This is a genomic window from Stenotrophomonas sp. Ste96, assembly GCF_024519495.1.
GTDB lineage: Bacteria > Pseudomonadota > Gammaproteobacteria > Xanthomonadales > Xanthomonadaceae > Stenotrophomonas > Stenotrophomonas bentonitica_A.
Genome location: NZ_JALJRX010000001.1, coordinates 594,537 through 652,207 on the forward strand (window position 1 = coordinate 594,537; position 57,671 = coordinate 652,207).

The window sequence follows — 57,671 nt, forward strand, 5'->3', positions numbered from 1 at the left end:
GCGATGCGCTGCAGCCCTTGCTGTTCGCACTGCTGGTGGTGGTGCTGTTCGCACTGGCGCTGGGCCGCGACCCAGAGGCGATGGCGCGCGTAGCCGCCGCGGTGATGTGGCTGGCGGTGCTGCTGGCCGGCCAGCTGGCGCTGGACTCGCTGTTCCGCAGCGATGCCGAAGATGGCTCGCTGGAGCAATGGCTGCTGGCCCCGGTTCCGCTGGCCTGGCTGGTCCTGGTGCGGGTGCTGGTGCACTGGGTCACCACCGCCCTGCCGTTGATCGTGATGTCGCCGCTGCTGGCGGAAATGCTGCATCTGCCGCATGACCAGCTGCCGATGTTGCTGGCATCGTTGCTGCTGGGAACGCCGTTGTTGAGCCTGATCGGCGGGGTGGTCGCCGCGCTGACGGTCGGCATCCGGCGCTCTGGTATTCTCGTGGCGCTGCTGGCCCTGCCGCTGTATGTGCCGGTGCTGGTGTTCGGCGCGGGCAGCGTGGCCGCGGTCGCCCGCGGCCAGGACCCGATCGGCGCCCTGCTGATGCTGGGCGCCGGGCTGGTGGTGGCGCTGGTGCTGGCCCCGCTGGCGACAGCCGCGGCGATCCGCATCTCGCTGAGTTGAGCGGTATGGCGTACTGTCGGTGGCGTGTGCTGTGTTGTGAGCGTCACCTGCCTCCGCGTCATCCGTTGCCGAGCCACTCCACGTCCGTTTCATCGCCGCCTTTCGTTGGATAGCCACTGCCGCATGCACCCGATCGTCCGCTGGTTCCACCAACTCGGTTCCCCGCCCACCTTCGACCGCTTTGCCGCGCGCTGGTCGCGGGTGTTCTACCTGGCGGCGGTACCGGTGCTGCTGGTCGGTATCTGGCAGGCGCTGGCCGTCGTGCCGGCCGATTCCAAGCAGCTGGACAGTTTCCGCATTCTTTACATCCACGTCCCCAGCGCGTGGATGAGCCTGTTCGTGTTCGCGCTGATGGCGCTGTACGCGGCGATCGCGCTGATCTGGCGGATCAAGACCTGCGAGGTACTGGCGATGGCCTGCGCCCCGCTCGGCGCCGGCTTCACCCTGATCACCCTGCTGACCGGCAGCATCTGGGGCAAGCCGACCTGGGGCACCTGGTGGGACTGGGACCCGCGCATGACCACCGAGCTGATCCTGCTGTTCCTGTACCTGGGCGTGATCGGCCTCTACCACGCCATCGAGGACCGTCGCAGCGCCGCGCGCGCGGCGGGCCTGCTGTCCATCGTCGGGGTGAGCCTGCTGCCGGTGATCCGCTATTCCGTGGAATGGTGGGGCAGCCTGCACCAGGGCCAGACCATCCGCCTGTTCGGCGAGTCCACGCTGGATGCCAGCATGGCGCTGCCACTGTGGCTGATGGTGATCGGCACCAAGCTGTGGTTCGCCGGCTCGCTGCTGGCCAAGGCCCGCGCCGACAACCTGCTGCGCGAGGCCGGCAAGGCCTGGGTCACCGCCGGCACCCGTGCACCGCTGGAGGACACCCGCCCATGACCCACCTGCCCTATGTGATCGCCGCCTATGCGGTGTTCGTACTGGTACTGGGCAGCGATGCCATCGGTTCCTGGCTGCGCCTGCGCTGGGCGCGCCGCCTGGCCGCGCGCCGCCAGCAGCGCCAGCAGGCCCGCACGGCCGCCGGCAGCGCACCGCCGCTCGCGCCGGAGCTGACCCGATGAATCCGGTCCGGCGTCGCCGCCTGCTCTGGGTGATGCTGCTGGTGCTGGCCTCCGGTCTGGCGACCGCGCTGGTGGCGATGGCCCTGCAACGCAATATCGCCTACCTCTACACACCCTCCGAAGTACTGCGCGGTGATGCCGGCGACCATGCCCGGTTCCGCCTGGGCGGCATGGTGGTCAAAGGCTCGCTGCAGCGCGCGCCCGGCTCGCTGGATGCGCACTTCGTGGTGACCGATGGCGATGCCACCCTGCCGGTGGTCACCTCGCGGATCCTGCCGGACCTGTTCGCCGAGGGCACCGCCGTGGTCGCCACCGGGCGCCTGCAGGACGGCCGCTTCGTCGCCGAAGAAGTGCTGGCCAAGCACGACGAAACCTACATGCCCAAGGAAGTGGCCGACAAAATGGGCCAGGCGCACACCAAGCACGATGTGCCCGTGCCGGCACCGGAGACGTACTGAGTGCTGCCGGAACTGGGGCAGATCCTGCTGGTCACCGCGCTGTTGATGGCCGTGCTGCAGACCGTGCTGCCGTTGTGGGGCGCCCATCGTGGCCGCGCCACGTGGATGGCGGTGGCGCGACCGGCGGCGTACGCCCAGCTGGCGCTGCTGCTGGGCGCGTTCGGCGTGCTGACAGCAGCCTTCGTCACCCAGGATTTCTCGGTGCGCTATGTGGCCGAGAATTCCAACTCGCTGCTGCCGCTGGCCTACCGTTACTCGGCGGTCTGGGGCGCGCATGAAGGCTCGCTGCTGCTGTGGGCGCTGGTGCTGGCGCTGTGGTGCGGCGCAGTTGCGCTGTGGTCCAAGCGGCTGCCGGCCGAGGTCTGCGCGCGCGTGCTCGGGGTGCTCGGCATCATCAGCATCGGCTTCCTCGCGTTCCTGATCTTCACGTCCAATCCGTTCGCGCGGCTCATTCCGGCGCCGCTGGAAGGACGTGACCTCAACCCGCTGCTGCAGGATCCCGGGCTGATCATCCACCCGCCGATGCTGTACATCGGCTACGTGGGTTTCTCGGTGCCGTTCGCATTCGCGATCGCCGCACTGCTGGAAGGCCGCGTGGACGCGCGCTGGCTGCGCTGGACGCGGCCGTGGACCAACGTGGCCTGGGGCTTCCTGACCATCGGCATCGCACTTGGCAGCTGGTGGGCGTATTACGAACTGGGCTGGGGCGGCTGGTGGTTCTGGGATCCGGTCGAGAACGCCAGCTTCATGCCCTGGCTGGCCGGTGCGGCGCTGATCCACTCGCAGGCCGTCACTGAAAAGCGCGGCAGTTTCGCCAGCTGGACGCTGCTGCTGGCGATCGCTGCCTTCGCACTGTCGCTGCTCGGCACCTTCCTGGTGCGCTCGGGCGTGCTGACCAGCGTGCACTCGTTCGCCGCCGATCCCTCGCGCGGCACCTTCATCCTGATCTTCCTGGCGCTGGTGATCGGCGGCGCGCTGCTGCTGTACGCACTGCGTGCCGGTGCGCTGACCAGTGACGACCCGCGCCGCGGCTTCCTGCCGACCTCGCGCGAGACCCTGCTGCTGGCCAACAACCTGCTGCTCGCCGCGGCCTGCGGCATGGTCCTGCTCGGCACGCTGTACCCGTTGCTGGCCGATGCCCTGGGTCTGGGCAAGGTGTCGGTGGGGCCGCCCTACTTCGGCACGCTGTTCGTGGTGTTGATGGCGCCGCTGGTGGCGCTGCTGCCGTTCGGGCCGCTGGTCAACTGGCAGCGCGACCAGGCCTCGCGCCGGTTGGCGATGCTGGCCCCGTGGGCCGGGCTGGCCGTGCTGCTCGGCGTGGTCGCCTACTTCATGGCGCCGCAGGGCGCGTTGAAGACCGCCGCCGGCGTGACCGGTGCGGCCTGGGTGGCGTTGGGTACCGGGCGCTTCGTCTGGACCCGCCTGCGCGGCAACGGGAAGTTCACCGCCGAAATGGTCGGCATGCTGCTTGCCCACGGTGGCGTGGCCGTGTTCCTGGCCGGCGCGCTGCTGGTGGAGGCCTTGAACGTGCAGCGCGAAGTCGCGCTGGCCCCGGGCCAGTCGCTCGTGGTGGGCACGTACGAGGTGCGTTTTGAAGGCGTGGACCACCAGCAGGGACCAAACTACGTGGCCGATCGCGGCCACCTGCGCGTGTTCCAGCATGACCGCCAGCTGGCCCTGCTGCATCCGGAAAAACGCCTGTACGCCAGTGGCGGGCAGGTGATGACCGAGGCCGGCATCCACGCCCGTCTCAACGGCGATGTTTACGTGGCACTCGGCGAGTCGCTGGGCAACAATGCATGGGCCGTGCGCGTGCACATCAAACCGTTCGTCCGCTGGATCTGGCTGGGCGCGCTGCTGATGGCGCTGGGTGGTTTCGTCACCGCTGCCGATCGTCGTTTCCGTCGTCCCTAGGAGTTTCCCGTGTCCGATCCCCGCCCCGCCTCCCGTCCGCTGCCGCCCGTGGCCATCGTCATCGGGGTGCTGTTCTTCTTCGGGCTGCTGGGGCTGATGATCTACGGGGTGATGAAATCCGGCGCACCGGACCGCGACGTGCTGCCCTCGGCGCTGATCGGCAAGCCGGCCCCGGCCTTCGAACTGCCGGTGTTGCACGATCCACAGATCAAGGTCAGCAGCACCGAGCTGCGCGGCGCCCCGTATGTGCTCAATGTCTGGGGCAGCTGGTGCGCGGCCTGCCGTGACGAACATCCGATCCTGACCCGATTTGCCGAAACCAAGCGCGTGCGCGTGATCGGCTACAACTGGAAAGACGAGCCGGCCGATGCGCTGCGCTGGCTGGAACAGCTGGGCAATCCGTTCGTGCTGGTGCTGAGCGACATCGAAGGCCGCACTGCGATCGACTGGGGCGTCACCGCCGCGCCCGAGACCTTCCTGGTCGACGCCAGCGGCGTGGTGCGCTGGAAGTACAGCGGCGCGCTCAGCCAGCGCGTGATCGATACCCAGCTGATCCCGGAACTGGAAAAGGTGGAGCGTGCCCATGCCGATGCCCAGCCGCAGCTGCCCGCTTCGCCGTAACCGCCTTGTCCGGCTGGCCAGTGTCGTGCTGATCGCGCTGACGCTGGCCGTGGCGTTGCCGGTGATGGCGCAGGCCGTCTCCGACCCGACCCCGTTGCAGTACCGCGATGCCGCCGAGGAAGCCCGTTTCCATGCGCTGGCTGCCGAGCTGCGCTGCGTGCAGTGCCAGAACCAGTCGCTGGCCGATTCCAATGCGCAGATCGCGCACGACCTGCGCCGGGAAGTGCTGGTGCTGATGCAGCAGGGCAACAGCGATGCACAGATCAAGCAGTTCCTGGTCGACCGCTATGGCGAGTTCGTGCTGTACCGGCCGCCGATGGAGGCCCGCAATGCGCTGCTCTGGTTCGGCCCGCCGGCGGCATTGCTGATCGGTGCCGGCGTATTGATCTGGGTGGTGCGCCGTCGCAGCCGTGGGATCGAACCGATGGACAAGAGCGAGGAGCGCTGGTGAGTCTCTGGATGGCCCTGAGCGCTGCGGTCGTCGCCGCTGCCGTCGCTGCACTCGTGTTGCGGCCGCTGCGTGCAGGCGGCCAACGCGGCCCCTTCGTGATCGCGATGCTGGCCCTTGGGCTGGCCGGCGGCGCGCTGTACCTGCTGGTCGGCACGCCGGATGCCGTCGAGCGGACCGCGGCCAACGCCGAGCCCGCTACGCTGGAGGATGGCGTCCAGGCGTTGGAACAGGCGCTGGCGAAAGATCCGCAACGCGCCGATGGCTGGGCACTGCTCGGCCGCTCGCAGCTGGCGCTGGGCAAGCTGGACGAGGCCACGGCGGCGTTCGACCGGGCCGTGCGGCTCGCGCCGGACGACCCTGGCGTGCTGGTCGAAGCGGCCCAGGCACGGGCCCAGGCAGCGCCGGGCAAACAATTCGATGACCAGGCCCTGCAATGGCTGCGCCACGCCAACGCGCTCGCGCCGGAGAGCGAACGCGCTGGCTGGCTGATCGGCATCGCCCTGCGCCAGCGCGGGCAGGACGCCGAGGCCGCGAACGCCTGGGAAGCGCTGCTGCCACGGCTGGAGCCGGGCGCGGCGCGCGCGCTGCGCGAGCAGATCGCCATCGCGCGCGGCAATGCCGGTCTCCCGCCCCTGCCGGAGACGCCGGCCCCTGCGGCGGCCACTGCGGCGGCCGGGAACCACGCGCTCGCGGTACAGGTGCGGTTCGCGTCGGAAACCGCTCCGGATCCGGCGCTGGCCAACGCCACGGTGTTCGTGATCGCGCGCGCGCCGGACGGCCCGCCGATGCCGATCGCCGTGCAGAAACACCCGGCCAGCCGGTTGCCGTTGCTGGTCACGCTCGGCGATGGCGACAGCCCGATGCCGACCAGCACGCTGTCGCAGGTGCAGGAGGTGGAGGTCTTGGCGCGGCTGTCGCGTTCGGGCCAGGCCAACCGCCAGCCGGACGATGTGGAAACCGCCCCGGTACGGGTACGCCTGCCGCATGCCGGGCCGGTGCCACTGGTGTTTGATCGCCCTTGATCGGTGCGCGGCCGCGACGCAGCGTGCCGCCCACCACCACGGCGCCATCGCGGCGCCCGGCTAAAATGCGCGCATGACTGAATTCATTCCCCCCGGCACCCGCTACCACGCCCTGCCCTCGCCGTTCGCGTTCAAGCGCGGCGGTGAGCTGCGCGATGCCCACGTGGCTTACGAAACCTGGGGCACGCTCGACGCGGACGCCGGCAATGCGGTGTTGATCGTCACCGGGCTCTCCCCCGATGCGCATGCCGCAGCCAACGCCGACAACCCGGCCGCCGGCTGGTGGGAGGCGATGGTCGGCCCGGGCAAGCCGATCGATACGGATCGCTGGTTCGTGATCTGCGTGAACTCGCTGGGCAGCTGCAAGGGATCGACCGGCCCGGCCAGCATCGACCCGGCCACCGGTGAGCTGTATGGCCTGCGTTTTCCCGAGCTGTCGATCGAAGATGGCGCGCGTGCGGCGGTGGAGGTGGTGCGCGCATTGGGCGTGACCGAACTGGCCTGCGTGATCGGCAACTCGATGGGCGGGATGACCGCGCTGGCGCTGCTGTTGCTGCACCCGGGCATCGCACGCAGCCATATCAACATTTCCGGCAGTGCCCAGGCGCTGCCGTTCTCGATCGCGATCCGCTCGCTGCAGCGCGAAGCGATCCGGCTCGATCCGCAGTGGAATGGCGGTCGTTATACGGATCAGGCCTATCCGGAATCAGGCATGCGCATGGCGCGCAAGCTCGGCGTGATCACGTACCGGTCCGCCCTGGAATGGGACGGCCGCTTCGGCCGCGTGCGCCTGGATTCGGATCAGGCCGATGACGATCCGTTCGGCCTGGAGTTCCAGGTCGAAAGCTATCTGGAGGGACACGCACGCCGTTTCGTGCGCTTCTTCGATCCCAACTGCTATCTGTACCTGAGCCGCTCGATGGACTGGTTCGACCTGGCCGAATACGCCGACGGCGACGTGATGGCCGGGCTGGCGAAGATCCAGGTGGACAAGGCGCTGGCGATCGGCGCCAACACCGACATCCTGTTTCCGGTACAGCAGCAACAGCAGATCGCCGATGGCCTGCGCGCCGGCGGTGCCGACGCACAGTTCATCGGGCTGGATTCGCCGCAGGGCCACGATGCGTTCCTGGTGGACTTCGCACGGTTCGGGCCGGCGGTCAGCGGGTTCCTGTCCTCACTCTGAGTTGGACCATGCGCCTTCAAGGAAAGATCAGCGAGTGGAACGATGCGCGTGGCTTCGGCTTCGTGCAGCCCAATGGCGGTGGCGAGCGGTGCTTCGTGCATATCCGCGCATTCGCCGCACGTGATCGACGCCCGGTGTTGGGCGATGTGATCACCTATGACGTGGAGAATGATGCGCAGGGACGCCGCAATGCGGTGGCGGTACGGTTTGCGCTGGGCCGCGATGGTCGCCGCCCTGCTGCACGCGCTGCGGTGCGGGGTGCGGGGCCGGATCGATTGCCGCGTACCGCCATTGCGCTGGTGTTCCTCGCCGGCCTCATTGCTGTGGCGCTGTGGAAGCACTGGCCGATGTGGGTGCCGGGCATCTACCTTGTCCTGAGCGTGGTCACGTTTGCGTGGTACTGGCATGACAAATCCGCCGCCCAGAATGATCGCCAGCGCACACCGGAAAGCACGCTGCAGGGCCTGGCCCTCCTGGGCGGCTGGCCGGGGGCATTGATGGCGCAGGCCATGCTGCGGCACAAGAACCGCAAAGCGTCCTTCCAGCGGGTGTTCTGGGTAGCGGTGGTGATCAACGTCGCAGGCTTGGGATGGCTGATCCGCGACGGCAGGTTCCTCGGGTAGATCCACCTCAAGCGTGGATGACGTTCCACGCTGTGTGCAGATCGCCTTCGCCGCTACCCTTCCAACCGCCCATCCCGCAAACGATAACTGCGATGCACGATGCCGTCCGGCAGTTCGTCGTGGGTGATCATCAACAGACTGCGGTTGCCCAGCGCCGCGACCATGTCGTGCAACAACGCATGCGCGGTATCCACGTCCAGGCCTTCGGTCGGTTCGTCCAGCAGCAGGATCGGCGCGTCGCGCAGCAGCGCACGTGCCAGCGCCAGGCGCCGCGCCTGCCCGGCCGACATGGTCGCGCCGTTCTCGCCCACCCAGGCCGAGAGCCCGCCGATCTGTTCGGCCCACGTCTGCAGTCTTACCTCTGCCAACACCTGCCACAGGCGCGCGTCGCTGGCCGCTGCATCGCCCAGCCGCAGGTTGTCCGCCACCGTGCCGGCGAACACCGGCGCATTCTGCGGCAGCCAGGCGATCTGGCGGTGCCACTCGGCCTGCGCGAATCCGCGGATATCGGCATCGCCGTAACGCACGCTGCCCGCCTCGGGATCCCATAGCCGCAGCAACAACGAGGACAGCGTGGTCTTGCCACTACCGCTGTCACCGCGGATCGCGATCCGTTCGCCGGGCGCGAGCTGCAGCTGCACCTGGTCCAGCAGCACCCTCGCCTGGCCGGGCCAGCGGAACACCACCTGATCAAACCGCAGCGTGGCCGGCACCGCGGGCACGGCCACCGGCGCCCGCGCCTCGACCACGCCCGGCGCCTGATCCACGATGGCCTCCAGCCGCACCGCGGCGACGCGGCCGGACAACCACGATTGCCAGGCCAGACCGATGCCGGCCCACAGCTCCAGCAGTGCGACGGTGAGGAACACCAGTGCGGCCGCCAACGCGGCATCCACACTGCCGCGCTCGAAAGCCTGCAGGGCCAGCCACAGCATCGCCACCAGACCCCCTGCGCCGCACAGGCCATGCAGCGCGTTGCCGCTGATCAGGCGCCAGCGACGGCGCTTGTCACGTGACTTCAGCTGCTTGGACGCCACCAGAACGCGCTGGTTCCAATGCTCGCGCGCCTGCAGCGCGGCGAGGTCGGCCGCGCCTTCCAGGCCTTCGAACGATTGCGTGCGCAGCTGCGCGCGGTGCAGCGCGCGGTCACGCTCCTGGTCCGCGGCGCCCCGCACGGTCAACCACGGTACGCCGACGCCGATCAGCACTGCGAGCAGCGCCAGCAGGCCGGCCGCCGGCGGATAGATGATGCCGGCCGAGACCACCGCGACCAGCGAGATGCCACCGAGCGCCAGCAGCGGGCCGATCGCGCGCACCAGCAGGCCGTCGACCTCGCCGATATCGGACATCAGCCGCGCCAGCAGTTCACCGGTGCGCACCCCCGCCAGGCGGGCCGGCGCCAGCGGCAGCGCGCGACGGAAGAACCACACGCGCAGGTCGCGGGCGATGCGCAAGGTGACATCGTGGCCCACCAGCTTTTCGAAGTAGCGCGACACGATCCGCGCCATGGTCAGCCCGCGGATGCCCGCCGAGGGCGAGAAGAAGTTGAAGCCATTGCCGAGCCCGGCGGCCCCGGCCAAGGCGGCGGCGGTCAGGAACCCGCCGGACAGCCCGAGCAACGCGGTACCGGCCAGCATCGTGGTCCACAGCAGCAGCACGGTCAGCAGCAGCCGGCCGCGGTGCCGGGAGAACACCCCCTTCAGCGAATCGATCCGGATAGCCTTCATGGCGACACCTCCGAGGCCAGGCGTGCACCGCCGGCGGTCAATGTCAGGCGGGTGTCGGCCCACCGCATGGCGGTTTCGCTGTGGGTGGCGATCACCACGCTGCGCCCACGCGCGAAGGCAGCCAGGGTGCGCAGCAGATCGGCTTCGGTCTCCGGATCGAGGAAGGCGGTCGGCTCGTCAAGCAGCAGCAGGTGTGGATCGCGCAGCAACAGCCGCGCCAATCCGATCCGGCGCGCTTCGCCGCCGGACAAGCCGAAGCCGCGTTCACCGATCACCGTGTCCAGCCCCAGCGGCAATGCGGCGGCGAAGCGCATCACCTGCGCCGCCTCGGCCACCGCGTGCAGATGCGCGTCGGTCGCCCCCGGCGCGGCCAGGCGCAGGTTGTCGGCGATGGTGCCGTGGAACAGATACGGGCGCTGACCGGCATAGCCCACTTCCAGCCCGGGGCGCAGCACGATGCTGCCCTCGCGCGGTGGCAGCCACCCGGCCAGCGCTTCCAGCAGCGTGCTCTTGCCGCTGCCACTGGGCCCGACCAGCGCCACGCGTTGCCCCGGTTCGATCTGGAACGAAAGGTGCTGCACCACATCGTGGTGCGCACCGAGCGGGCGCAGGCTCACGTCGCGTACGACCACCGGGGGCGCGTGCTGTTCCAACAGCTCCGGCGCGCGCGCGGTGGCGGGCGGTGCGTCATCGACAACGGCTGCGGCAGGCAGCTCGCCAAGCAGGCGCGCCACTTCCGCCGCGGCGGCGAGCGCATTGGCGCGGTCGTGATAGTGCGCGGCCAATCGCCGCAGCGGCGCGTAGAACTCCGGTGCCAGCAGCAGGCAGAACATGCCCACGCCCAGGGTCGGCACCTGCGCATGCAGCGACATCAGGCCCAGGTAGCTCAGGCCAAGGTAAAGCGCGACCATCGCGACGCTCACCGAGGCGAAGAACTCCAGCACCGTCGAAGAGAGGAAGGCGATCCGCAGCACTTTCAAGGTGCGCTCGCGCACGCCTTCGGCCGCGGTGGCCACACCGTCCAGCTCGGCCTCGCCTCGCCCGTATAGGCGAAGCAGGCCAAGCCCTTTGATGCGATCGGCGAAGTGGCCGCTCATCCGCGCCAGTTCACCCAACTGCGCCCGGCCGGCAGCTTCCGCGCCCCATCCGACCAGCATCATGAAGAACGGCACCAGCGGCGCGGTGAACAGCAGGATCAGGGCGATCACCCAATCGGTCCAGGCCACGGCGATCGCGATCAGCAGCGGCACTACCACCACTTCGATGCGGACCGGCTGGTACCCCGAGTAATAATTCTCAATCGCATCGGCATGGGCCAGCATCAGCTCGCCGAGCTCACCGGTGCGCTGCTGGCGCAGCCACAGCGGACCGCGGCCGAGCAGCCGCTGGTAGACCCGTTCACGCAGGGCCAGGCGCGCGGCATCGGCGACGTCCCCGGCGGCGGCCTGGGTCACGCTGCCCAGCAGGGTGCGGATGCCCAGCACCGCCAGCAGCCCCAGCAGGACCGGGGTGGCCTCGGCCAACGGGCGGTGATCGACGAGCACGGCCTGGATCAGCCACGCAATGGCGGCCGCCTGCCCGATCAGCAGGGCGCCGGACACGCAGATGCAGATCGCTGCCAGGCGCTGCTTGCCGCGCGCGGCCGCGGCCAGCCCACCCAGCCACTGCAGGCGACGGCGGCGCAGGGCGGTTGTCTCAACAATGGACGCGTCGGGGGGTATGCTCAAAACAAGTCACTGGCGGCCACAGGGAGGTTCCGTCGATTGTAGTAGGTGCTGGCCCCGCCCCCGTGCGGCCAGCGGTCGCAGGGGTGGGATGCATACGATCCCTGCGCCGGTCTGTTTGTACATTGATCTGAATCAAGGCTGTTTGAAGTTGCTGGTCACAGAATTCACCCCGTAGACCCCCCTTCCCGCCACCTGAAACGGCAAAACCCAACGAGGTAGCCAGGCCATGATTGATCAGACAGTCGTAGAACTGTCGCGGCTGCAATTCGCTCTGACCGCGATGTACCACTTCCTTTTCGTTCCCCTCACGCTTGGCCTGTCCTTCATGGTGGCCATCATGGAGAGCGTCTACGTCATGACCCGCAAACAGGTCTGGCGGCAGATGACGCTGTTCTGGGGCACGCTGTTCGGCATCAACTTCGCCATCGGCGTCGCCACCGGCATCGTGATGGAATTCCAGTTCGGCATGAACTGGTCGTATTACAGCCACTACGTGGGTGACATCTTCGGCGCACCGCTGGCGATCGAAGGCCTGATGGCGTTCTTCCTGGAAGCGACCTTCATCGGTCTGTTCTTCTTCGGCTGGAAGCGTCTGACCCCGGTCAAGCACCTCACCGTGACCTGGCTGATGGCCCTGGGCACCAACCTTTCGGCGGTGTGGATCCTGATCGCCAACGGCTGGATGCAGAACCCGACCGGCGCGATCTTCAACCCGGAAACGATGCGCATGGAGGTGGTGGATTTCGCCGCCGTGCTGTTCAACCCGGTGGCGCAGGCGAAGTTCGTGCATACGGTCAGTGCCGGCTACGTGACCGGTGCGGTGTTCGTGATGTCGATCAGCGCCCTGTTCCTGCTGCGCAACAAGCACAAGGACATGGCACGCCGTTCCTTCGCGGTGGCGGCCGCCTTCGGCCTGCTGTCCTCGCTGTCGGTGGTGGTGCTGGGTGACGAAAGCGGTTATGCCGCCAGCGAACACCAGAAGATGAAGCTGGCCGCGATCGAAGCGATGTGGGAAACCGAGCGTGCGCCGGCTGACTTCACCGCCTTCGGCATTCCGAACCAGGCCACCCAGCAGAACGATTACGCGATCAAGATTCCGTACCTGATGGGCCTGATCGCGACCCGTTCGCTGAACCAGCCGATCCCGGGCATCCTGGAACTGGTGGAACGTGCCGAGCACCGCGTGCGGGGTGGCCAGCTGGCCTACGGTGCACTGGAACGCGTGCGCAAGGACAAGAACGACGTCGAAGCGCGCGAAATGTTCGACCGCCATTGGCAGGATCTGGGCCACGGCCTGCTGCTCAAGCGCTATCGCGAGGACATCCTCAACGCCACTCCGGAAGAAATCTCCAAGGCCGCGATGGACACCGTGCCACGGGTCGCACCGCTGTTCTGGACCTTCCGCATCATGGCCGGGCTGGGCTTCTACCTGATCGCCTTCTTCGCCCTGGCCTTCTACTACTCGTGCCGCCACAACTTCCAGGACAAGCGCTGGTTCCTCAAGCTTGCCCTGTGGTCGCTGCCGGCACCGTGGATCGCGATCGAATGCGGTTGGTTCGTGGCCGAGTACGGCCGCCAGCCGTGGGCGGTGGACGGCGTGCTGCCGACCTTCTACGCCGCTTCGGGCCTGGCTCTGCATGAAATCCTGACCACGCTGGCGGTGTTCACCGGGCTGTACACGGTGCTGCTGATCATCGAAGTGAAGCTGATGCTCAAGGCGATCCGCAAGGGCCCGGACGACATCCTGCCGTCGCTGCAGGCTGCAGCCACGTCCCTTTCCCCCAATGCCGCTGCGCCGACCCACGGTCGGGCGTAAGGCAGGAGAACCCAGATGGAATTCATTGGACTCGATTACACCACGCTCCGCGTGATCTGGTGGCTGCTGCTCGGCATCCTGCTGATCGCTTGGGCGGTAATGGACGGTTTCGACCTCGGCGTCGGCACGTTGCTGCCGTTCGTGGCCAGGACCGATGACGAACGCCGCTTGGTGATCAACACCGTCGGCCCGGTGTGGGAAGGCAACCAGGTGTGGCTGGTGCTCGGAGGCGGTGCGATCTTCGCCGCCTGGCCGCCGCTGTACGCGGTCAGCTTCTCCGGCTTCTACCTGGCCGTGTTCCTGATGCTGTTCGGGCTGATCCTGCGCCCGGTCGCCTTCAAGTACCGCAGCAAGATGCCCGGCAAGCGCTGGCGTGAGAACTGGGACCGTGCGCTGTTCGTCGGCGGCCTGCTGCCGGCACTGATCGCCGGCGTGGCGGTGGGCAACGTGCTGGTCGGCGTGCCGTTCCACTTCGATGACAGCATGCGCATCTTCTACACCGGTACCCTGATCGGCCTGCTCAACCCGTTCGCCCTGGTGGCCGGCCTGGTCAGCGTGGCGATGGTGGTCTCGCACGGTGCCGCGATGCTGGTGCTCAAGACCGACGGCCCGGTGGCCGAGCGCTCGGCCCGCTATGGCAGCGTCGCGGCGGTGTTGACCTTCGTGCTGTTCGCCCTGGCCGGCGTCTGGGTGGCCTTCGGCCTGCCGGGCTACCAGATCACCTCACAGGTGGTCACCGATGGCCCGACCAACCCGCTGCTCAAGACCGCTGCCGCCGGTGCAGTGGCCGGTGGCTGGCTGCGCAACTACCAGACCATGCCGCTGACCCTGCTGGCCCCGATCCTCGGGCTGGTGGGTGCGCTGGCCAGCGCGGTGCTGCTGCGGGCCCGCCGTGGTGGCCTGGCCTTCCTGGCCTCGGGTGCGTCCATCGCCGGCATCATCCTGACCGTCGGCTTTGCGATCTTCCCGTTCCTGCTGCCCTCCTCCAGCCAGCCGGGCTCCAGCCTGACCGTCTGGGACAGCTCCTCCAGCCACCTGACCCTGGGGATCATGCTGATCGCCACGGCCATCTTCCTGCCGATCATCATCGCCTACACCTCCTGGGTCTACCGCGTGATGAAGGGCAAGACCACGGCCGAAGAGATGGGCGACAACCCCAACGCTTACTGACGCGCCCCACGGCGCCATAGGAGACTCACCATGTGGTACTTCGCTTGGATTCTGGGTGCAGGGCTGGCTTCGGTCGTGGCCATTCTCAACGGCATGTGGTTCGAAGCCCGCGAGCAGAGCCGTACGGATCACGAAGAAGGCTAAAAAAAGGTTGCCGATCGGGTCTTCACACCGTATCCTTGTCGGCTCCTTCGGGGTGTAGCTCAGTCTGGTAGAGCGCTACGTTCGGGACGTAGAGGTCGCAGGTTCGAATCCTGTCTCCCCGACCACTCCGGTGGTCGTATTGAAGCCTGGGAACACGTTTCCAGGCTTCTTTATCAAGGGCCGTGGCAACACGGCACCGAAGGCGAAAAACGCGATCCCCCCTTGCCGCCGACCGGCGGGATCGATACAATAGGCGGCTCCTTACGGGGTGTAGCTCAGTCTGGTAGAGCGCTACGTTCGGGACGTAGAGGTCGCAGGTTCGAATCCTGTCTCCCCGACCATCTGATGGTCACAATCAAGCCTGGAAGACATCACCGTCCTCCGGGTTTTTTTGTGTCTGGCGATTGGCACGCCGGGTAGCGGCTGCGGATTTCCCCTTCGCAGCTGCCGGTGTAGCGGTAGCCTTGCCCGAGCATGCAGCGCTGCAGGTCATCGAACGTGCGGCCCAGGGCCTGCTGGATCGCCGCCGCGTTCGAACCCTCCGGCGTGGAGACGTGGTAACCGCCATTGGCGGCGCCGCCGCACCCCAGCCAATCGGCATTGCGGGTCGCGCCGTCATTCCCAACCTTCTCCCAGGTGTCCCGTGGCGGCACGAGGGCGCGGCCGACCGATGGATCGCCATTCATCCACATGCCGCCCATGCCGCAGGCGCTGAGGCTGAAGGCCAGGCACAGGGCAGCGACGCCGCGTGGGTGCCGCTCAATCACACACACCCCGCAGATACGCTTCCGCCCGCGATGCGGGTGACGCGGCCGAGGGTTCGGGCGGCACCGCGCGGAACGTGATGCCCGACTGCTCGGCCGCACTCTGCAGCCCCTGCATCTTCGGCGACTTGCCTACGACTGTCAGGGTCAGGTGCGAAAGGCGCTGCTGTTTGAAGGTATCAAGTGCCGACTGCACTGCCTTGCGCGTGACATCTTCGCTCTCACCGGCGACAACCAGGCGGGTCATCGGTGGTTCGGCGCCGCGGGCCATGAGGGCCTTCAGTTGATCCATCCAAGCGGCCTTGCCCACCACCGATCCCATCATCAGGTTGGCCACGCGGTTGCCCGCCGAGGGAACATCGATGTAGAACGCCGCACATTGCTCTGATGGCACTGACTGCGGCGATTGAGGTACCTCCGCCGGGTCGGCGAACGCTGCGCCCGCGATGCCGAGAAGGCCCAGATACAGCGCAACGCGGGCATACGTTCCAGGCAGTGGAAGAAAGGGTGACGGCATGTTCTCTGGCTCCCAAGCAGGGTGGTGATCATTGCATCGACATCACGGACGCCCGTGCGGCTCAGCGCGCCGGCAACGCATCGTCCGCGCGCTGGCACGCGGGGAACCTGCTGGGAATCTCTCCCTGGCAGGTACCGGTGTAGTGATACTCCTTACCCATCATGCAGCGTTGAATCTGGTCGAATTTCTCACCGGAGCGCGCCGCCGTTTCGGTACCTGTAGTGCCTGAGACCACGGCGTAGCTCCCCTTTTCCGTGCCGCCGCAGGACACCCAGTCGAGCTGACGCGCTTGAGGTGCTCTCGACGGGTGCTGCCAGTTCTCCATCAAGGAGGGCGGGTTGGCCAACCGCTGATACGCCGCTTTGTTGCAGTAGACCATCGGTGTCTGCGGGCCACAGATATGACCGTTGCCGATCATGCAACCGGAGAGAAGCGCCACGGCCAGCGCCGCAGCAGCGATTCTCATCGGCCTCATCGCGTTCAACGCGGCGAGGACTGGCAGGCCGGATAGCGGCTCGGGATGTCACCTTCGCAGGTGCCGGTGTAACGGTAGCCTTTGCCCAGCATGCAGCGTTGTGCCGCATAGAGCTTGTCACGGGAAAGATCCGCCGTTTCCTTGCCCGTAGCACCTTGCCGGTCTGGCGAGATGTTCCCACTGCGCTGGCCACCGCAGGCCTGCCAGTCCGTGTCACGCGCCGAGGCGCCGGCGCCCGGCTTGCTCCAGTCATGGCCCGGCGGAACCAGGTGCGAGGTCGCATTGGGATTGCCATTCATCCACATGCCGCCGATACCACAGGCGGTCAGACCCGTGGCCAGGCACACCCCGAACACGACGCGAAAAACATGCTTGCCTTTCATTACCACCTCCTGAGAATCGTCCATGAACAGCCTGCCATCCTCACCGCGACGCGCGTGCAAGGATGGAGATCGCTTCCCATACCTGCGGTGGAAGTGCCTTGGCCATCGCGAACGGCGCAGCTACGGGAATGGCCACCACACTCCATCCTTCATGCACCATCTTCAGCGGCGACGGGCGACCGCGGGTTGCATTGCCCTGCTCATCGTACAGGCCACCCCATTGGCCGCCGATCATGTCGTGCGGGCCGGCGAAGTACTCGATAAGCCTGTCCTGCCACGCGCCAGACGCGTACGGCGTGCCCTTCAAGGTGCCCTCGATGCCCTGGATGCCACCGGTCAGCCCGCCCATGCCCTTGCCTGCCGGGCTCTGCAGAAACTCCGACAGCGTCATCTTCGCCTTGGCCGAATCCCATTGCACACGCCCCTTGTCGTCCAAGGCGAGTGCTTTGCTCCCCGGCAGGGTCATGCAGCGCTCGTTGCTCTCCCCGCACAGCTGATCCAGGTCGACGCGCGTACCGCCCAGCTTGATCCCATCGCCGTCAACACCAACGCTGATCCCATTGATGTTGTTGAGCACCGTGGGATCCTTCGAGGTCGGGTCGACTTCGGGATTGGCAGGGTCCACCACGCCGGTAAAGATGCTGGAATTCTTGATCATCTCCTGCCGCATCCAGTCCGCCGCACTGGCCAGCGCCTCCTTGGACACCGCGCTGGTCGCCGAGCCGGTCACCGCGCCGATCAGGATGTTGAGCATCTTCTCCTGCGTGCGCAGTTCATCGGCTTCAGCCTGCAGCGCAGCCTTCTGCTCCGGCGTGGAGGCTTCCTCGTAACGCTCCCTGATGCTGGCACCGCGACTGGCGACATAGCTGCCCACGGCACTATGGGCCTGCTGGGTGAAGGCCGCACTGATCTGCGCTTCGGCCTGCACCTTCTGCGCGAGCTCCACCGGATCCCAGTTACGGATCAGCCCGTTGGCATCGTCGCCACTGAGCACACCGCGATTGAGGCTGGCCAGGGTGTCGTCGATGCTCTTGCCGGTCTTGGCCAGCTGCGCGTTGCCATCGGTGATGGTCAGCCCGCCTGCGCTGATGCCGCTGCGGGTGGTGCTGGCATCGCTGCCCGTGTCGCTGGCATAGCCGGGTGCGGCAGCGCTGGCATCGTTGCCGAAGTTCTGCCAGGACCAGCTGCTGCCCTGCCCGGCCGCACCGGTGGACCCTGGCGTACCGTCGTTGCCACGGCCGCTGTTGCCGCCACTGGACGGGGCGCCGGTGCCGCTCTTGCTGAAGCCGCCGGACAGACTGAGGCTGCTGGCCTTGTAATCGCTGCGGTTGTCCAGATCGCGCACGCTCAAGGTGCTGGTGATCAGCTGGTTGCGGCCGTCGGCGATGGCCTGTTCGCTGGAGGCGATCACGCCACCGATCAGATCGGTGTTGCCGCCCACGCGTACCTGGTAGCCGCCGTCGCCCGCCTTGATCCCGCTCTGCTCGACCACGCTGGCGTAGTCGCCATCGACCTTGGTGTTGCCATAGCTGGCGCTGCCGGAGAAGCCCAACCCGACCGTGACACTGCCGCCGACACTGGTGTCCTTGCTGTGGAAGGTAGAGGTGTCCTGCAGGCTCTCGATGTTGAGGTCACCGCCGATGTCGCCGATCACCTGGCGGCCACTGGCCACCGCGCCACGCAGGGTGGTGTCGCCGCCGGATTGCAGCACCAGCGTGTTGCCCGCATTGACGTGGCTGTTGGTCCAGTTCACGTCGGTGCCCTCACCCTTGCCCTTGGAGCCGCTGGCATTGGCGGTGATGCCGGCGCTGGCGCCACCGGAGCCGATGCTGATGGCCACGCCGACACCGCCGCTGGCCGCGCTGCTCTTGCGATCGGTCTCCAGCGTGTTCTTCGCCGCCAGCAGGGCGATATCGCCATCTGCCCGGAGGTACGCGTTGTTGCCGGCGGTGATGTTGCTGCCGACCACGGTCAGGTCCGAGTCCTTGCCCGCGCCGGTGGCGCTGATGCGCACGTCTCCGCCTGCGGTGATGCTGGAACCGGCGGCGTTGTCGTGCGTAGTGGTGGTCTTGCTGTCGCTGCGTGCGCCGCCCACGGTGATGGAGATGTTGATGCCGCCCGCCGCACCCGGATCGGCCTGCACTGCACCCACCGCTGCCGCCGTGTTGAGCACGGTGGTCGCTGCCGCCAAGGTCTTCATGCGGCTGTCGTCGGTCTGGCTGGCCGCCTTCTTCATCTGCTCGGCGCTCTGGATCGCCGAAATCACCGGCGCGGTCAACGCCACCGTCAGACCAGCCTGGCGGAATTTGTCCTCCTGGGTGGCGACGCCCGTCTCGCGGGCTTCGACGATATCGACCTTGCGCGCATGGATGTCGATGTCGCCCTCGGGCGCGACGACGTGGCTGCCGACCTGCCGGTAGTTGTTGCCCGCCACCATCACCACGTTGCCCGCGGTGGAGCCGATGGTGGACGCCGCGGCACTGGTGCTCACGTCCTTGGCATCGCGGCTCTGCATCTGCGTGCCGACCGTGAACGCGACGCCGCCGTTATAGAGGAACCCGCTTTCGTCCTTGCGCTTGTAGTGGCTCTCGCCGCGCGTGTTGGTCGCCGCCTGCACGGTCAGATCGTTGTCGGCCAGCAGCACGGTGCCCGCATCGGAGACCACGTTGCTGCCGGTCACGGTGATGTTGCTGCCGCGCACCGCCACCTGGTGCCCGCTGAGCGTGCTGGCGATGGCCTGGGTTTCCTCCAGGCTGTCGCGCGTGGTGGTGGTGGTGGACTTCAACAGCCCGCGATGGGTGTGCTTGCGGCCCTCGCTCCAGTTGTTGCTCTGCTCGCCGCTAGCGATGGTGACGTCGTTGTCGGCCATCACCGAAATCGCGCCATCGCTGCTGTAGACCTGCGCGGCGCGCAGGTCCACGTCGTGGCCGGCCTGCAGCTGCACCGCGCCAGCTGCGTCGATGGTAGTGCCGACCTCGCGCTCGTAGCCTTGGCGCAGGTAATTGTCGTTGTTGCGGACATTGTTTTCCTGGCGTGCCTCGGTGACCGTGCCCAGGGAGAGATCGCGGCCCGCCGCGAGCAGGGTCTGGCCCTGTGCGCCGGCATTGACCACCTGGGCGCCGTCCATGCGCAGGTCGCGACCGGCCTTGGCCAGCAACGTGGCGCCCTGGTCGCTCACGAACAACCCGGCCACGCGGTCGATGTTGGTCCGGCTGAAGTCGCTCAACCCCGCGGTGTTCTGACCGCTGCGGGTGGTGGTGACCAGGTTCAGATCACGGCCGGCGCTGGCGACCAGCACGCTGCGCGCATCGATCAGGCCGCCGAGGTTGTCCAGATCGGTACGCGCGTTGGCACTGACCGTGTCACCGCTGATGCGGCCGTCGAGGTTGCGCAGGTTCTGCGCGTCGATCTTCACCGCGGTGCGGCCGGCGATGGTGCCGCTGTTGACCAGGTCGCCGCGCAGGTTCAGCTCCACCGAGCGGCCGGCCAGCAGCGTGCCGGTGCCGTCGATATCGCCGGGTCGCACGCGAACATACACCTGCGGAACCAGGGCGGTGGTGGTGCTGCCATCGGCCAGGGTGACGCGCTGCTCGACCAGCCAGACGATGTCGCTGGTGAGCTGGGCCATCTGTGCCGGGGTCAGCGCCACGCCGGGGCGCAGGCCCCATGCGTCGGCGATGGTGGCCGCGTTGTCCAGCAGCGCGCGGTACTGCGCTTCATCGTCGGCGTAGCCGTCCAGAAAGCGGCGGCCGGTGAGCTGGGCGACCTGATCGCGGACCAGCTTCTGTTCGTAGAACCCATCGCCCAACCGCTTCTGCACGTTGGCCGGGTCCACCCCCATCTTCTGCAGCAGGTAGTCCGAACCGAGCCAGTTGCGGTAATCGGCAAAACGCGGATCGGTTTCGACCAGGTACTGGCCGGCATTCGGCCCGCTCTGGAACAGGCTGCTCTGCGGCAGTTCGGCCTCCACGCCGATGGTGCGGATCACGGTCGGCTGGTTGCCCGCCGCGCCCTGCGCACCGGTGCCCGCCGTGCTGCCGGGACCGGCCAGCGAGGCCACGCTGGCGCTGACTTCGGTCACCTGGCGCTGCCCACCCACGGCACCGGCCTCGGCCGCGCCGCCGACCTGCCCACCGACGGAACCGGTGCTGACCCCGCCCACCTGGTAGCCGCTGCCACCATCGCGCGTGTTCTGTTCGGTGCGGGTCACGCCCAGATTGATGGTGCGCACTTCATCGGCCGGGCGATAGGCGATCTTCCGGTCCCACTTGCGCTCGTGATAGCGCTTGAAACCACCGCGCCAGCGACTGTAGGTGTATTGGCTGGTGCCTTCCTCGTGCACCCGGTACTCGCCGAATGCGTCGATGTTGCGGAGGTTGCCGAGATCGCCCAGCAACGCGCCGCCGGCCAGGATCTGGCTCTTGTCGTTGATCAGCTCATCGCCACGCAGCGTCATGTTGCCGCCGGAAATGATGCGACCCGGCGCGCTGGAGGTGACCTGGGTTTCGTACTCGGTGTGGGTGACGTCGTACTGGGTCCAGTCCTTGACGTCGCCGTTGCCGTTCTTCCACCAGTACTTGCCGGCACGGCTCCAGCTGGACCAGGTGAACTCGCTGGCATCATGCATGCCGGGCGTGCCCTTGGGCTGGATGTACAGCTTCTTGGTCGGGCCCACCACCATCACTTCAGTGGTGGCGAAATGCTCGTTGCTGTTGAGCAGGCGCGTGGCATCGATACTCAAGCCACCCAGTGACTCGATGGTCGCGCTGGCGTTGTGCACCGAGCCGGCGCGACCGACTGCATGGCCCTGCGCATCCAGCGCACCGCCGATGTTGAGTGCATTGTCGCCACCGCCGGCACTGAAGATCAGCGCCTGCTCGCGGTTGACCACGGAGCCGGCGCCGATGTCCAGGCGCTCACGCGCAGCAATGGTGGCTGCGCGGGTGACGCCCTCCAGCGTTTCATCACTGTTGACCAGGGTCGTGGCACCGATCGACAGGCGGTCGCCATAGATGCGGCCGGTGCCAACGTTGAGGATCACATCGGCATCGATGCGGGTATCCACACCATCAATGAGCCCGCGGTTGCCGAGCACGCCATCGGCGCGCACCTGGGTGCGGATGCCGCTGATCTCGCCAGTGGCCAGGTTGTCGATCTGGCCGGCGTGCAGGTCCAGATCACCGGCCTGCACCTTGCCCGCGTTGGTCCACAGCCCCTGCGTAGAGACCGTGGCCTTGCCGTTGGCGGTGATCTGGCCATCGTTGCGGTAATCCTGCTGCAAGGCCAGCACCAGATCGCCCTGCGACAACACCCGGCCCGTGCCATTGAGTGCGTTGGCATGCAGCGTCTGGTTGCCCGCGGACAGCAGCGTGCCATCGGCGTTGCCGACCTGACCGGCGCGCACGTCCAGGCTGCCCGCCGAAGACACCAGGCCCTGCTGGTTGAACAGTGCATCGCCGGCCTGCAGTGCGATGTGCTGGTCGGCGGCAATCATGCCGGTGCTGTTGTCGATCTGCGCGGCGGCGAGGTCCACGCTGCCGCCCTGCAGGCCGAGTGCAGTGCTGCCGCCAGCGGTGGCGCGGTTGTCGATGCGCGCGGCATGGGCGACCAGATCGCCACCGGCCACGGCCAGGCCGGCCTGGTTGACCAGCTCACCGCTCAGATCCAGGGTCAGATTCTGGGCAGCCTGCAGGCGGCCGCCGCTGTTGTCCACGCGCTGCGCCTGCAGCAGCAACGAGGCCCCGCTTCCCACCTGCCCGCCGCTGCGGTTGTCCAGCGTGGCCAGCCGCGCGTCCAGCGCCGTCTGCGCCTGGACAAGGCCGGCACGATTGTCCAGCTCACCGGCACGCAAGTTCAGCCCGGCACCGCTGACGATGCCACCGCGCGCGCCCGCGTCGGTATTGCCCAGCCGCTGGCCGTGAGTATCGATGCGCATCGCCGCACTGGACTGCAGCAGGCCAGCGCGGTTCTCCAGCGCACCACTGCGGACATCCAGCGTGCCGGCGGTGGCGGCGATGATGCCCTCGCTGTTGTCCACGCTGCCAAGGCCGGTGTCCAGTGCAAGGGATCCACCGGCCAGGGTGCCGCGCACGTTGGCCAGTCCCTGGCTGGCGACCGAGAGCGCACGTTCGGCCTGGATCACACCGGCGGTGTTGTCGATATCGCTCGCGCTGTCGAGCGTGACATCGCCCTCGATGGACGCCAGCGTGCCGGCGTCACGGTTGACGATGCGGCCGGCCTGCACCTGCAGCGTGCCGTTGGCAGCGACGGTGCCGGCGCTGTTGTCCAGCACCTGCGTCACCGCCACGTCCAGCGTATCGCCCGCATTGACGGTGCCGCCGCGGTTGTCGAGGCTGCCGGCGCGCAGCTGCTGCGCACCGCCGGAGGCGACCAGGCCGCCCTGGCGATTGTCGAGCAGGCCGTCCACGTCCAGCTGCAATGCACTGTCGCCGGCCGCCTGGACCGTGCCGGCCTGGTTGTCCAGCTGGCCGGCCCGAAGGCTCAGATCACCGGCGCTGGCCAGTGTGCCGCGCTGGTTGTCGATCGCGCCGCTCACCTGCAGCGTGGAGGCCGCCTCACCTGCCGCCAGCAGTTTGCCGTCGCGGTTGGCCAGGCTCCCGGCCTGCACGGCGAGCGCACCGTTACCGATGATCTGGCCGTTGTCGTTGAGCAGCGCGTTGGTCACCCGCAGGGCCAGCGCGTCGGTGCCGGTGGCGATCAGTTCGCCACGACGGTTGTCCAGCTGCCCGGCATCGATCGCCATGCGCGCCGCCGAGGTGATGCCACCGGAGACATCAATCGCCTGCCCCTGCAGCTGCAGCGCGCCATTGCTCAGCAGTTTGCCGCCCGCCCCGGCCAGCGTTGTGGCGTTGATATCCAAACGGCCGCTGCCGGCCTGCTGCACCTGGCCGCCCGCGTTGCGCAGCAAGGTGGTATCGATGGCCAGATCGCCGTTGCTGGCGAGCGTGCCGCCGTCGTTGTCCAGTGCACTCGTCGCCCCGATACGGTTGCCCTCGCTGCCGGTGGCCAGCACCTGGCCGCCACGGTTGTCGAGCGTATCGACCTGGACATCGAGCGTGCCGGCCTGCAGTTCCGCCTGGCGGTGATCGACCGTCCCTGCGCGCAGGGTAAGTGTGCCGGCCGTGGCGATCTCGCCGCGCTGGCCGTCCAGCATGTCGCTGGTGAGCTGCAGGCCGTCGCTGCCGGCGTGCATCAGCTTGCCATCGGTGTTGACCAGCACCGCGCTGGTCAGTGCCAGCGAGGCAGCGTTGCTGGCAAGACTGCCGCCGGTGTTGTCGAACGTGCCCGCCACCTGCAGCTGCGCAGGTGCGCTGCCGCTGTGGGCGATCGTGCCGCTGCGGTTGGACAGCTGCGCGGTGCGCGCATCCAGCGCGCCGCCGACGTTCATGACGCCGGCGTCGTTGTTCAGCGCCTGGCCCTGCACAAGCAGGTCGCGCCCCGTGGTCAGCTCGCCCTGCCGGTTGGACAGGCCGCCCCCCTCCACGGCCAGATCGCGCACCCCGAGGCGACCGCCGTCGTTGTCCACGTCGCCCGCGCGCAGATCGATATCACCCCCGGCAAGGACCGCGCCGGCATCGTTGTCGAGCACGCCGGCAATCACCACGCGGCCCTGTGCGAGCGGCGCGGTGGCCGGCGGTGTCGAGCCCGGGGTGCTGCCATCGGTGCCACCGTTGCCGTTGCCGCTGCCGGTTCCCGTGCCCGGGCTGCCCGTGCCGTCGCCATCGCCCGGTGAGGTCGGCGCCGTACCGTCCTGCCGGGCCAGTGCGCCGATGCTGCCCTTGTCACGGTTCTGCAGGCGCCCGCTCTGCACCGCCAGGACCTGCACGCCAGCCTGTTCGATGCTGCCGCCACGGTTGACCAGCGAGGCCGCCTCCAGGTCCAGACGGGTGCCATTGAGCTGGCCACCCGTGTTGTCCAGATCCTGACCGGCGCGCAGGTTCAGTTCACGCCCGGCACTGACCAGCCCTTCGTTGCGCACACCGCCGCTGGCAGCGATACGCGTATCGTCGCGCGCCTGCAGTTTGCCGGTGTTTTCCAGCCGGCCATCGACAGTCACGACCAGTTCGCCGGTCTGCGCCCCGAGGTTGCCCGCGTTGCGCACGCCCACGCCGTGCTCGGTGCCCATCAGCAGGATCTTGTTGGCGTACATGCCGCCCAGCTGGGCCACATCGAGCGCGTACTGCGGCGCATTGCCTTCGGCGGCCTGCGCCTGCACGCGGCCCAGATCGGCGCTCACCGTGTTCGCGCCGGTGGTGACCTGCAGCTGCTGTGCCCACAGGCCCGCATTGAGCTGCACCGAGCGTGCGATCAGATCGGTGTAGTCGACCCGGCTGGCATCCATGCCGGCACCGAAGATGTGGATCGCTCCGCCCTGCACGCGGTATCCCTCCAGCGCGCCGCCATTGAACATCGGGGTGCCGGTGGTCAGGGTGATGCGGTTGGCGTTGATGAAGCCGCAGCCATCGCAATCGATGCCGGCCGGGTTGGCGATCACCACCTGCGCGCGGTCGCCGGCCACTTCCACATAGCCGCGCAGCTGGCTCGGGTTGGCGCCATTGACCTCGTTGAGGATCACCCGTGCGGTGCCGCCGGCCAACCAGGGATTGCCCTGCACCCAGCCACCGAGCTGCGACTGCGTATTGCCGCGCGAGTTGTTGAGGATGGCGCCCTGCTGGTCAACGTCGAAGCGCTGGTAGGTATTGCGCGAAACACCGGCAGCACTCGGCGTCTGGATATTGATCTGCGGCGTGCCGTTGGCGGTTTCCAGCACGGTCGGGCGCTGGTTCCCGGGGGCATTCGGGTCCGCGACCACCTGCGCCGCCGCCAGGCCGGTTACGCCTACCCAGCCCAGCATCACCCACAGCGCGAACGCCATCGGGCGCAGTGCCGCCGTGCGATCGCCATCCTGCCCGGTACCGGCGCCGCCGGGGCGCGGGGTGATCTCCGCGGCGACCTGCCAGAGCATGAGGGCGTGGTTGAACACGAGGCGGTACAGATGCTTGTTCATGACAATTCCTTTGTATGCGTGCGGTCGGTGCGGCGCGAACGCGCCCGCACTGAAATCAGAACGACCAGCTCAGGGTGAATCCGGTGACGGTGTAGGCGTTCTGGAAACCAGAGGGCTTCTTCAGCGGGGCGCCGACGAAGCCGTCCCAGTACAGGCCGCGATACGACCCACGCAGGCCGATCACGCTGCCCGCCAGGTCGTTGCCTACCTGCCACTGCGTGGCGCTGCCGCCGACATGGCCGTAATCGGCGCCGACGTAGAATTCCTGCCCGCCGCCCAGGGCCAGGCCGATGTCGTTGCGGATCAACCAGCCGCGCTCGCCCATCAGCGACATCTCGCCGTCGAAGCCGCGCACGGTGTAGCGGCCGCCGATCGCGAAGCGGTCCTGCGGCACCAGCCCGCCACGGTTCCATTGCGCTCGCCAGCTGCCGGTGTAGCGCAGGCGCTGCTGGCCGAGCTGGAACGGGAGGCTCAGCTGCGCGTCGGCGAAGTAGATCTTCGGGTGCGAGGTAGCTTCACCGAACAGCTCCTCGGGCGCTGCGATCGAGCCGAAGGCCCCGGTGCCACGGCGGAAGCCGACAGTGCCATCGAGCGTGGCCTGGCCGATGAAGTGACGGTGGTTCAGGCCGAGCTCCCAGCCGCCCATGCGCCGGCGCTGGACCAGGATTTCGGTGTCGTCGATGAAGTTGCGCGAGTCGCGCTCCCAGGCACGCAGGTACATGCTGGTCTTGCTGCTCGCGTTGCGGAACAGCAGGCGCGTAGCCCGTACTTCGGCGTTGTAGCTCTCGCCGCTGTAGAGATACGACTGCTGGTTGCCGGCCACGGTCTGCTCGTACTCGTAGCCGCTGCGCGTGGCGCCGAACAGCCAGTAGCCGACGGGCACGGAGTAGTGGAAGGTGAAGCCCTTGGTGCCGCGCTTGCCGCCGCTGAACACGTCATGGTTGAGGTTGACGTAGAACAGGTCGTTCTGGCGCAGCGCGTGGTCCAGCGACATCGTCGCACCGGCCTGGGTCTTGCCGGTGGCCTTGCTGCCGGAATCGTCCAGGCTGAGGTTGAAGCGGACCAGCCGTTGCTGCGACCACTGCACCACCAGGTCGCTCTGGCCAGGTGCGGCGTCGGCGCCTTCGGCCGGGCTGATCTGGATGTCGGCCTCGGCGGTCGGCACGCGCTTGAAATTCTCCAGCCCCTGTTCGATATCCCGCAGGTTGAGCAGGTCGCCACTGCGTGCCGGGATCGCGTTCCACAGGGTGGCGTCGCGATGGGTGCCCTCGGCGAAACGGATCTGGCGGAGCGTGCCGGGCACCACGGTCAGTGCCAGCGTGCCGGTGGTGAGGTCCTGCGGCTGGGCCAACACGCGCGTGGTGACGTAGCCGCGCTCGACGATCGCGTTCTGTACCCGCGACATCACCACGTTGATGCCGGCGGTGCCCAGGCAGCGGCCGAGCGCCGGATCGCCTTTGACGTTGGCTGCGGGCAACGCCCACTGGAAACGGTCGGCCTGCTCGCCTTCCAGGGTGATCCGGTTGATCACGAAGCAGGGTGCTTCGTCCTGGGGCAGCCGCTCCGGTGCGGCCACCGGTGCGTCCTGAAGACGTGCATCGGGCCGGGTTTCAAGCTGCTCGCGCAGGGCGCGTTCGCGCTCCTGCTGGCGAAGCAGCTCCTGATCGGGGGCGGGCAGCTGCTGGGCATGCACCGGCGTGCAGATCAATGCGACGGCGGCGGCCAGCGGGGCCAGCGGGGCCAGGAGCAGGGTGCGCCGGGAAGCGCGGCGCATACCGGCGCGAGCCGGGGTGGGTAGTGCGTTGTTTGGCATGCAGGATCTCGAACGTGGGCTGGCACGAACCATCGTTCGCTATAGACCGCCCCTATGGAGGCCCGCCAATTTAAGAGCTATTCGCGACATGAGAACCGTCAAAAACCCCACCCACCCCGTAAGAGAACTACCCGCTCGCTTGTAGGGATTTTCCTAAATAGTCATTTTTTTGACGCAGCGCACATGGAAGGGGACCGCGTGGCCCTTGTTGTGAAGGCGTTTTCACACGTAGCGCCCCGGGCTGCGCGCGGGGCGGCATCGTGCCCGCGGCCGGGCCTGTCGCGTCCGCGCCGCATCACCTCGCCCCACCCTGCGCGACCTGTCGGGATCGAACCCGTACAATGCCCGGTCCTGGCCCTGCTTACGGCAGCGGCCCAGTCCCCTACCCCGCAGCTGCCGGCCACTGGCCGGTCTCTGCCGTTGCACCCGCGCGCCGGCATGGCCGCGGTGCGCCACCTGTCAGGAAACATGCTGATGACTCACCCCACCCCACCGTCCCAGTCCCTGCTGCACGGGCGCCTTCTTGCATTCGCCGCGATCCTGCTGGCCGCGTTGAACCTGCGCACCGCGGTCACCTCGCTGACCCCGCTGCTGGATGTGCTCGGCCAGACCTTCGGCTTCGGCACCACCATGACCGGCGTGCTTGGCATGCTGCCGACCGCAGCGTTCGCCCTGTTCGGCGTGACCACCCCGGCAGTGGCGCGTCGCCTGGGCCTGGAACGGACCGCCCTGCTGGCCATGAGCCTGGCCACCGCAGGGCTGCTGCTGCGGTCGATGGCCGGCGGCGTGGGCAGCCTGCTGTTCGGCTCGGTGGTGGCGCTGGCCGGCATGGGCATCGGCAACGTGGTGGTACCGCCGCTGGTGAAGCGCTACTTCGCCAACCGCGTGGGCACCATGAGCACGCTCTACATCACCGTGTTGCAGATCGGCACGATGATGCCGGCCCTGTTGGCGGTCCCGGTCGCGCAGCAGGCGGGCTGGCGTGTGTCGCTCGGCATCTGGGCGCTGATGTCGCTGGCCGCGGCGCTGCCGTGGCTGATGCTCTCGCGTGCACGGCCGCACCCGGACACGATCAGCGCGGCCAACGATCCGTCCAGCGCGCCGCACGGCAAGGTCTGGAAAACCCCGCTGGCCTGGGGCATGACGCTGATGTTCGGCATGACCTCGCTGATGACGTACTCGATGTTCACCTGGCTGCCGCGGATCGTGGTCGAAGCCGGTGCGACGCCGGCCTTCGGCGGCATCATGGTGGCCATCTTCGCGGCCTGCGGCCTGCTGCCGTCGCTGACCATGCCGGCCCTGGCCGTGCGCCTGCGCAACCCGTTCGGGCTGGTGCTGATCGGCTTCAGCGCGTTCCTGATCGCCTTCGCCGGCCTGTTGTTCGCGCCGATGAAGGCCCCGTGGCTGTGGGCGGTGCTGCTCGGCATCGGGCCGTCCACCTTCCCGCTGGCGCTGACCCTGATCAACCTGCGTACCCGCACGCCCGCCGGCTCTGCCGCGTTGTCCGGCTTCATGCAGGGCGTGGGCTATGCCTTCAGCTGCCTGGGCCCGTTCCTGTTCGGCTGGCTGCATGCCGTCAGCGACGGCTGGCACCTGCCGTTTGCTTTCCTGGTGCTGTGCGCGGTGGTGCTGTTGTGCGCCTCGTGGGTCGCCTGCAAACCGCAGAAGCTCGAAGACCAGTGGTAAGCGCCGCTGGCGCGTCCATCTACACGCGTTGTGCGCAACTGCTGACGTAGCGTGTCGCTAACTGACCCGGTGTGCTGCACCGGGCAGTGTTCGGAGCCGCTGGCGCCGCCAGCCGGCTGAACAGCTTCATCGCGATGGAGTGCGCTTTCCATGCTGGCGACATGGGTTGAACGTGTAGCAATTCAATGACTTGCCTCTCCCCTCCGGGTTCCACCCGGGGGCTGATCGGTCGTACCCGCGTCTTGACGATTTGGCAACAACTGCGCAGTCAGGCACGATTGGCATGTGATGTGCGTCACACTTTTGACGCTACGCACTTTTGAAAGGACGCTCCAAGGGGGGTTCCATGTACGACCATCGGCCGCTGGCGCTCAGCGTCGGCCTGGCATGCGCCGCACTCGCTTTCTCCGCTCCGGCTCCGGCATCCGCCGACCCGCGGGCGGATGCGTTGGCCGAGATCGGCCACTACCGTGACCAGGCCCATTGGCTGGATGCGCTGGCCGTGATCGAGCGGGCCCGGGTGCAATCGCCCGACGACGAACTGCTGTATCGGCTGCAGGTGCTGACCCTGTCCGACATCGGCAACGCGCACCGCGCCTGGCAGCTGTACCTGGCACGACCGGACCTGTTCGACGCCGCCCAGAAAGAACGGCTGGAAGGCAATTACCTGGCCAAACTCGTGGGCTGGAGCCTGGCCTACGGCCCCAGCGAGGACACCCGCCTGGATGAAGCCGATGCGGCCCTGGTGCAGATGCAGCAGTACCTCGAGCGCGACGGCACCACCGTGCAGCAGGCCCCGCTGAGAATCCGCTACGACCGCCTGATCCTGCTCAACCGGCTGGGCCGCCATGCACAGGTACGCGATGAGTACCGCAGCCTGCTCGCCGAGGGGCACCCCGTTCCCAATTACCTGCTGGCCGCCGTCGGCGATTCGCTGATGGCCACCCAGCATCCCGCCGAGGCGATCCCGGTACTGGAAGCGGCGCTCAAGGCCGATCCGTCGCTGCCGCAGGCGCGGTCGGAACTGGCCTACGCCTATCTGGAAGACGAGCAGGCTGATACCGCCATCGCCCTGCTGAAGAAGTGGCAGGCCGATGAGCCGGCCTGGCGCTGGGCAAACGGTGCCAAAGCGCCGTATGCGAACTGGCCGCGCTACGAGGCCGATCTCAACCTGGCCATGGTGCGCGCTTACAGCGGCGATCTGCCCACCGCCCAGCATGACCTGGAGAAGATGGTCGAGATCGGGCCGGGCAACACCGGCACGCAGTCTTCGCTGGGCAACATCTACCTGATGCGCGGCTGGCCACGCCGGGCGCTGGAGCGCTACAGCATGGCCAACACGCTGGACCCGCGTGACGTCCCGGCGCGGCTGGGCCAGTACGACGCCTACGTGCAGATCCAGCGCGATGACCTGGCGCGCCCCCTCCACGACACCCTGCTTGCCGCCTACCCCAACCAGCCTTCCGTGCAGCGCATGGACCGCAGCTGGCGTGCGCACCGCGGCTGGCAATGGCATGCCTACGCCGAAGGCGGCCGCAGCTCGGGCGGTAGCGGAGCCTCACCGCTGGGCAACGACGACGGTCGTTACGGCGTGGAAGTGCAGTCGCCGGTCCTGGACGACCGCTGGCGGCTGGTCGCCTTCGCCGACCGGCGCAGCGTGGATTTCCAGGACCAGACCATCGACCCGCTGCGGGTCGGCGTGGGCACGCGCTACCGCTACGGGCGCGCCGATGCCGAAGCCTTCGTCAACCGCGCCAATGACCACATCGGCGATACCGGCCTCAGCGCCGGGTTCGGCTGGCAGTTCAGCGATCAATGGCATGCCGGCATCACGGCCGCACGCAACGATCCGGATGCCTCGATGCAGGCACGTGTCTCGGGCCTCACCGCCGACAGCATCGCCCTGGCGGCGGACTATCGTCGCGATGAACGTACCCACTGGAGCCTGGGCGCCAGCCAGTTCCGTTACGACGACGGCAACCGCCGCGATACCGTCAGCACCGCCATCGAGCAGCGCCTGATGACGCGGCCCACCGTGTTCCTGGACGGCCTTGGCAGCCTGTACGCCAGCCGCGGCAGCCGCGACGACGTGCCCTACTTCAATCCGTCCGAGGATCACTCGGTGGAAATCGGCCTGCGCGTGGACCAGCAGCTGTGGCGCCACTACGAACGCCACTTCCGGCATCGCCTGACGGTCTCGGTGGGCCAGTACTGGCAGCAGGGGTATGGCAGCGCGATCGTGCCCTCGGCGGAGTACCGCCACGAATGGCAGCTCGGCGAAGGACGCATTTTCGAGTACGGCATCAGCTGGTCGCGACCGGTCTATGACGGGCAGCGTGAACGACACATCGGCCTGGATGCCGGCCTGCGGTGGGGAGAATGACATGCGGCACATGGACTTGAAACGCTGGACCCACTGGCTGTTGCTGGCCCTGCTCACCGTCGTGCTGCCGGCCCAGGCCCAGCAACGACCGGCCATGCTTGATGCGGCCGATAACGGGTTGCTGGTGCTCAGCTACCACGACGTCCGCGATGAGGTGGCCGAACGCGGCGACCCGGATGCGTATGCCGTCAGCACGCAGAACTTCGCCGCGCACCTGGACTGGCTGTCCGCGCACGGGTATCACCCGGTCTCGCTGTCGCAGCTGATCACCGCCTCGCAGGGCGGCACGCCGCTGCCGCCCAAGCCGGTGCTGCTGACCTTCGATGACGGCCTGCGCAGTGTGTACAGCAAGGTCTTCCCGTTGCTGCGCGCCTACAACTATCCGGCGCTGGTCGCCGTGATCACCGATTACGTGGACATGCCGGCCGGGCGCCAGATCGATTACGGCTACCGCCCGTTCACCCGCGATGATTTCCTGACCTGGGCGCAGCTGCGCGAGATGCAGAAGAGCGGGCTGATCGAACTGGCCAGCCACACCGACAACCTGCACCATGGCGTGCAGTCCAACCCGCAGGGCAACTCCACGCCGGCGGTGATCACGCGCATCTACGACCCGACCCGCAAGACCTATGAAACCGCGGCCGAGTACGAAGCCCGCCTGCGCGCCGACCTGGGCCGCAGCGTGGAGCGCATCCAGCGCAATGTCGGGGTCACCCCGAAGGCGATCGTATGGCCGTACGCCGCCTACAACGCACTGAGCAACGATATCGCCGAGCAGTTGGGCATGCCGGTGTCGTTCGACCTGGAAGGGCGCAGCACGCCGGTCAAACGTGATCTGCATGGCCTGGCGCGCTTGCTGGTGACCAACAACCCGACCGTGGTGCAGCTGGCCTACGAACTGCGCCGGGATGTGGAACGCGATGGCATGCGTGCGCTGCAGATCGACCTGGATGCCGTCTACGATACCGACCCGGTGCAACAGGGCAAGAACCTGGATGCGCTGATCGACCGGGTCAAGAAGATCGGCCCGACCCACGTGTTCCTGCAGGCCTTCGCCGATCCGGACGGCAATGGCTCGGCCGATGCGCTGTACTTCCCCAACCGGCATCTGCCGATGCGTGCGGACTTGTTCAACCGCGTGGCATGGCAGCTCAAGACGCGCGCCGGGGTGAAGGTGTTCGCGTGGCTGCCGGTGCTGGGTTACGAGCTCAAAGACCCGGCCATCCGCAAGGCCCTGGCCATCGAGAGCCCGGAAAGCGATGGCATCTTCCGGCTGGATTTCACCCGGCCGCAGGTGCGCCGGATCATCAATGACATCTACGAAGACCTGGCGATCAACTCCTACTTCGAGGGCCTGCTCTTCCACGATGACGCCTACCTGCGCGACACCGAGCTGACCCAGTTGCCGCCCGAAGGCGATGACGGTGCACGCACCCAGGCACTCATCGATTTCACCCTGGAGCTGCGCAACGCCGCGCAGCGCTGGCGGCCCAAGCTGGGCACGGTGCGCAACCTGTATGCCCAGCCGGTGCTGGAACCGCAGAGCGCCAGCTGGTTCGCCCAGCGCCTGGACCTGTTCAACAAGGCCTACGACCACACCGCCCTGATGGCGATGCCGTGGATGGAAGGCAGCCGCAGCCCGGAACGCTGGCTGGACCGGCTGGTGGTGGCGGTGAAGCAGCACGATCCGCAGTTGTCGCAGACGATGTTCGAGCTGCAGACGCTGGACTGGCGCACCGGCAAGCCGATCCCCGGCGACCGCCTGCGCGCGCAGATCCGTCGTCTACAGGCGCAGGGCGTGCGTCATTTCGCCTGGTATCCGGATGACTTCATCGCCGGACGTCCCTCCACGTATGACGCCCGCGCGGCCATGTCGGCCCGCAGCTTCCCGTACGAGGAAAAGTGAGGTCGCCATGCATCCTCTTCTCTACGCGCTGTTCCAGTTCGCCTTCTTCTACCCGATGGTGATGGCGTTCTTCTGGATGTCCGGCGGCCTGTATTACTTCTTCCGGCGCGAGCGAAAGGCCCGTGACCGTGATGACCCGCCGCCGATGGATGTCTATCCGTTCGCCTCGATCCTGATCCCCTGCCACAACGAAGCGGAGAATCTGGACGACACGCTGGGCTCGGCGCTCAAGCAGAATTACCCGGATTTCGAAGTCATCGCCATCAACGATGGCAGCAGCGACGATACCGGCGCGCGGCTGGATGCGCTGGCCGCCCTGCACCCGCGGCTGCGGGTGGTGCACCTGGACCGCAACCTGGGCAAGGCCAATGCGCTGCGCATGGGCGCACTCGCCGCACGCTCGGAGTTCCTGGTGTGCATCGATGGCGATGCGATGCTGGAGGAGTACGCCACGCACTGGATGGTGTGGCACCTGACCTCGGGCCCGCGCGTGGGTGCGGTGACCGGCAACCCGCGCATCCGCAACCGCTCCACCCTGCTGGGCCGGCTGCAGGTGGCCGAGTTCTCCTCGATCATCGGCATGATCAAGCGGGCGCAGCGGGTGTACGGGCGCATCTTCACCATCTCCGGGGTGATCGCCGCGTTCCGTCGCACGGCCCTGCACCGGATCGGTTACTGGTCCGATGACATGGTGACCGAGGACATCGACATCAGCTGGCGCCTGCAGCTGGACCATTGGGACATCCGTTACGAGCCCAATGCGCTGTGCTTCATCCTGATGCCGGAAACCTTGAAGGGGCTGTGGCGGCAGCGCCTGCGCTGGGCCCAGGGCGGTGTGGAAGTGCTGCTGCGGCATGGCGGCTCGCTGTTCCACTGGCGCAAGCGCCGCATGTGGGGCGTGCTGCTGGAGTACATCCTCAGCGTGCTGTGGGCCTACACGATGCTGGCGATCATCGTGCTGTGGGCGGTGGGCAAGTTCATGGTGCTGCCGCCGGAGCTGTACATCGCCACGCTGCTGCCGCAGTGGCATGGCGTGATCCTGGCCCTGGTCTGCCTGATGCAGTTCGCCAGCAGCCTGATCATCGACCGCCGTTACGAAACGCATATTGGACGTAACTACTTCTGGGTGATCTGGTACCCGATGGCGTACTGGCTCATCAGTCTGTTCACGACCCTGGTGGCGTTCCCCAAGACGTTGTTCAAACGTCGTGGCAAGCGCGCGGTCTGGGTCAGTCCTGACCGGGGTATCCGATGAACACCGTCAAATCCACCCGCCGCTTCGATTCGCGGCTGATCCAGAAACCGCGCCAGCAACCGCGCCTGCAGCGCACCGCCTGGGGCTTTGTGACCATCGCCTTCTGGGCGTTCTACTTCTACCTGTGGGCACCGCTGTTCACGCTGATCTCGTGGCTGCTCGGCGGGCGGATGGCGTGGGCGCAGCTGTACGAACAGAAGCAGACGGTCGATCCGTTCGTGGTGATCGCGCTGCCGGTGATGCTGGTGTGCTGCGCGGCGCTGCTGATCGCCTGGGCCGAGTACAACCGCATGCGGTTCACCGGCAAGGAGCGCCGGCTGCCGCATGACGATGTGACCCGCGAGGAGATGGCGCACGACCTCGGCGCGAGCGTGGCGGTGGCCGCGTCGCTGGCCGATGGCAAGTCGGTGACGCTGCACATGGACGAGCACGCGCGGCCGGTACGGGTCACCGCGGGGGCATTGGCGGTCGCATACCGGTAATCGCGCGGGTGTTGGCCGACCGGTCGTGCCGGCCGCTGGCCGGCGCCACGGATTGCCAGGATGCGAAGGAGCCGGCCAGCGGCCGGCTCTACCGGGTCACGCGCGCGTCTGGCCTTCGCCGCGGACGACGAAGCGTTCGACGGTGAGCGCCTCCAGCCCCATCGGGCCATAGGCGTGCAGGCGGGTGGTGGAGATGCCGATCTCCGCACCCAGGCCCAGCTCGCCCCCGTCGGAGAAGCGCGAGGAGGCGTTGACCATCACCACCGCCGAGCGCAGCGCATGCACGAAGTGCTCGGCTGCCGCGGCGTCTTCCGTGGCAATCACTTCGGTATGGTCCGAGCTGTACTGCTGGATATGCGTCAGTGCCTGTTCCAGGTCATCGACCACGCGCACGGCGATGATCAGATCCAGATACTCGGCGGCGTAATCCTCCTCGCTGGCCGGCTCGGCATCCGGCAGCCACTGTCGCGCCACCGCGTCGGCGCGCACCCGCACGCCGCGCTCGGCCAGTGCATGCGCGGCCAACGGCAGGAAGCTCGGCGCGAGGTCGGCATGGACCAGAAGCGTCTCCAGCGAGTTGCAGGCCGAGGGTCGGCTGCATTTGCCGTCCACCAGCAGGCGCAGCGCAAGCGCGGGGTCGGCGGCGCGGTCCACGTACAGATGGCAGACACCCTTGTAGTGCTTGATCACCGGCACACGGGCATGCTCGGCCACGAACCGGATCAGCCCTTCCCCACCGCGCGGAATCGCCAGATCGATCAGATCGTTGAGCTGCAGCAGGGCAAGCATGGTCTCGCGGCGCAGATCCTCCACCAGGGTCAGTGCGGCATCGGCGACGCCCGCCTCGCGCAGCGCGCGCTTGAGCGAGGCGGCAATGGCAGTGTTGGAGTGGATCGCCTCCGAGCCACCGCGCAGGATCACGCCGTTGCCGGCCTTGATGCACAGCGCGGCGGCGTCGGCGGTCACGTTCGGGCGCGCTTCGTAGATCATCGCGATGACGCCCAGCGGCACGCGCACTTTCTGCACCCGGATGCCATTGGGACGCACGTCATCGCGGGTCACCTGCCCGACGGGATCGGGCAACGCAGCGACCTCGCGCAGCGCGGCGGCGATACCGGCCAGACGCTGTGGGCTCAGTGCCAGGCGGTCCAGCATCGCGATGCCGATGCCCTTTTCCGTCGCCGCCGCAAGATCGCGTGCGTTGGCCGCGAGAATCGCATCGGTATCGGCTTCCAGCGCGGTGGCCATCGCGTCGAGCAGATCGGCCTTGGCCGAGGCAGACAACTGCGCCAGCTGCCGGGCAGCGTCCCGGCAGGCCAGCGCCTGGCTGCGGATGTCGGTGGTGGAGCTGGCGACCATCTCAATAACCTCGGAAAAAACGGTAGGGCCACGCCATGCGTGGCCGGGGGATGTCGAACGGACCCAGGTTGCGCAGCCACGCATGGCGTGGCCCTACCGTGGATGTTCTTACGCTTTACAGCATCACCAGATCGTCGCGGTGGATGACGTTGCCACCGTAGTTGTAGCCCAGCACGCTCTCGATGTCGCGCGAGTGGCGCCCGGCGACGCGGCGGATGTCGCTGGCCGAATACTGGCTGACGCCACGCGCCAGGCAGACCTCCCCACTTTCAAGGCGCTGCCGGATCTCGACCATGTCGCCGCGGCGGAAGTCGCCCTCGGCGCCCAGCACCCCGCCAGGCAGCAGCGAGGCACCCTTGCCACGCAGGGCATCGGCTGCGCCGGCATCGACCAGGATCGCGCCCGGCTCCAGCGGCGCGTGCCGCAGCCAGTACTTGCGCGCGGCCACCCGGGTCTGGGCGGCATGGATGCGGGTGCCGAACAACCGCCCCTGGCTGAGCGCACGCACCACCTCGGCACTGCGCCCGTTGAACAGGCAGGTCTCGATGCCCACCCGCCCGGCCTTGGCTGCGGCTTCCAGCTTGGTGTGCATGCCACCGGTACCGGCGCCACTGCCGGCGCCGCCGGCCATCGCCAGGACCTCCACGGTCAACTCCGGCACGTCATGGATCGGCCGTGCCTGCGGATCGCGACGCGGGTCGGCGCTGTACAGGCCGTCGATATCGGTGGCGATGAACAGCACATCGGCGTCGATCAACGCGGCTACGGTCGCAGCGAGGTTATCGTTGTCGCCGAGCTTGAGCTCGTCCACCGAGACGGTGTCGTTCTCGTTGACCACCGGCAGCGCGCCCAACCGCAACAGCTCGTTGAGCGTGGCGCGGGCGTTGAGGTAACGGCGGCGGTTGCGCAGGTCATCATGGGTCAGCAGCACCTGCGCCACCGGGCGTTCGAAAAAGCGCTGCCAGAGCCCGATCAGCTGTGCCTGGCCCAGCGCCGCGAGCGCCTGCCGCGCTGCCATCGCCGCGCCGGCTTCCAGCGCGCGCGGCACGATCGCCCTTCCGGCCGCAACCGCGCCGGAGGATACGATCACCACCTCGCGCCCAGCCAACACGTTGGCCGAGACGAACTGGGCCAGGCCCAGTGCGTGGCGTGGCGAGAGGCCGCCGCCGTCAGCGGCCAGCAGGCTGCTGCCCACTTTGAGTACGGCGCGTTTCCACTGCGGGACGGCTTGTTCGGTAAACGGCGAAGGCACGGGCTGGTTCATGTGGTCGGCGCGCTCAGCGCGTGCTCCATTCGTGGATACGGGCGGTGGCGCTGCCGTGCAACAGCAGCGGATCACTGTCGACCAGCGCCTGCGCAGCGGCCAGGTCGGCGATGTCCTGCAGCACGTAGGCGCCGCCGCTCTTGTCGGTGAAGCCACCGGTCAACAGCAGCTGCCCGCGGGCACGCACCTCATCGAGAAAACGCGCGTGTTCGGCACCGACCTCATCGCGGAAGTCCGGCGTACGGGTGACCATCACCAGGTAACAGGTTTTCATGGCGCTCCTTTCTCCAGGCAAGGCCCGGCGAGACGTTGCAAAAACGGCGGCCTCGCGGCCGCCGTCGTGATCACACCAGCGCCGCCCAGCGGGCGCGCAGTTCATCCAGCCGCAGGTCGGCCGCCGCGCCGGGCGACACGCGCGCGGCCAGGCTGCCTTCGGGGGTTCGCCCCTGCCCTGCCGTGTCCGCCGCCGCGGCGGCGGCCTTGTAGGCCTCGCGGAACGGCACACCGGCCACGGCCGCCTCCACCGCGACATCGGTGGCGTACATGCCCGAGTCGATCGCCGCGCGCAGCTTGTCGTCGCGCCATTCCAGGTTGGCCAGCAGCGCCGGCAGCAGTTCCAGCGCGGCCAGGCCGCGGCCGAAGCCGTGGAAGATCGCGCCCTTGCTGCTCTGCAGATCGCGGTGGTAGCCCGAGGGCAGCGACAGCAGCTGCTCGATCTCGGTGCGGGCCGCGGCCACGCTGGCATGGGTGGCCCGCATCAGTTCGATCACGTCCGGGTTGCGCTTGTTCGGCATGATCGAGCTGCCGGTGGTGTACTGCGCCGGCAACGCCACGAAGCCGAACTCGCCGCTGGTGAACAGCGACAGGTCCCATGCGATGCGGCGCAGGTCCAGGGTGGCGCCGCCGAGTGCTTCCAGCGCCGCCAGTTCGAACTTGCCGCGCGACAGCTGCGCGTAGATCGGCGAGATCTGCATGCGTGCAAAGCCGAGCGCTTCAGTAGTGTGCGCGCGGTCCAGCGGCAGGTTCACGCCGTAGCCGGCGGCCGTGCCGAGCGGATTGGCATCGACCAGGTTGAACGTGTCGTGCGCGCGGATCGCGTTGTCGATGAAGGCCTCGGCCCAGCCGGCCCACCACATCCCCGCCGAAGACACCACGGCGCGCTGGATGTGGGTATAGCCCGGCACGGGGAGGTCCTTCTCGGCCTCGGCGCGGTCCAGCGCGACCTTGGCGATCTCGCGGCTCAGCTCGGCCACGCGCATCAGCTTGTCCTTCAACCACAGCCGGGTCGCGACCAGGATCTGGTCGTTGCGGCTGCGCCCGGTGTGGATCTTGCGGCCGGCATCGCCGAGGCGCTCGGTCAGGCGCGCTTCGATCGCCGAGTGGCAATCCTCGAAGCGCTCATCCAGCACGAACGCGCCACTGCGGAAATCCTCGGCCAGCACGTCCAGCTCGCGCTGCAGGCCGATGCGTTCGTCGTTGCCGAGAATGCCGATGTTCTCCAGGCCCTGCGCATGCGCCTTGCTGGCCGCCACGTCGTACAGGAAGAACTCACGGTCCAGGATCACATCATCGCCGGCCAGGAAGGTCTGGATCTTGGCGTCTACCGCCACGCCGGGCTTCTGCCACAGAAGGTCTGCCATGTCTTGCTCCGTAGGCGGATTCGCTCCGCCGGGTTGTCAGGGCGCGCGCAGGGGGCCGCGCAGCGCCGTGGGAATCAGTGCGGGATGGAGGCCAGTTCGTCCAGGCCCAGCGCCAGGTTGAGGTTCTGCATCGCCTGTGTCGCCGCGCCCTTGAGCAGGTTGTCCAGGGTCGCCACCACCACCACGCGCTTGCCGCCCGGGGCCACGTCGAAGCCCCCGATCTGAACGCCATGCCGGCCGGCGATCTGGCTGACCCACGGCGCTTCGTCGAGCACCTCGATCAGCGCCTCGTCGGCGTAATACTTCTGGTAGAGCGCGATCACATCCTCGCGCTTGACCACCGTGTTGAGCCACAGGTTCACCGTCATGGTGATGCCGCGGAAATGCGGCGCCACGTGCGGCATGAACTCGACCGGCACGCGCAGGTGCGCGGTGACTTCGCGCTCGTGCACATGGTTGGTCAGCGCATACGGCATCAGGTTGTCGCGCAGCAGCTCGGGGTTGTTCTTGTCCGAGGGCGTGGTGCCCGCACCGGAGTAACCGGAGACACCGAAGCACTGCGGCGGGCCGGCCAGCTGCTGCAGCAGCGGGCTGATCGCCAGCTGCATCGCGGTGGCATAGCAGCCCGGGTTGCTGATGTGCTTCTGGCCCAGGTAATCGCCGCGGGTCAGCTCCGGCAGGCCGTAATACCAGCTCGGCTCGAAGCGGTGATCGGCCGACAGGTCGACGATCACGGTCTCCGGCCGGGCCGCATCCAGCGCGGCGACGAACGGTGCGGCCAGGCCATTGGGCAGCGCCAGGATCACCGCGTCCATGCCCTTTGCGGCGACGGCATCGGCATCCAGGTTTTCGAACTGCAGCTCACCCTGCCAGTCGCCGTGGTGATCGCTCACGCGCTGGCCGGCCAGCTCGCGCGAGGAGACGAAGCCCAGCTGCAGGCTCGGGTGGGCGGCGATCAGCTTGATCAGCTCGGCGCCGGTGTGGCCACGTGCGCCGACGATGCCGACGGTGAAGATCTTGGTACTCATGCGTGTGCGTCCAGGCGGTACTGCAGGTGGCGTTTCACCCCCTGCCATTCCGCATTGATGATGGAGAAGATGACGGTGTCGCGCGGGGTGCCGTCCGGGTGGCGCTTGTGGTTGCGCAGCACGCCGTCCTGCTTGGCGCCCAGCCGCGCGATCGCGGTGCGCGAGGTGACGTTGAACCAGCTGGTCTCGAACACCACGCTCAGGCATTCCAGCCGCTCGAAGGCATGGGTGAGCAGCATCAGTTTGGTTTCGGTGTTGATGCCGGTGCGCTGGGCGGCTTCGCCATACCAGGTGTAGCCGATGCTCAGGCGCGGCACCTCGGCGTCCAGATCGTAGTAGCGGGTGGTGCCGACCACTTCATCGGCATCGTTGAGGACCACGAACGGCAACACCTTGCCCTCGGCCTGCGCCTGCAGCGCGGCCTGGACATAGGCGGTCATGGTCTTCGCACTCGGCACCTGGGTGTACCAGAGCTTGGACAAGGTGCCATCCCCCAGTGCGCCGCGCAGGCCATCGATATGCGCCATCTGCAGCGGCTCCAGCCGGGCATGGGTGCCGGCCAGCGTGGGGACCTTGGTCCAATCGGCAAGATTCATCGGGTTCAGCCCTCCAGGCTGGGGGTGCGTGCGGCGCAATGCTCGACGTACGCTTTGATGCGGTCGAAGCCATCGGCGCCGAACCAGAACACCTTCCAGTGGCCCTGCTTGTAGCAGCCATCGGATTCGGCGTAATAGAAGTGATTGATCGGGTTGCCGTTGCGCGAGCGCCAGAACAGCTGCGGGGTTTCGTCCAGCATGACATTCCAGACCGCGCGGCCAAGGCCTTCGCCCTGCGCGTCATCGAGCACCGCGAACTTGTCCAGGTAGACCCCTTCCGCTTCATCGGTGAGGATCACCGCGGTGCGGTAGTTCTCGCTGACGTAGGCACGCAGCAGCTTGGTCTTCTGGAAGTAATCCGCCACGAGGGTGCGGCCGAAGCTGGATTCGATCAGCTGCTTGAGGCGCGGCAGATCGAGTTCGTCCCAGCGGGTGGCGCGCAGCACTTTCTCGCCCTTGCGCACCAGCGTGCCCGAGCCCTTGTGGGTGAACAGCTCCTTGGCCAGGTCCGCCGGGCGCGTGATCGACACCGAGGACTCCAGTGGCAGGCGATCCAGCAGGTCCTTGATCTGTTCGATCTTGACCCGCATGCCGCCATGGATCCACGGCTGCTGCATCAGCTGGTCGTACTCGGTGGAGAGGTTGATCGAATCGATCACCTTGCCCTCTTCATCCAGCAGGCCGCCGGTGCCGGTCAGGAAGATGATCTTGTACGGCTGCAGTTCCTGCACCAGCTCGTTGGCGGCGAAATCAGCGTTGACGTTGAGAATCTGCCCGCAGCGGGTCTCGCCCAGGCTGGTGATCACCGGGATCGAGCCGGCGCGCAGGCTGGCCTCGATCGGAGCCAGATTGACCTTCTTGACCTCACCGACCAGGCCGTAGGTGGCCTGGTCCAGGTACTCGGCTTCGAACACGCCCCCGGTGATCGAGGTCGCGCGTGCGCCATTCTGCTGCAGCGCTTCAACCAGCTGCAGGTTGGAGGCCTGGAACACCCGGCGCACGATCGCCAGGCCTTCGGCCGAGGTCACGCGCAGGCCGTTCACGGTCTGCTTCTCGATGCCGGCCGCCGAGAGCTCGGCGTCCAGCTGCGGGCCGGCACCATGCAGCACGATCGGGGTCAGGCCGACTTCCTGCAGGAACGACAGCGAGGAGGTCAGCGCGTCCAGGTCATCGCGCAGCACCGCGCCGCCGACCTTGACCACGGCGAAGCGTTTGGCGTCCAGCTGCGAGAAACGCTTGAGGTACTGGCTGATCTCCTTCGCGCTGGCCATGCTCGAGAGCAGGCGCACGATGGTCTGACGGGTCTGGCGGTGGGGCTGGGAAGAAGGCATTTCGATATCGTCGCAGGCGGCCGCAGCCGCGATGGGAGTTCCGTCAGTGGGGGACCACGACGGCGTCATTCGATCAGGCGCCGTGCGCGATGATGCCGTGCACGGACTCGGTGTAACGCTGCAGCTGCTCCAGCGTCACGAACTCATCGGCGGTGTGGGCCTGGGCGATGTCGCCCGGGCCGTACACCAGCGTGGTGTAACCGCCGGCCGAAAACAGCGAGGCCTCGGTCCAGAAATCCACCGCGTTGCCGATCGGGATATCCAAGGCATCGGCCACGTCGCGCGCAGCCAGACGGCGGTTTTCTGCTTCGGCGATATCGCCGGCCGGGAAGCTGGGCCCGCGGAAGGTCTCGGTGAACACCGCGGCCTCCGGTTCGGCGAAACCGGCAAAGGTGGCCAGCAACGCGTCGATATCCATCGACGGCAGCGGGCGGAAGCCGAAGCGCACCTCGGCGGCGGGCGCGATCATGTTGGCCTTGATGCCGCCTTCCACGCGCCCGATGTTGAAGCGCAGGCCGGTCAGCCCGCCAAAGCGCGCATGCGACAGCGACTCGACATGGTCCAGCGCGCGGTTGCCCCAGCGCATCGCCTGGTGCAAGGCGCTGGCGGCCGCATCCTGCTTGCCCGAGGCATGCCCGGCCCGGCCCTTGAACTGCATCAGCACCGAACTGATGCCACGGTGCGCGAGCACCGCTTCGCTCATCGTCGGCTCGGCCACCAGCACCGCTTCGTACGGAATGCCCCGGGCGAGGAAGGCGGCGATGCAACGCGGGTCGTTGGCCTCCTCGTCGCTGGAGAACAGAAACGCAGCATCGCCATCGCTGGCGTTGGCCGCGGCCACCAGGGCCGCCGCAGCGCCCTTGATGTCGCACACGCCCAGCCCGATCACGCGATCGTCCGCACGCCGCATCACGTGCGGGTCGGCGGTCCAATGCGGCGAGTCCGGCACGGTATCCAGGTGCACGTTGAACAGATACTTCGGCGTGCCACGCACCGCATACAGGCTGACCGCACCGTCGCCATGGTCGAGCACCTCCACGTTGAACCCGGGCAGGTTCGCACGCAGGTAATCGAAGATGCCGCCAGTGGTGATCGCACGCGGCGGGTTGCGCGTGTCGAAGGACACGAGCTGCTGCAGGTGATCGAGTGTCTGTTCAAGCATGTGTCTGAGTATCCGTAGGGTTCAACATCGGTAGTGCCGGCCGCTGGCCGGCTCTGCAATGATCCAGCCGTGCCACGCGCCGGCCAGCGGCCGGCACTACCATCGATCGGCGTTGCCAGGTGCCGGCCAGGGGCCGGCACCCCGGTGCATCGCCTTAGCGGTTCACCTGCGCGTACAGGGTGGAGCTCATGCCGAACAGCTTGATGAAGCCTTCCGCTTCTTCCACGCCCCAGTCGGCCGACTGCGCATACGTAGCACCCTTGGTGTTGAGCAGGTGCGGCGACTTCACCGCAACGGCGTCCACACGGCCACCGCGGGTTTCCAGCACCACTTCGCCGTTGACCTTGGCCTGCGAGGACTTCAGGAAGGCCTCGATGTCGGTCTTGAGCGGGTCGTGGTAGAAGCCTTCGTACACCAGCTCCACCCACTTGCGCGCCACGTCCGGCTTGAAGCGGTTCTGCTGCTTGGTCAGCACGGCGTCTTCCAGCGCGCGGTGCGCGGCCAGCAGCGAGACCAGGCCCGGCGCTTCGAACACGATGCGGCCCTTCAGGCCGATCACGGTGTCGCCGGTGTACACGCCACGGCCCACGCCGTACGGGGCGAACAGCTTGTTGAGCCTGGCCAGGATCTGCTCACCCGGCAGCGCCTTGCCGTCCAGCTCGACCGCTTCGCCTTCGACGAACTTCAGGGTGACCGTCAGGGCCTGTTCCGGCCATTCGCTGCGCGGTGCGCACCAGCCGCGGGCACCCTCGCCCGGGGCTTCCCAACGGTCGATCTCGCCGCCGGACATGGTCAGGCCGAGCAGGTTCTCGTTGATGGTGTAGGCCTGCTGCTTGGCCCGCACGCCGAACCCGCGCTCTTCCAGGTACTTCTGCTCGTAGGCGCGGGTCTGGGTGTGTTCTTTCTGGATCTCGCGGATCGGCGCGACGATCTGGTAGTCGCCCAGTGCCTTCACGGCCAGGTCGAAGCGGACCTGGTCGTTGCCCATGCCGGTGCAGCCGTGGGCGATGATGTTGGTGCCCAGTTCGGCGGCGCGCTTGAGCGCGGCGTCCACGATCAGGTAACGATCCGAGACCAGCAGCGGGTACTGACCCTGGTAGCCCTCACCGGCCCACACGAACGGCTTGACGAAGCCACTCCAGATGGCCGGGCCACCGTCGACGGTGACGTGGCTGGTGACGCCCAGTTCGGCGGCACGCTTTTCGATGAAATCGCGCTCTTCGTCATCCACGCCACCGGTATCGGCGAACACGGTGTGCACGTTGTAGCCGCGCTCCTGCAGGTAGGGCACGCAGAAGCTGGTGTCGAGTCCGCCGGAGAAGGCCAGGACGATGTCTTTCTTGCTCATGGGGGTCAGGTCCAAGTGGGAATGCAATGTGGAATGCGTTTTTCGAGGCGGTAGAGCCACGCCATGCGTGGCTGCTATTCGTTGGGCGTCGCGAAGCCACGCATGGCGTGGCTCTACGGCCGCCGTGCTGCTTATCGTCCTGCCAGCGCCGACATGATCGCCTTCTGCACATGCAGGCGGTTCTCGGCTTCGTTGATCGCGATGCACTGCGCCGAATCCATCACGCCGTCGGTCGCCTTCACGTTGCGGCGCAGCGGCAGGCAGTGGCTGAAGACACCGTTGTTGGTCAGCGCCATCTTGGCTTCGTCGACGATGAAGTGCTTGTACTGGTCGCGGATCGGCTTCTCCGGCTCCCAGTTGCCGAAGAACGGCAGCGCGCCCCAGCTCTTGGCGTAGACGACATCGGCGCCGGCGTAGGCGCTGGCGATGTCATGGCTCACCTGCAGCGAACCACCGCTCTCGGCCACGTTCTGCTCGGCCCAGCCCATGTAGCGCTCATCCAGGATGTAATCCGGGGTCGGGCACAGCAGGGTCACGTCCATGCCCATGCGGGTGGCGATGGTCAGCGCCGAGTTGGCCACGGCGGTGTTCAGCGGCTTGGGGTGGTAGGTCCAGGTCAGCACGTACTTCTTGCCGCGCAGGTCCTGGGTGCCGAAGTGTTCCTGTAGCGCCATCACATGGGCCAGTTCCTGGCACGGGTGGGTGATGGTTTCCATGTTGATCACCGGCACCGGCGAGTACTTGGCGAAGCTCTTGAGCACTTCGTCTTCGCGGTCCTTGGTCCAGTCGATGAACTTCGGGAACGCGCGCACGCCGATCAGGTCGACGTAGCGGCCCAGCACCCTGGCCACTTCGGCGATGTGCTCTTCGGTATCCCCGTCCATCACCGTGCCCAGGTTGAACTCGATCGGCCAGGCATCCTTGCCCGGCTGCAGCACGATCGCGTGGCCGCCCAGCTGGAACGCGCCCAGCTCGAAGCTGGTGCGGGTACGCATGGAGGGGTTGAAGAACACCAGGGCAATCGACTTGCCCTTGAGCTCGTCGCCCAGCTTGTTGCGCTTGAACAGCGCGGCCTGGGTCAGCAGGGCATCCAGGTCGGTGCGGCTCCAGTCCTGGGTGTTCAGGAAGTGCTTCAGGGACATCGATCGATCCTTTGCGGCTGGTTTTCCACCGTTTCCGGCGGAGGTTGGGGGCGCCGGGGCGCGGTCAGGGCTCTACAAAACACATACAGATGAAACTTTTCAGATCGCAGAAACGAAAAAACCCAGCGCGGGGGCTGGGTTTTCCGAACAGACAGCACGAAGCTCCGGTTACCCAGCGAAAATGTGGGGTTCCGGTCGGCGGGCACGCGACGTCATGCCCGTAGCCATACGGGCGGCGCTGGTGTCGTGCTGGAAGTCGGTGAGTTTCATGGCCGCCCATCTTTGCATGCACCCGGAGTGGGCGCAAGGCCTGAATGGAAATTCAGGTTGAAGGTGTCGCCGATGGGGCGACGGGAGGGGTCACGGATTGGCGCCGCCGGCCTGTTCATTGCCGACCCAGGGGGTGATCGAGACCCGGATCTTGAGCCGGTTGCCCGGGTCTTCGGGAAGGCGCGAGCGGTACTTGGTGCCCTTGTAGACGTAGTCCACGTCGTAGGCGATCGGGCGGCGGAACTCACGGCCGACCGGAATGATCTTGCAGTCCCGGGTCAGCAGTGGACCGGTATTGGCCGGCGCGGCCTCCACCACGACGGTTTCCGAATAGCCACTCTCATCGGTGCTGCCATCTTCGCGGCGGAAGATCGAGCGCACCGAATCCATGAAACGTCCGAAACGACCCTTGTCTTCCTGCGGCTCTTCGCCGGTGACGTTGACCGGAGCCAGCGTGCGGGTGGAGACCGGCTCGCAGTGCTCCTCGGTACGCGTGGCGCGCAGGGTCTGGAAGACCGGCTCCACGTTGAGCACCTGGGCGTAGTCGAACTTGACGTTCTCCACGATCACCACCCGGTTGCGCACCTCACCGTCCTGGGCGCGCGCCCCGAAGGCGGCACTTCCGAGCAGGCAGACCAGCGTCAACAACGAAGCGGATTTCATTGGCAACAAGGAAAAGGACAAGGGGGATAGTTTAGGCAGTGCCAGGCACAAGGGGCTGAACATTACCCTTCCGTGACGCGTATGCCCATAGGCCGGGCCCAGACGCGGCCCCGGGGCGCGCCTCCACGGGGCCGATCGGCTGAAGCCTTCAGCCGGCGGCCGTGGTGACGCGAACGCCTGCATGCCCTGCCCCGCATCCCCCCAAAGGCCCCGACACGTTCTAAAATCGACCGCTTACCCCCGCTCCCGACCCTCATGACCCTGCGCCTGCACAACAACCTGACACGCCAGCTCGAACCGTTCACCCCGCTCGATCCGACCTGTCCGACCCTGTATGTGTGCGGCCCCACGGTCTACAACTACGTCCACATCGGCAATGCCCGTGGCCCGGTGGTGTTCGGAGTGCTGGCCGACCTGCTGCGGCGCCGTTTCGGCGGCCTGCGCTATGCCCGCAACATCACCGACGTGGATGACAAGATCAACACGGCCGCGCGCGAGCAGCAGGTCCCGATCAGCACCATCACCGACCGCTTCGCCGCCGCCTACCGCGAGGACATGGCCGCGCTGGGTGTTGTCCCGCCGGACATCGAGCCGGAAGCCACCGCGCATATCCCGCAGATCGTGACGATGATCGAGCAACTGATCGCCAACGGCCACGCCTATGCGGCCGAAGGCCATGTGCTGTTCTCGGTGGGCTCCTACGCCGATTACGGCAAGCTCTCGCGCCGCGACCCGGACGAGATGCTGGCCGGCGCGCGCGTCGACGTGGCGCCGTACAAGCGCGACCCGGGCGACTTCGTGCTGTGGAAGCCCTCCAGCGACGAGCTGCCCGGCTGGGCATCGCCCTGGGGCCGTGGCCGCCCGGGCTGGCACATCGAGTGCTCGGCGATGGCCGCCGCGCATCTGGGGCCGACCATCGACATCCATGCCGGCGGCGTGGACCTGCAGTTCCCGCATCACGAGAACGAGATCGCGCAGAGCGAGTGCGCGCACGGCGGGCAGACGTTCGCCAGGTTCTGGCTGCACAACGGCATGCTCAACTTCGGCGGCGCCAAGATGAGCAAGTCGATCGGCAACATCGAGCGCGTGCACGACCTGGTCCGCCAGCATGCCCCCGAGGCGCTGCGCTATGCGCTGCTGTCGGCTCACTACCGCCAGCCGCTGGACTGGTCCGACGCGCTGATCGAGCAGTCGGTGCGTACGCTGGACCGCCTGTACGGCACCCTGCGCGACCTGGTCGACGTGGATGCCGCTGCGGTGATTCCGGCCGAGATCGAGGCCGCGCTGGATGACGACCTCAACACGCCGCAGGCACTGGCCGAGCTGGCCCGCATCGCCGGCGAGGCACGCAGGGCCGGCGACGCCGACAAGGCGCACTGGAAATCCGCCCTGCTTGGCGCCGGTCTGGCGCTGGGCCTGCTGCAGCAGGCGCCGGCCGCCTGGTTCGGTACTGCAGGCGGCACCGATGACGATGCGGCCATCCAGGCCCTGATCGACGAACGCGCCGCCGCCAAGCAGGCGCGTGATTTCACCCGTGCTGATGCGATCCGTGACCAGCTGGCCGCCGAAGGCATCGTGCTGGAAGACACCGCCCAGGGCGTGCGCTGGTCGCGCAGACGCTGAACGACCGCCCGGCTGACCGTCGGGCGCTGCCAGACACTGCCCGGTCCGCCGGGCGTCGCCACGACACAGGCCCGGCCACGGACGGCCAGGCTGCTTCCCCCGCAAACGCACGGTCACCCACGGACGGCGAACACCGACCCGGAGCCCCCATGACCCCCACCTCCCCGTTCCCGCTCGAACCCACCGCCGCCGAAGCCCAGGCTGCCATCGCCGAGGAATTCGCGTTCTTCGGTGACTGGTCCGAGCGCTACCAGTACCTGATCGACCTGGGCCGCAAGCTGCCCGCCTTCCCGGAAGAATGGAAAACCGAAGCGCACCGCCTGCTCGGTTGCCAGTCCATGGTCTGGATCGTGCCGGAGGGCAACGCCGAGGCCCTGCGTTTCCACGCGATCAGTGATTCGGCGATCGTCTCCGGGCTGATCTACCTGGCCCTGCGCGTGTATTCGGGCCGTTCCGCTGCCGAGATCCTGGCCACCGAGCCAAGCTACATCCAGGACATCGGGCTGTCGCGTCACCTCTCGCCGACCCGCAGCAACGGCGTGGCGGCGATGCTGGCCTTCATCCGCGACACCGCGCAAGCGCAGTCGTGACGCTCTCCGCCGATCCGCAGGAGCCCGACAGCGCCCTGCAACTGCTGGCCCGCCCGGGCTTTTCGCTGGTGCTGGCGTATCGCATCTTCGCGATGCTCTCCTACCAGATCGTCGCGGTGACGGTCGGGTGGCATATCTACGAAGTCACCCGCAATCCGTTCTCGCTGGGCCTGATCGGCCTGGCCGAGGTACTGCCATTCTTCTGCGTGGCGCCATTTGCCGGCTACCTGGTCGACCACCTGCCCCGCCGCCGGCTGGGCATGGTCGCCTGCAGCGGGCTGGTGATGACCGCGCTGGTGCTCACCGCGGTGGCCCAGGGTTGGCTGCCGTTCCACGGGGTGTGGCCGATCTACGCGGCGATCGCACTGACCGGCATGGTCCGCGCGTTCCTCTCGCCGATCTACAACGCGCTGTTCGCCCGTGTGCTGGAGCGCACCCAGTACGCGCGCGGCGCGGGCCTGGGCGCGGTGGTGTTCCAGGCGGGCATGGTGGCCGGCCCCGCGCTGGGCGGCGTGCTGGTGGCCTGGGGCGGCAAGGGGGTGGCCTACGGCGTGGCGGTCGGCGTGTCGCTGATCGCGCTGGGCTGCCTGGCGGCGCTGCGTGTCTCCGAGCCGGTGCATACGGGCCCGGCGGCGCCGATCTTCAAGAGCATCGCCGAGGGCGGCCGCTTCGTGCTGGGCAACCGGATCATGGTCGGGGCGATGGCGCTGGACATGTTCTCGGTGCTGCTCGGCGGGGTGGTGGCGATGCTGCCGGCGTTCCTGCACGAGATTCTCCACCACGGCCCGGAAGGCCTGGGCGTGCTGCGCGCGGCGCCGGCGCTGGGCTCGGTGTGCGTGGGCCTGTGGCTGGCGCGTCGCCCGTTGCAGCGCAATGCAGGGCGCGTGCTGTTGTTCGCGGTGGCCGGTTTCGGGCTGTGCGTGATCGGGTTCGGGTTGTCGTCGAATTTCTGGTTGTCGGCGGCGATCCTGCTGTTCTACGGTGCCTTCGATGGTGTCTCGGTGGTCGTGCGTTCGACGATTCTGCAGTTGGCGACGCCGGAGGAGATGCGCGGGCGGGTGTCGTCGATCAATGGCATTTTCATCAGTTCGTCCAATGAGCTGGGCGCGTTCTATGCGGGCACGATGGCGAAGCTGCTGGGGCTGGTCCCGGCGGTGGTGCTGGGGGGCTTTGCGGTGTTGAGCGTGGCCGGCATCACGGCGTGGAAGAATCCGACGCTGCGGCGGTTGAATCTGCGCGATCTGCATTGAGGATTTGGCCAAAAAAAACCCGGCCGAAGCCGGGTTTTTCGTAGAACAGCACAATCAACAGCGCGATCAGTCGCCCTGCTGCTTCTGCAGGTGCTCCCAACGCTCCTGCGCATCGATCGTGCGCTCAGCGGTCAAACGGGCTTCCAGACGATCCAGACCGATCTCTTCGCCGGTATCCACGCAGAAACCGTAGTCACCGTCTTCCAGACGCTTCAGCGTGCTGTTGATCTTGCCGATCAGCTTGCGGTAACGATCACGGGTACGCAGTTCCAGCGAGTTCTCGGTCTCACGGGTGGCGCGCTCGGCCTCATCGCCGATATCACGCACTTCTTCCTGCAGATTCGCGATGGTCTGCTTGGATTCCTCGACCAGATCATTGCGCCAGTGCTGCAGGCGCTGGCGGAAGTACTCCAGCTGCAGCGGGCTCATGTATTCCTCTTCCGCGCTCGGCTTGTAACCGTCGGGCAGGATCGGACGACCGGTGGCTTCGTCAGTCTTGTATTCCACCACCTTCACCTTGGTGCGCGGGGCCGGGGCGGCCGAACGCGCTGCCACGGCAACGGCGACCTTGCCGACCGGGCGGGACACGGGCTTGGGGGCGGACTCGGACTTGGCGGGGGTTTTTGCAGGCGATTTCGAAACGGGCACGGGATTCTTGTTTTGCGGGGCCTTGGAGGCGGGGGTGGCTGCGACCGGCGCCGGCGCGGAGGCCGGAGGGGTGACAGGTTTGGCCGCGCTCTTGGCCGGGACAGACTTGGCCGGGGCCGGCGATGCCGGCTTCGGTGCGGACTTCACTACGGGTGCTGCAACCGGCTTGGCGGCCGGCTTGGATGCCACGGGCTTGCTGGCGGTCTTGCTGGCCTTCACCGGCGTGGCCGGTGCCTGCTTGACCGCGGTCTTCTTCGCCGGTGCCGGCTTGGATGCCGGTTTGGCGGCAGCAGGCGTCACGGTCTTCTTGGCCGCCGTCTTGCTGGCAGCGGTTTTCTTGATGGGCGCCTTGCTTACCGGCTTGCCCGCCGCGCGCTTGGCGGGCGTGGCAACCGGCTTGGCGACCGTCGACTTCTTGGCAACGACCTTCTTGGCGACGGTCTTCCTGGCCACCACCGTCTTGGCAGCAGGCTTCTTGGCGACCGCCTTCTTGACGGCTTTGGCGGGCGACTTGCTGGCCGCCTTCTTGACGGGTGCCGTCCTGGCAGCCGGTTGTTTGGATGCAGGCTTGCCCGCCGGCTTGGCGGCCGGCTTCTTGGCAACGGACTTGGCCGCCAACTTCTTTACAACAGGCTTGGCGGTTTTCTTGGCGGCCTTGACGGCCTTCTTTGCAGTTTTTTTAGCAGCCACGAAACGCTCTTCCTTGGATTCCCCGGGGCCCGGGAAAGCGGGCCTTTATAGCCTACCCGACCAGCAGCAGCAACCACACCGCCTACTCCGTTCAGCCCCGGAGTCGCAAGGCGTGCGACCGGTCCACCTGGCTGGCGGGCCGACGTGCGCAGTTCGGTACCTGACCCGGCGACACCGCCGGGGCGGCCCGTCGCGCGCGTGGGTGCGGACGGGTCCAACGCCCCATCCTGCGACAAATGCGGCCTTCATGCCAACTGGAATAAGATTGGGGGGTGATCTCACGCCTGCTCATCGCCCTGCTGCGCTTCTACAAGCGCTTCATCAGCCCGCTGCTGGGGCCGCGTTGCCGCTTCATGCCCAGCTGTTCTGAATACGCCATGCAAGCCATCGCCACCCATGGCCCCGCGCGCGGCAGCTGGCTGGCCGCGCGCCGGCTGGGCCGCTGCCATCCCTTCCATCCCGGCGGTATCGACGAGGTGCCGCCGCGCGCCGCGCACGACGCCGCCTGCCGCTGCACAGGAAAACACTGAATGTCCTCCACGCTCATCGTCAACGCCCGCCTGGTCAACGAAGGCACCATCACCCAGGGCGACCTGCGCATCGAAGATGGCCGCATCGCGCAGATCGGCCCCGGCCTGGACGCCCGTCCGGGCGAAACCGTGGTCGATGCCGCCGGCCGCTGGCTGCTGCCGGGCATGATCGACGACCAGGTCCATTTCCGTGAGCCCGGCCTGACCCACAAGGGCGACATCGCGACCGAATCGGCCGCGGCCGTCGCCGGGGGCCTGACCAGCTTCATGGACATGCCCAACACCAACCCGCCCACGCTCAATGCCGAGATCCTGCAGGCCAAGTACGATGCCGCCGCCGGCCGTGCGCGCGCCAACTACGGCTTCTACATGGGCGCCAGCAACGACAACCTGGCCCACATCCAGTCGCTGGACCCCAAGACGGCGCCAGGCATCAAGGTCTTCATGGGTGCCTCCACCGGCAACATGCTGGTCGACAACCCGGAAACGCTCGATGCGATCTTCCGCGATGCGCCCACGCCGATCATCACGCACTGCGAAGACACGCCGATGATCGACGCCAAGGCCAAGGAGTACGCCGAGAAGTACGGTGATGCCCTCAGTGCCGAGCAGCACCCGGACATCCGCTCGCGCGAGGCCTGCCTGAAGTCCTCCGAGCTGGCCGTGTCGCTGGCGAAGAAGCATGGCACCCGCCTGCACGTGCTGCACATCTCCACCGCCGATGAGCTGGCCCTGTTCGAACGTGGCCCGCTGATCCGCGCCGATGGCAGCCGCAAGCAGATCACCGCCGAAACCTGCATCCATTTCCTGCGCTTTGACCGCAGCGATTACGCGCGCCTGGGCAACCTGATCAAGTGCAACCCGGCGATCAAGGAAGCCAGCGACCGCGAGGCGCTGACCCGCGCCGTGGCCGATGACGTGATCGACGTGCTCGCCACCGATCATGCGCCGCACACCTGGGAAGAGAAGCAGAAGCCCTACGCACAGGCGCCGTCCGGGCTGCCGCTGGTGCAGTACGCGCTCGTGGCCGCGCTGGAGCTGGTGCACGAAGGCAAGCTGGAGATCACCCAGGTCGTGCAGAAGTTCGCGCATGCCCCGGCGCAGCTGTTCGACGTCAGCCAGCGCGGTTACCTGCGCGAGGGCTACTTCGCCGATCTGGTGCTGGTCGAGGACGTGCCCTTCACCGTCAAGCGTGAAGACGTGCTCTCCAAGTGCGGCTGGTCGCCCTTCGAGGGCACCACCTTCCGCTCGCGCATCGCCTCGACCTGGGTCAACGGGCAGTTGGCATGGGATGGCGAGAAGCTGGTGGGCGCGCCGAATGGCCAGCGCATGAGCTTCGACCGCTGATGCGGGCACGGGTGTTGAGTGCGGCCCTGGCGGCCGCCGGCGTCGCGGCGATGGGCAGTCTGCTGCCCTCGCCCGTCATGGCCCAAGCCGAGGCGCGCGTGGTGTTCCCGGCCAGTGCCTCGCAGGGCGCGATGGTGATCGGCAAGGTGCCGGCCGGCAGCGTCGTGCAGTACGGCGGCCGCACCCTGCGCGTGAGCGGGTACGGCAGCGTGGTGTTCGGCATCGGCCGCGATGAGAAGGGCCCACTGGAGGTGCAGGTGACGCGCCCAGACGGCGGCAGCGAGACGGTCAGCATTGCGGTCACCCCGCGTGACTGGCCGACCGAGCGCGTCAACGGCGTGCCACCGAAAACGGTCAATCCGCCCCCGGCGATCGCCGAGCGGATCAAGCGTGAGCAGGCCCAGGTCACCGCCGCGCGTGCCCGCGATGACAACCGCGCCGACTTCGCGCAGGCCTTCATCTGGCCGGTGCAGGGCCGGATCAGCGGCCGCTTCGGCAATGCGCGCGTCTACAACGGGCAGCCCGGCTCAGGCCATTCGGGCATGGACATCGCGGTGCCGACCGGCACCCCGGTGAAGGCACCGGCGGCGGGGGTGGTCACCTTCGCCGGTCCCGACCTGTATCTGACCGGTGGCACGCTGCTGCTCGATCACGGCTTCGGGATCAGCTCGAACTTCCTGCACCTGTCGCGTATCGATGTGAAGGTCGGCGACCGCGTTGAACAGGGTCAGGTGATTGCCGCCGTGGGCGCGACCGGCCGCGCGACCGGGCCGCATCTGCATTGGGGCATGAACTGGTTCGATACCCGCATCGATCCGCTGCTGGTGCTGGAACGGAAGTAACGTTGTGGTGGGTGCCGATCCTGGTCGGCACGATCGCACAGAGCGTGCGGACCAAGGTCCGCACCCACCAGAAACAGTCAGCCGCGCGCCGCCCACCAGGCCAGCCACAGCGTACGCATCGGCGTGGCCTGGTACTGGCGGTCCTGCGCCCAGGTCTTCTGCCGGGCGCGCGCCAGGGCGGCGTACAGACGGCGCGGGCGCGGGCCTGCAACCCGGGCCGGCCACTTCGCCAGCAGCTGCTGCGCCCACCGGCGTGGCGCGGCGCTGTCGTCCTCGGCCAGCAGCGAACGCGGAATGGCCGCGACGCCACTCTCGTGCAGGCGCTGGGCCAGGGTCTGCACCAGCACCGGGGTGGCGACATCGCCACGCGCCGGCGTCTGGAACATCACCGCTTCCACCGCGGCCACTGCGGCCGCATAGGCCTGCAACGACCGCAGCGCCTGGGCCGGATCAACCGGTACCGCGCGCGCTTCGATCAGGTCCGGCAGGGTGTCTGCCAGCTGCGCCCACGGCGCGCGGACCGGCTCGAGCACCCGGCCCAGCGGATGGCGCGAGCGCTGCACGGACCAGCTGCGCAGCTCCTCACCCCACCACGCCAGCTTGGCGTCGGAGGGCATCGGGTCGCCGGCGGTGTTGAGGATGTCGTCGAACTCCTGCAGCAGCGAGAACCACGCCACCACCAGGGTGCGCTGGCGCTCGGGAACGAAGCGTTCGGCCACCTGCCACTCGGGCCAGCGGGTCCGCCACTTGTCCAGGAAACTGTCCAGGGCGCTGGAAGTACTCACGATGTATTCCTTGAAAGGCTAGAGCGTGCGCGGAAGCGGCCACGCCTTGGCATGTTGCAGGTGTTCGGGCAGTGCGACGAGGGTGTCGGCACCCCACGCCAGCGGATCGTCGGCGTCCAGCCGGTAGCCCCACAACGCGGCGACCGAGGCCATGCCGGCGGCGTTGGCGGCGACGATGTCGCGCTCGTCATCGCCCACATAGACACAGGTGCCCGGGGCGATGCCCATGCGTTCGGCGGCGACCAGCAGCGGCAGCGGATGCGGCTTGCGCTGGGCCAGGGTATCGCCGCCGATCAGCACCTTGCAGCGCTGTTCCCAGCCCAGCTGCGGCACGATCAGCCGGGCCAGGTATTCGGGCTTGTTGGTGACGATGCCCCAGGCACAGCCGGCCGCATCGAGCGCCTCGAGCATGCCGGCGATGCCGTCGAACAACACGGCGTGCTGGCCGATCAGGCCTTCGTAGCGCTCCAGGAACTCCGGCACCAGCGCATCGCGCTCGACCTGCCCCAGCGCGGGGAACGCCACCGAGACCATCGCACGCGAGCCTTTGGAGACCATCGGGCGCAGCGCGTCAAGGGTGATCGGCGCGCGCCCGCGGGCGGCCAGCATCGCATTGGCGGTGGCCAGCATGTCCGGCGCGCTGTCCAGCAGGGTGCCGTCCAGATCGAACAGCACCGCCGGCGGGAAACCGGCCTCAGACACGTGCGGCGTCGTCCGGCTTGACCGCGTGGGCCAGGTAATTGATGTCGGTGCGCGTGCTCAGGCGGGCACGGTTGCGCCACGGCTCATAGGCCATGCCGCTGACATCGCGCAGGTTGAAATCGGCCTCGCGCAGCCACTTGCCCAGCTCGGCCGGCTTGATGAAATCCTGGTAGTGGTGCGTGCCCTTGGGCAGCAACCGCGCCACGTACTCGGCGCCGACAATCGCCACGGCGAACGCGGCCGGGGTGCGGTTGACGGTGGAGAGGAACAGCTGGCCGCCGGGCTTGAGCAGGCGGTGGCAGGCGGCGATGATCGCGCCCGGGTCCGGCACGTGCTCGAGCATTTCCATACAGGTGACCACGTCGAAGCTGCCCGGCTGTTCGGCGGCCAGGTCTTCAGCGGCCTGCACGCGGTAGTCGACGGTGACGCCGGTCTCCAACCCGTGCAGGCGTGCAACCTTGACCAGCTCCGGGGCCAGGTCGATCGCGGTCACGTCCGCGCCTTCCTTGGCCAGCGCTTCGCTGAGCAGGCCGCCACCGCAGCCGATATCGAGCACGCGGGCGCCGCGCAGGGTCACGCGCCGGGCGACGTACTGCAGGCGCACCGGGTTCAGGGCATGCAGCGGCTTCTGCGGGCCGTCGACGTCCCACCAGCGGTTGGCGAGGGCGGCGAACTTGTCCAGTTCGGCCTGATCGAAATTGGTGGACGCATGGGGGGTGTTCATGGGGATCCTTGGTGCATCAAGCACGGATGTGTCGGATACGCTCGCGCCACTGGCGCGCGTTGGCGACGATCGCCGCGGTGTCCATGCCGACCAGTTCGCGCTGGACCAGCTTGGGCTGGCCGGCGATCCAGACATCGCTGACCTGATGGCGGCCGGCGGCATACACAAGCTGCGAGAGCACATGGTGCAGCGGTTGGGTTTCCAGTGCGGACAGGTCCACGCAGATCAGATCGGCCTGCTTGCCGACTTCGATCGAGCCGATGCGGTCACCGAAGCCCAGCGCGCGGGCGCCGCCAAGCGTGGCCGCACGCAGCGTGGTGGCCGCGTCCAGCGCGGTCGCGTCATTGGCGACGGCCTTGGCCAGGATCGCCGCAGTGCGGTTCTCGCTGAACATGTCCAGGTCGTTGTTGCTGGCGCAGCCGTCGGTGCCGATCGCCAGGTTCACGCCGGCGCGCTGCAGGGCGCAGGCCGGGCAGAAGCCGGAGGCCAGCTTGAGGTTGGATTCCGGGCAGTGCACCACGCTCACGCCGCGCTCGGCGCACAGGTGGATTTCGGCCTCGGTCAGCTGGGTCATGTGCACGGCGATCAGGCGGTCGTTGACCAGGCCCAGCCGGTCCAGGCGCGCCAGCGGGCGCTGGCCGTGCAGCTTGAGCGAGTCGCTGATTTCCTGCGCGGTTTCATGCGTGTGCAGGTGGACCTGCATGTCCAGCTGGTCGGACAGCATGCGCACGCGCTCGAAATTGGCGTCGTTGACGGTGTACGGCGCGTGCGGCGCGAACGAGGTGCCGATCAGCGGATCGTTGCGCCACTGGTCGTGCAGTTCGCCGGCCTTGGCGAAGTACTCGTCGTCGGTCTTGGCCCAGGCAGTCGGGAAATCGATGATCACCGCACCGACCAGCGCACGGAAC

General features: G+C 67.6%; 48 protein-coding genes and 2 tRNA genes (2 of these 50 cut by a window edge). 26 read left to right on the forward strand and 24 right to left on the reverse strand.

What is annotated here, in order from left to right; translation table 11 throughout:
* The 10 genes from ccmB to OC373_RS02780 all read left to right on the forward strand — a co-directional run.
* Positions 1-608 carry the 3' portion of a heme exporter protein CcmB gene (gene ccmB / locus OC373_RS02735; RefSeq protein ID WP_019182867.1) on the forward strand. 88 nt of this gene lie to the left of the window's left edge, so only the last 608 of its 696 coding nucleotides appear in the window; its start codon lies beyond the left edge, outside the window; it ends in the stop codon at positions 606-608.
* A 123-nt stretch (positions 609-731) separates the two neighbouring features.
* Positions 732-1,496, forward strand: a complete 765-nt coding sequence (ccmC, locus tag OC373_RS02740; protein ID WP_019182866.1) for a heme ABC transporter permease CcmC — start codon at positions 732-734, stop codon at positions 1,494-1,496.
* The gene (ccmD, locus tag OC373_RS02745; RefSeq protein ID WP_019182865.1) at positions 1,493-1,678 is read left to right on the forward strand and encodes a heme exporter protein CcmD; all 186 of its coding nucleotides are present in this window, start codon (positions 1,493-1,495) and stop codon (positions 1,676-1,678) included. Before ccmC ends, ccmD begins: the two co-directional genes overlap by 4 nt.
* Positions 1,675-2,136: a cytochrome c maturation protein CcmE gene (gene ccmE, locus OC373_RS02750; RefSeq protein WP_019182864.1), complete on the forward strand. Its 462-nt coding sequence runs from the start codon at positions 1,675-1,677 to the stop codon at positions 2,134-2,136. The genes ccmD and ccmE overlap by 4 nt, the downstream gene beginning before the upstream one ends.
* Positions 2,137-4,050 carry a heme lyase CcmF/NrfE family subunit gene (locus OC373_RS02755; protein ID WP_070425521.1) on the forward strand — a complete coding sequence of 638 codons (1,914 nt, stop codon included), beginning with the start codon at positions 2,137-2,139 and terminating at the stop codon, positions 4,048-4,050. It abuts the gene before it with no gap.
* Between the two features lie 9 nt (positions 4,051-4,059).
* Positions 4,060-4,671, forward strand: a complete 612-nt coding sequence (locus OC373_RS02760; RefSeq protein ID WP_070425522.1) for a DsbE family thiol:disulfide interchange protein — start codon at positions 4,060-4,062, stop codon at positions 4,669-4,671.
* Between the two features lie 64 nt (positions 4,672-4,735).
* Positions 4,736-5,122, forward strand: coding sequence for a cytochrome c-type biogenesis protein (locus tag OC373_RS02765; RefSeq protein WP_261997329.1), 387 nt, complete (start codon positions 4,736-4,738; stop codon positions 5,120-5,122).
* Positions 5,116-6,144, forward strand: a complete 1,029-nt coding sequence (locus tag OC373_RS02770) for a tetratricopeptide repeat protein (protein WP_261997330.1) — start codon at positions 5,116-5,118, stop codon at positions 6,142-6,144. The genes OC373_RS02765 and OC373_RS02770 overlap by 7 nt, the downstream gene beginning before the upstream one ends.
* A 73-nt stretch (positions 6,145-6,217) precedes the next feature.
* Positions 6,218-7,330, forward strand: coding sequence for a homoserine O-acetyltransferase (locus tag OC373_RS02775; protein ID WP_070425523.1), 1,113 nt, complete (start codon positions 6,218-6,220; stop codon positions 7,328-7,330).
* Between the two features lie 8 nt (positions 7,331-7,338).
* Positions 7,339-7,953, forward strand: coding sequence for a cold shock and DUF1294 domain-containing protein (locus OC373_RS02780; protein ID WP_261997000.1), 615 nt, complete (start codon positions 7,339-7,341; stop codon positions 7,951-7,953).
* A gap of 53 nt (positions 7,954-8,006) precedes the next feature.
* Here OC373_RS02780 and cydC read toward each other — a convergent pair whose 3' ends face one another.
* Entirely contained in the window at positions 8,007-9,680 is a 1,674-nt protein-coding gene (cydC, locus tag OC373_RS02785; RefSeq protein WP_261997001.1) for a thiol reductant ABC exporter subunit CydC, read from the reverse strand.
* Positions 9,677-11,407 carry a thiol reductant ABC exporter subunit CydD gene (gene cydD, locus OC373_RS02790; protein WP_261997002.1) on the reverse strand — a complete coding sequence of 577 codons (1,731 nt, stop codon included), beginning with the start codon at positions 11,405-11,407 and terminating at the stop codon, positions 9,677-9,679. Before cydD ends, cydC begins: the two co-directional genes overlap by 4 nt.
* Before the next feature lie 226 nt (positions 11,408-11,633).
* Between cydD and OC373_RS02795 the strand changes: the two genes are divergently transcribed.
* The 5 genes from OC373_RS02795 (at position 11,634) to OC373_RS02815 (ending at position 14,878) form a co-directional block, all read left to right on the forward strand.
* Positions 11,634-13,223, forward strand: coding sequence for a cytochrome ubiquinol oxidase subunit I (locus tag OC373_RS02795; RefSeq protein WP_261997003.1), 1,590 nt, complete (start codon positions 11,634-11,636; stop codon positions 13,221-13,223).
* Between the two features lie 15 nt (positions 13,224-13,238).
* Complete coding sequence (gene cydB, locus OC373_RS02800; protein WP_261997004.1) at positions 13,239-14,393, forward strand: cytochrome d ubiquinol oxidase subunit II; 1,155 nt, start codon at positions 13,239-13,241, stop codon at positions 14,391-14,393.
* A 30-nt stretch (positions 14,394-14,423) separates the two neighbouring features.
* A complete protein-coding gene (gene cydX / locus OC373_RS02805) occupies positions 14,424-14,537 on the forward strand; it encodes a cytochrome bd-I oxidase subunit CydX (RefSeq protein WP_019182852.1) in 114 nt (37 codons plus the stop codon).
* A 48-nt stretch (positions 14,538-14,585) separates the two neighbouring features.
* Positions 14,586-14,662, forward strand: a tRNA-Pro gene (locus OC373_RS02810).
* Between the two features lie 139 nt (positions 14,663-14,801).
* Positions 14,802-14,878 (forward strand) — tRNA-Pro (locus OC373_RS02815).
* 30 nt (positions 14,879-14,908) lie between these two features.
* Here OC373_RS02815 and OC373_RS02820 read toward each other — a convergent pair.
* From OC373_RS02820 to OC373_RS02845, 6 genes are all read right to left on the reverse strand, one after another.
* Positions 14,909-15,229, reverse strand: coding sequence for a hypothetical protein (locus OC373_RS02820; protein WP_261997005.1), 321 nt, complete (start codon positions 15,227-15,229; stop codon positions 14,909-14,911).
* Between the two features lie 67 nt (positions 15,230-15,296).
* The gene (locus tag OC373_RS02825) at positions 15,297-15,818 is read right to left on the reverse strand and encodes a hypothetical protein (protein ID WP_156785679.1); all 522 of its coding nucleotides are present in this window, start codon (positions 15,816-15,818) and stop codon (positions 15,297-15,299) included.
* A 61-nt stretch (positions 15,819-15,879) separates the two neighbouring features.
* Entirely contained in the window at positions 15,880-16,284 is a 405-nt protein-coding gene (locus OC373_RS02830) for a hypothetical protein (RefSeq protein ID WP_156785680.1), read from the reverse strand.
* A gap of 14 nt (positions 16,285-16,298) precedes the next feature.
* Entirely contained in the window at positions 16,299-16,676 is a 378-nt protein-coding gene (locus OC373_RS02835; RefSeq protein ID WP_070425530.1) for a hypothetical protein, read from the reverse strand.
* Positions 16,677-16,716: 40 nt separating this feature from the next.
* The gene (locus tag OC373_RS02840; protein WP_261997006.1) at positions 16,717-25,704 is read right to left on the reverse strand and encodes a hemagglutinin repeat-containing protein; all 8,988 of its coding nucleotides are present in this window, start codon (positions 25,702-25,704) and stop codon (positions 16,717-16,719) included.
* Between the two features lie 55 nt (positions 25,705-25,759).
* Entirely contained in the window at positions 25,760-27,478 is a 1,719-nt protein-coding gene (locus OC373_RS02845; protein ID WP_261997007.1) for a ShlB/FhaC/HecB family hemolysin secretion/activation protein, read from the reverse strand.
* Between the two features lie 513 nt (positions 27,479-27,991).
* Between OC373_RS02845 and OC373_RS02850 the strand changes: the two genes are divergently transcribed.
* The 5 genes from OC373_RS02850 (at position 27,992) to pgaD (ending at position 35,229) form a co-directional block, all read left to right on the forward strand.
* Positions 27,992-29,203 (forward strand): MFS transporter, encoded by a 1,212-nt coding sequence (locus OC373_RS02850; RefSeq protein ID WP_070427430.1) that lies wholly within the window; start codon positions 27,992-27,994, stop codon positions 29,201-29,203.
* Between the two features lie 346 nt (positions 29,204-29,549).
* Complete coding sequence (gene pgaA / locus OC373_RS02855) at positions 29,550-31,586, forward strand: poly-beta-1,6 N-acetyl-D-glucosamine export porin PgaA (protein WP_070425534.1); 2,037 nt, start codon at positions 29,550-29,552, stop codon at positions 31,584-31,586.
* Between the two features lie 10 nt (positions 31,587-31,596).
* Positions 31,597-33,492 (forward strand): poly-beta-1,6-N-acetyl-D-glucosamine N-deacetylase PgaB, encoded by a 1,896-nt coding sequence (gene pgaB / locus OC373_RS02860; RefSeq protein ID WP_070425535.1) that lies wholly within the window; start codon positions 31,597-31,599, stop codon positions 33,490-33,492.
* A gap of 7 nt (positions 33,493-33,499) precedes the next feature.
* On the forward strand, positions 33,500-34,747 hold the full coding sequence (gene pgaC / locus OC373_RS02865) for a poly-beta-1,6-N-acetyl-D-glucosamine synthase (protein WP_046273191.1): 1,248 nt from the start codon (positions 33,500-33,502) through the stop codon (positions 34,745-34,747).
* Positions 34,744-35,229, forward strand: coding sequence for a poly-beta-1,6-N-acetyl-D-glucosamine biosynthesis protein PgaD (gene pgaD / locus OC373_RS02870; protein WP_261997008.1), 486 nt, complete (start codon positions 34,744-34,746; stop codon positions 35,227-35,229). The genes pgaC and pgaD overlap by 4 nt, the downstream gene beginning before the upstream one ends.
* Positions 35,230-35,325: 96 nt before the next feature.
* On the opposite strand, the gene OC373_RS02875 is transcribed toward pgaD, so the two are convergent.
* From OC373_RS02875 to OC373_RS02925, 11 genes are all read right to left on the reverse strand, one after another.
* The gene (locus OC373_RS02875; RefSeq protein ID WP_261997009.1) at positions 35,326-36,672 is read right to left on the reverse strand and encodes a glutamate-5-semialdehyde dehydrogenase; all 1,347 of its coding nucleotides are present in this window, start codon (positions 36,670-36,672) and stop codon (positions 35,326-35,328) included.
* A gap of 31 nt (positions 36,673-36,703) precedes the next feature.
* Positions 36,704-37,852, reverse strand: coding sequence for a glutamate 5-kinase (proB, locus tag OC373_RS02880; protein ID WP_261997010.1), 1,149 nt, complete (start codon positions 37,850-37,852; stop codon positions 36,704-36,706).
* A gap of 13 nt (positions 37,853-37,865) precedes the next feature.
* Complete coding sequence (locus OC373_RS02885; RefSeq protein ID WP_046273195.1) at positions 37,866-38,126, reverse strand: YciI family protein; 261 nt, start codon at positions 38,124-38,126, stop codon at positions 37,866-37,868.
* A gap of 70 nt (positions 38,127-38,196) precedes the next feature.
* Positions 38,197-39,492, reverse strand: coding sequence for an argininosuccinate lyase (gene argH / locus OC373_RS02890; RefSeq protein WP_261997011.1), 1,296 nt, complete (start codon positions 39,490-39,492; stop codon positions 38,197-38,199).
* Positions 39,493-39,566: 74 nt separating this feature from the next.
* Complete coding sequence (argC, locus tag OC373_RS02895) at positions 39,567-40,520, reverse strand: N-acetyl-gamma-glutamyl-phosphate reductase (RefSeq protein ID WP_261997012.1); 954 nt, start codon at positions 40,518-40,520, stop codon at positions 39,567-39,569.
* Positions 40,517-41,116 carry a GNAT family protein gene (locus tag OC373_RS02900; RefSeq protein ID WP_261997013.1) on the reverse strand — a complete coding sequence of 200 codons (600 nt, stop codon included), beginning with the start codon at positions 41,114-41,116 and terminating at the stop codon, positions 40,517-40,519. The genes argC and OC373_RS02900 overlap by 4 nt, the downstream gene beginning before the upstream one ends.
* 5 nt (positions 41,117-41,121) lie before the next feature.
* The gene (locus tag OC373_RS02905) at positions 41,122-42,447 is read right to left on the reverse strand and encodes an acetylglutamate kinase (RefSeq protein WP_046273198.1); all 1,326 of its coding nucleotides are present in this window, start codon (positions 42,445-42,447) and stop codon (positions 41,122-41,124) included.
* A 73-nt stretch (positions 42,448-42,520) separates the two neighbouring features.
* On the reverse strand, positions 42,521-43,609 hold the full coding sequence (locus OC373_RS02910) for an acetylornithine deacetylase (protein ID WP_261997014.1): 1,089 nt from the start codon (positions 43,607-43,609) through the stop codon (positions 42,521-42,523).
* 154 nt (positions 43,610-43,763) lie between these two features.
* The gene (locus tag OC373_RS02915; protein ID WP_070425541.1) at positions 43,764-44,957 is read right to left on the reverse strand and encodes an argininosuccinate synthase; all 1,194 of its coding nucleotides are present in this window, start codon (positions 44,955-44,957) and stop codon (positions 43,764-43,766) included.
* A gap of 131 nt (positions 44,958-45,088) precedes the next feature.
* A complete protein-coding gene (locus OC373_RS02920) occupies positions 45,089-46,099 on the reverse strand; it encodes an N-acetylornithine carbamoyltransferase (protein ID WP_019182833.1) in 1,011 nt (336 codons plus the stop codon).
* A 360-nt stretch (positions 46,100-46,459) separates the two neighbouring features.
* Complete coding sequence (locus OC373_RS02925; RefSeq protein WP_019182832.1) at positions 46,460-47,032, reverse strand: hypothetical protein; 573 nt, start codon at positions 47,030-47,032, stop codon at positions 46,460-46,462.
* 255 nt (positions 47,033-47,287) lie between these two features.
* On the opposite strand from OC373_RS02925, the gene cysS reads away from it, so the two are divergent.
* The 3 genes from cysS to OC373_RS02940 all read left to right on the forward strand — a co-directional run bounded on the left by cysS (position 47,288) and on the right by OC373_RS02940 (position 50,495).
* Positions 47,288-48,655 (forward strand): cysteine--tRNA ligase, encoded by a 1,368-nt coding sequence (gene cysS / locus OC373_RS02930; RefSeq protein WP_261997015.1) that lies wholly within the window; start codon positions 47,288-47,290, stop codon positions 48,653-48,655.
* Between the two features lie 149 nt (positions 48,656-48,804).
* Positions 48,805-49,245 (forward strand): SufE family protein, encoded by a 441-nt coding sequence (locus tag OC373_RS02935; protein ID WP_019182830.1) that lies wholly within the window; start codon positions 48,805-48,807, stop codon positions 49,243-49,245.
* Positions 49,242-50,495 carry an MFS transporter gene (locus OC373_RS02940; RefSeq protein WP_046273203.1) on the forward strand — a complete coding sequence of 418 codons (1,254 nt, stop codon included), beginning with the start codon at positions 49,242-49,244 and terminating at the stop codon, positions 50,493-50,495. The genes OC373_RS02935 and OC373_RS02940 overlap by 4 nt, the downstream gene beginning before the upstream one ends.
* A 66-nt stretch (positions 50,496-50,561) precedes the next feature.
* On the opposite strand, the gene dksA is transcribed toward OC373_RS02940, so the two are convergent.
* Entirely contained in the window at positions 50,562-51,833 is a 1,272-nt protein-coding gene (gene dksA, locus OC373_RS02945; RefSeq protein WP_261997016.1) for an RNA polymerase-binding protein DksA, read from the reverse strand.
* A 272-nt stretch (positions 51,834-52,105) separates the two neighbouring features.
* Here dksA and yidD point away from each other — a divergent pair, with 272 nt between their 5' ends.
* The 3 genes from yidD to OC373_RS02960 are packed head-to-tail and all read left to right on the forward strand — an operon-like array spanning position 52,106 to position 54,552.
* Positions 52,106-52,363, forward strand: coding sequence for a membrane protein insertion efficiency factor YidD (gene yidD, locus OC373_RS02950; RefSeq protein WP_019182827.1), 258 nt, complete (start codon positions 52,106-52,108; stop codon positions 52,361-52,363).
* Complete coding sequence (locus tag OC373_RS02955; protein WP_261997017.1) at positions 52,364-53,710, forward strand: dihydroorotase; 1,347 nt, start codon at positions 52,364-52,366, stop codon at positions 53,708-53,710.
* A complete protein-coding gene (locus OC373_RS02960) occupies positions 53,710-54,552 on the forward strand; it encodes a M23 family metallopeptidase (protein ID WP_261997018.1) in 843 nt (280 codons plus the stop codon). The genes OC373_RS02955 and OC373_RS02960 overlap by 1 nt, the downstream gene beginning before the upstream one ends.
* A 77-nt stretch (positions 54,553-54,629) precedes the next feature.
* Here OC373_RS02960 and OC373_RS02965 read toward each other — a convergent pair whose 3' ends face one another.
* The 4 genes in view from OC373_RS02965 to OC373_RS02980 are tightly spaced (at most 18 nt apart) and all read right to left on the reverse strand, a layout consistent with a single transcriptional unit that may run on beyond the window.
* The gene (locus tag OC373_RS02965) at positions 54,630-55,337 is read right to left on the reverse strand and encodes a squalene/phytoene synthase family protein (protein WP_261997019.1); all 708 of its coding nucleotides are present in this window, start codon (positions 55,335-55,337) and stop codon (positions 54,630-54,632) included.
* Between the two features lie 18 nt (positions 55,338-55,355).
* Positions 55,356-56,039, reverse strand: coding sequence for a phosphoglycolate phosphatase (locus OC373_RS02970; protein WP_261997020.1), 684 nt, complete (start codon positions 56,037-56,039; stop codon positions 55,356-55,358).
* Complete coding sequence (gene ubiG, locus OC373_RS02975; RefSeq protein WP_019182822.1) at positions 56,032-56,763, reverse strand: bifunctional 2-polyprenyl-6-hydroxyphenol methylase/3-demethylubiquinol 3-O-methyltransferase UbiG; 732 nt, start codon at positions 56,761-56,763, stop codon at positions 56,032-56,034. Before ubiG ends, OC373_RS02970 begins: the two co-directional genes overlap by 8 nt.
* A gap of 16 nt (positions 56,764-56,779) precedes the next feature.
* Positions 56,780-57,671, reverse strand: the 3' portion of a protein-coding gene (locus OC373_RS02980; RefSeq protein ID WP_261997021.1) for a TRZ/ATZ family hydrolase. The gene runs 452 nt beyond the window's last position; only the last 892 of its 1,344 coding nucleotides appear in the window; its start codon lies beyond the right edge, outside the window — the gene reads right to left on this strand; its stop codon occupies positions 56,780-56,782.

Excerpts from the sequence above, each read along its gene's own strand:
- ccmC (WP_019182866.1), top strand. The coding sequence starts at position 732 with ATGCACCCGATCGTCCGCTGGTTCCACCAACTCGGTTCCCCGCCCACC.
- ccmD (WP_019182865.1), top strand. The coding sequence starts at position 1,493 with ATGACCCACCTGCCCTATGTGATCGCCGCCTATGCGGTGTTCGTACTG.
- ccmE (WP_019182864.1), top strand. The coding sequence starts at position 1,675 with ATGAATCCGGTCCGGCGTCGCCGCCTGCTCTGGGTGATGCTGCTGGTG.
- OC373_RS02765 (WP_261997329.1), top strand. The coding sequence starts at position 4,736 with ATGGCGCAGGCCGTCTCCGACCCGACCCCGTTGCAGTACCGCGATGCC.
- OC373_RS02775 (WP_070425523.1), top strand. The coding sequence starts at position 6,218 with ATGACTGAATTCATTCCCCCCGGCACCCGCTACCACGCCCTGCCCTCG.
- OC373_RS02780 (WP_261997000.1), top strand. The coding sequence starts at position 7,339 with ATGCGCCTTCAAGGAAAGATCAGCGAGTGGAACGATGCGCGTGGCTTC.
- cydC (WP_261997001.1), bottom strand. The coding sequence starts at position 9,680 with ATGAAGGCTATCCGGATCGATTCGCTGAAGGGGGTGTTCTCCCGGCAC.
- OC373_RS02795 (WP_261997003.1), top strand. The coding sequence starts at position 11,634 with ATGATTGATCAGACAGTCGTAGAACTGTCGCGGCTGCAATTCGCTCTG.
- cydB (WP_261997004.1), top strand. The coding sequence starts at position 13,239 with ATGGAATTCATTGGACTCGATTACACCACGCTCCGCGTGATCTGGTGG.
- cydX (WP_019182852.1), top strand. The coding sequence starts at position 14,424 with ATGTGGTACTTCGCTTGGATTCTGGGTGCAGGGCTGGCTTCGGTCGTG.
- OC373_RS02820 (WP_261997005.1), bottom strand. The coding sequence starts at position 15,229 with ATGTGGATGAATGGCGATCCATCGGTCGGCCGCGCCCTCGTGCCGCCA.
- OC373_RS02825 (WP_156785679.1), bottom strand. The coding sequence starts at position 15,818 with ATGCCGTCACCCTTTCTTCCACTGCCTGGAACGTATGCCCGCGTTGCG.
- OC373_RS02830 (WP_156785680.1), bottom strand. The coding sequence starts at position 16,284 with ATGAGAATCGCTGCTGCGGCGCTGGCCGTGGCGCTTCTCTCCGGTTGC.
- OC373_RS02835 (WP_070425530.1), bottom strand. The coding sequence starts at position 16,676 with ATGAAAGGCAAGCATGTTTTTCGCGTCGTGTTCGGGGTGTGCCTGGCC.
- OC373_RS02840 (WP_261997006.1), bottom strand. The coding sequence starts at position 25,704 with ATGAACAAGCATCTGTACCGCCTCGTGTTCAACCACGCCCTCATGCTC.
- OC373_RS02845 (WP_261997007.1), bottom strand. The coding sequence starts at position 27,478 with ATGCGCCGCGCTTCCCGGCGCACCCTGCTCCTGGCCCCGCTGGCCCCG.
- OC373_RS02850 (WP_070427430.1), top strand. The coding sequence starts at position 27,992 with ATGACTCACCCCACCCCACCGTCCCAGTCCCTGCTGCACGGGCGCCTT.
- pgaA (WP_070425534.1), top strand. The coding sequence starts at position 29,550 with ATGTACGACCATCGGCCGCTGGCGCTCAGCGTCGGCCTGGCATGCGCC.
- pgaB (WP_070425535.1), top strand. The coding sequence starts at position 31,597 with ATGGACTTGAAACGCTGGACCCACTGGCTGTTGCTGGCCCTGCTCACC.
- pgaC (WP_046273191.1), top strand. The coding sequence starts at position 33,500 with ATGCATCCTCTTCTCTACGCGCTGTTCCAGTTCGCCTTCTTCTACCCG.
- pgaD (WP_261997008.1), top strand. The coding sequence starts at position 34,744 with ATGAACACCGTCAAATCCACCCGCCGCTTCGATTCGCGGCTGATCCAG.
- OC373_RS02875 (WP_261997009.1), bottom strand. The coding sequence starts at position 36,672 with ATGCGTGGCTGCGCAACCTGGGTCCGTTCGACATCCCCCGGCCACGCA.
- proB (WP_261997010.1), bottom strand. The coding sequence starts at position 37,852 with ATGAACCAGCCCGTGCCTTCGCCGTTTACCGAACAAGCCGTCCCGCAG.
- OC373_RS02885 (WP_046273195.1), bottom strand. The coding sequence starts at position 38,126 with ATGAAAACCTGTTACCTGGTGATGGTCACCCGTACGCCGGACTTCCGC.
- argH (WP_261997011.1), bottom strand. The coding sequence starts at position 39,492 with ATGGCAGACCTTCTGTGGCAGAAGCCCGGCGTGGCGGTAGACGCCAAG.
- argC (WP_261997012.1), bottom strand. The coding sequence starts at position 40,520 with ATGAGTACCAAGATCTTCACCGTCGGCATCGTCGGCGCACGTGGCCAC.
- OC373_RS02900 (WP_261997013.1), bottom strand. The coding sequence starts at position 41,116 with ATGAATCTTGCCGATTGGACCAAGGTCCCCACGCTGGCCGGCACCCAT.
- OC373_RS02905 (WP_046273198.1), bottom strand. The coding sequence starts at position 42,447 with ATGCCTTCTTCCCAGCCCCACCGCCAGACCCGTCAGACCATCGTGCGC.
- OC373_RS02910 (WP_261997014.1), bottom strand. The coding sequence starts at position 43,609 with ATGCTTGAACAGACACTCGATCACCTGCAGCAGCTCGTGTCCTTCGAC.
- OC373_RS02915 (WP_070425541.1), bottom strand. The coding sequence starts at position 44,957 with ATGAGCAAGAAAGACATCGTCCTGGCCTTCTCCGGCGGACTCGACACC.
- OC373_RS02920 (WP_019182833.1), bottom strand. The coding sequence starts at position 46,099 with ATGTCCCTGAAGCACTTCCTGAACACCCAGGACTGGAGCCGCACCGAC.
- OC373_RS02925 (WP_019182832.1), bottom strand. The coding sequence starts at position 47,032 with ATGAAATCCGCTTCGTTGTTGACGCTGGTCTGCCTGCTCGGAAGTGCC.
- cysS (WP_261997015.1), top strand. The coding sequence starts at position 47,288 with ATGACCCTGCGCCTGCACAACAACCTGACACGCCAGCTCGAACCGTTC.
- OC373_RS02935 (WP_019182830.1), top strand. The coding sequence starts at position 48,805 with ATGACCCCCACCTCCCCGTTCCCGCTCGAACCCACCGCCGCCGAAGCC.
- OC373_RS02955 (WP_261997017.1), top strand. The coding sequence starts at position 52,364 with ATGTCCTCCACGCTCATCGTCAACGCCCGCCTGGTCAACGAAGGCACC.
- OC373_RS02960 (WP_261997018.1), top strand. The coding sequence starts at position 53,710 with ATGCGGGCACGGGTGTTGAGTGCGGCCCTGGCGGCCGCCGGCGTCGCG.
- ubiG (WP_019182822.1), bottom strand. The coding sequence starts at position 56,763 with ATGAACACCCCCCATGCGTCCACCAATTTCGATCAGGCCGAACTGGAC.